The sequence below is a fragment of the Blautia wexlerae DSM 19850 genome, from assembly GCF_025148125.1.
In the GTDB taxonomy this organism is placed as follows: Bacteria; Bacillota; Clostridia; order Lachnospirales; family Lachnospiraceae; genus Blautia_A; species Blautia_A wexlerae.
This window is the reverse complement of record NZ_CP102267.1, coordinates 4,365,782-4,422,700: the sequence shown is the minus strand read 5'-3', so window position 1 is coordinate 4,422,700 and position 56,919 is coordinate 4,365,782. Positions and strand designations below refer to the sequence as shown.

Genomic DNA, 56,919 nt, shown 5'->3' with positions numbered 1-56,919 from the left:
ACGACCTGCTCCAACAGCTCAATTTTCAAGCCACGCTTTATAGCTCGTTTGTAGTCCTTTTTGAAACTGGTCGTGTACTTGACGGTATATTTGGTTTCTTTCATCTTTTCAGGTCAGCAAACAACTCGTCAAGGTCATTGTAGCCCTTTACAGACGGGTCTTTTGCAATCCTTTCCGCTTCCAGCATGGCAGCAACCGTTTCTTTGTTCGGCTGTTCCAGCCTTACTTCAAAGGGAATGCCGCCTTCACGAAGCGACTGGCGCACAAAGATGTTAAACGCCGTAGTCAGGTTCATGCCAAGTTCAGTAAACAGTGCGTCCGCCTGTGCTTTCAAATCTGCGTCCATGCGGATACTGATGTTTGTGGTATTTCCAGCCATACGATCAACCCCTTTCTGCTGGCAATTATAGTATATGCCATTTGCACGAAGAAAACAATACTTTGCACGAATATTTAACAATAAATTCATTCAAGGAGGTTACCTGCTTTGTGAGAGAAATCATTTATGAAGAACGACAAGACTGAACCTATCCCCGTCATGGATTACCGCCAGTACCGCAGAGCGCGGAGGCTGGTGCATGAGTGCTGCAACTACATCGACGGAAATTGTATCGCCCTGGACGATGGGGAGGAATGTGTCTGTGTCCAGTCTATTTCCTACTCCCTGTTGTGCAGGTGGTTTCGGACGGCGGTATTGCCGCAGGATAAGGAACTGGAAACGGCGCTGTTCCACCGGCTGAATGCGAAGAAATGCGCCGTATGCGGGGCGCTGTTTACCCCCCGTTCTAACAGGGCCAAATACTGCCCGGAATGTTCCACTCGCATGAAGCGGATCAACGCCGCAAAGCGCAAGCGGAAACAACGGGAGAAATGTCACGCTTTAGGGGCTGAAAAACCCTTGTAAATCAAGGATTTTTTCGAGGGTGTCAAAGGCAGGCTGATAGATTTATCCTCCGACCCCTAAAACGGCCTTAAAATGCGTACAGAATCCCAAGAGAAACCCCAAGGAGGAACCCTATGTCAGACAACCGAAAATATTATTACCTGAAACTCAAAGAAAACTATTTTGACGATGATTCCATCGTGCTGCTGGAAAGTATGCAGGATGGTGTGCTGTATTCCAACATTCTGCTCAAGCTGTATCTGAAATCGCTGAAACATGGTGGACGGCTTCAACTTGACGAGGACATTCCTTACACGGCGCAGATGATCGCCACCATCACCCGCCAGCATATCGGCACTGTGGAGAGGGCCTTGCAAATCTTCCTGAAGCTGGGCCTTGTGGAAGTGCTGGACAGCGGCACCTTCTACATGAGCAATATTGAACTGCTGATCGGCCAGTCCTCCACCGAGGCCGAGCGAAAGCGGGCGGCGAGGCTCCAAAACAAGGCTCTTTCCGCGCCCCGGACAAACGGCGGACATTTGTCCGACATTCGTCCACCAGAGATAGAGTTAGAGAAAGAGATAGAGATAAAGAGAGAGATAGAGAAGGGACGCTCCGCCCGCGCCTATGGCCGTTACCAGAATGTTTTCCTGACGGACGGGGAACTGGCAGACTTACAGGCCAGCTTTCCCACCGTATGGGGCCAGTACATCGAAAAGCTGTCCGAGTACATGGCCTCTACCGGCAAGCGGTATCAGAGCCATGCAGCGACCATCCGGCGCTGGGCCGGTGAGGACGCTAAAAAAGCTGTCACACCCTCACGCAACCGGGATTACAGCGTAAAGGAGGATGAAACTGTATGATTGAGATTACCGCAGAAATCCGGGCGTTCATCGACAAGGCAGCTGTCGGTGTGGAATTGGCCGGGGACGAGTATATAGATCCGTCAGACGGTCTCATCCACTGTAAGAAATGCGGCGGACAGAGGCAGACCGTTGTGCCATGCTTTGGGAAATCCGGCTACTTTATGCCGCGCTGCATCTGCCAGTGCCAGCGGGAGGCTGAGGAGCAGCGCAAGGCTGCTGAAGAACGGCAGCGCCGCATGGAGCGTATCAAACGCCGAAAGGCACAGGGCTTGCAAGACCGTTATCTGTACGACTACACATTTTCCAATGATAACGGGCAAAACCCATTGATGGACAAGGCTCACGCCTATGTGGAGAACTGGAAAGAGGCATATAAGAGCAATATCGGGCTTTTGCTGTTTGGAGATGTGGGAACCGGCAAGTCTTTTTTCGCCGGATGTATTGCCAACGCTCTACTTGACCAGGATGTGCCGGTGCTGATGACGAACTTCCCCACCATTCTGAACCGCCTGACCGGGATGTTCTCTGAGGACAGGTCAGAGTTTATTGCCAGCTTTGACGAATATGACCTGCTTATCATTGACGATCTGGGTGTAGAGCGCAGTACAGAATATGCTATGGAGCAGATGTTTTTCGTCATCGACAGCCGCTATCGCAGCCGCAGACCCATGATTATCACAACAAACTTGAAACTGTCCGAGTTGAAAAACCCGCCTGATCTGGCTCACGCCCGTATCTATGACCGTATTTTGGAACGGTGTGCGCCGATTCTTTTTGACGGGAAGAATTTCCGGGAAGAAAATGCCGGTGCTACCCGACAGACAGCAAAAGACATTGTAAACAGTAAGCAAGACTGATTTTTTACCGGGCGGCACAGACCCGTTCGGAGAAAGGAGCGCCATGAACAGAGAACCTCGTACTATGCAGGTGGCAGACGCCGCTACTGCATCCAGAGCGCCGAAAAACACGCCAGCGATGGTAAAGAAAATCGGCAAGACAACCTACAAGGTTCATGTCCATTTCAGCAATACCAGCACAGAAACCATGAGCGATAAAATCAAGCGTATGCTCAAAAATGAAATTCAGCAGATGTGAAAGACTGATAAACGAAGCCGCCTTGTGCTAAACTGATGATGGTACGCACCAAAATTTTTGTCAAGGAGGATACGAAAATGCTTTACACAGAAAAAGAAAAACATGAAATTGAACGGGTAAAGGAGGTCTTTGCGGAACATCTGCGGCAAAGCCCTGATTTTGAACTGCTCTGGTCGGACAAGGTAGGCTATGTCTGGCTGACGATTGGCGTAAATCCAGTCTATGTGGATACCGGTATCAGAATCGAATCTGCCGCCGATCTCTGTTACAGGTGTTTGGACGATGTAGCTACGGATGTTTTATATATGACGGGCAACGATCACGCGCTGGAAGCAGCCGATCCGCTGGAATTGGCCGAAATCAAGCGGCGCTGGGAGCCATATATCAACCAGCTGCCAGACTATGCGTATCTCTGCAAAGACCTGCTGAACGGAAAAATGTAATCTATCAAACGAGGTGTCAGGAGCCATACAATGCTTCTGGCACCTTTTTTGTGGATTTTTTGTGAATTTGATTAAAAAGTCCTTGACAACTCGTTTCTGGAAAAACAGCAAAGTCGATCCTTATTTCCTGTGCTTCCAGACTGGCTCCTTTTGACATTAAAGAAGTCAGGGAAATTACCATGTATGACGAACTGGATCTGGATATGCTGGGGGATGAACGGACTGCTCTTTTCCTTATTATGAGTGATACGGACGGGACCTTTGCATTTTTGATCAGTCTGATCTATTCCATTTTGTTTAACCGCTTGTGCGAACGGGCAGATGATATATATGGCGGAAGGCTTCCCATCCATGTACGCTGCCTGATCGACGAGGCGGCAAATATCGGGCAGATCCCGAACCTGGAGCGTCTTATGGCGACCATCCGAAGCCGTGAGATCTCTGCCTGCCTGGTGCTGCAGGCGCAAAGCCAGCTCAAAGCCCTGTATAAAGACAACATGGACACCGTCATCGGTAACTGTGACGCCTCTCTTTTCTTAGGAGGCAAAGAAGAAACCACCTTAAAAAGCTGGAACTCCCTATTGGGGAAAGAGACCATCGACCTGTATAACACCAGTGTCACAAAGGGCAATCAGGAATCCCACGGACAAAATTTTCAAAAGCTGGGAAAGGATCTGATGTCGGTGGATGAACTGGCAGTTATGGACGGGGGCAAATGTCTGCTGCAGATCAGGGGTGTGCGGCCGTTCCTCTCCCGGAAATACGATATAACCAAACACCCAAATTACAAACTGCTTTCCGATTTTAATGAGAAGAACGCTTTTAATATCGAAAAGTTTCTTTCTACCCGGATGCCGATGCGTCCCGGTGAACGATACCGCAATTATGAAGTCACAGCCGAAGATCTGGCTTCCCAGACTTTATAGAGTTGTTCCTGCCTGTCAAAGCATGATGCCCCGGCAGGCTTTGTTTTTGTCACGATGAAAGGAGGATTTTTTGAGGATTCGTGATTCTCCCTGAAAAGTAAATAACCGCAGGATTCTTCCTGCCCCATGCCGCCGTGCTGTTTGAAACAGATTTTTTTCTAAAAACAGTGCGGCGACTTTTTTTGTTTCCGGCCTGATACGGCCATATCACAAATTAAAATTTCTGAAATTAAAGGAGGAACATTATGGCATTTTTTGCAAGCGCGATTGATACTTTGAAGATCCTTGTGATCGCCCTGGGCGCAGGTCTGGGCGCATGGGGTGTTGTAAACCTTCTCGAAGGTTACGGAAATGATAACCCAGGTGCAAATGCTCATGTGCGGTAAAGTAATAAAAAGATTTAGGTAGCCGCCTTAACTATTCCTAAATAAGATAATATGCACAGTATTTTCTCGTAAATAGAAAATAAATTATTGCATTTTACCAATTATTATGTTAAAATGACAATGTAACAAAGAGCTATGTATTTTTAAGGAAAGGGAGGAACTTATGAATTTAAGAAAATCTATTTTAGCACTTTCAGTAGTAGCTGGAATTGTAGCTGCTCCAATGACTGTATTTGCCGCTCATACTCATAGTTGGGGTTCTCCCCAGTACTATGGATATGAAGATGAAATGCCTGGTATATATGATGACTGGGATAAATGTGCGACACGTCATGTATATAATTACAAACAATGTTTAATTTGTGGAGAAGTAAGCATTTATGAAGTTGAGACGATTGAAATGTCTCACAAATGGGTGAATGGTGCATGTGTATATTGCAACAAAGGTTACGCGAAAGAGATAAATTAACATAGTATCATTACCGGCAAGTTTATAATCAAAAAATAGAAAGCATTGAGAATATTTCAAAATTTCTTGAAAGTACTCTCAGTGCTTTCTTTGATAATATGAAAGGAGAAATAAATGCAAAAAAAACAACTTTCTGTATTAGTACTAATTATTTTATGCTTTTTATTAGGATGTAACAGAGAAACACCAAAAGATGAATCTCAACAAAATTATGAAGATGAATCTAATATTTCTAAAACAAATGGAGAAGAACTTGTAAATATAAACAGTGAATTGTTAGGTTCGACTCCTTTTGATATCCAAATCGATAAAACAGCATTGCAGACTAGAAAAGAAACAGAAACAGAAGTTACAATAAAGACAAATTTAACAGACTGGGGTTATACTGTTTCTTCTGAAAAAGGGAAAATATCTGATATAAATAAAAATTCATTCATATATATAGCACCTAAAGATGAGAGGGATGATACTATAAAAATACAATTATCGGACTATGAAAATGGCATATCATATGAATATACAATTCCACTTATTTTTGCGGGAAACAATGAACATTCTTTAGATAAATTCAAGGAAAATCTTTCAAGATTACCTAATAGTTAGTAAAGAGTCGATAGACTAAAGTACCACCATCCTCTTTTATTTCAACTGAATATCCATCCCGCCGCACCGCAGCGGCACATGAAGCAGTAAATCCGAAAAAGATTTGCTGCTTTTTTTGCGTCCATTTTTGGCAAATTTCCAAAAGTTCCGTATTAGACAGTGAAACCAAAAAAGGCTGCCATTTTTTTCAGACAGCGGGCAAAACGCAGCTTCCGAAACGCCTTATTGTCGGGAAAGACCGAGCCGCCGGAAAAGTTCTTGCCGGAAAGTCCGTCCATTCTGCTCTTTTGTGGTTTGTAGGGAGTAAGGGAAAAACGCCAGCCCGCAGCCTTTTATAAAAAAAGCTGGTTATAGATTTTCTGAAAAAGTGGCAGTAGCAAGTGAACGGCAGGCCGGCAGTTTCTTAGAGCAAGATTCTACCGAGGTGCCAAAATTCGCTTATCGCTCATTTTGCCCCTGCGGGAATCTTGTTGGGGAGTGCCTTCCCCAAACCCTGCTTATGCGGCTTGCGCCGCTGAAAAACCCCTCAAAATATTTTTCGGATTTTTCAAAAACAGTTCCGCTTCACACCCTGTTTTTCTCCTATTAGTGAGAGGACACCACGCACAGAAAGGAGGTCAACCACCTATGAAACGATACAACACGCCGCACCGCAGCCGGGTAGTCAAAACACGCATGACCGAGGAAGAATACGCCGAGTTTGCCCAGCGGCTTTCTGCTTACCACATGAGCCAAGCCGAGTTTATCCGGCAAGCCATAACCGGGGCAGCCATACGCCCCATCATAACCGTTTCCCCCATCAATGACGAGCTGCTTGCCGCTGTCGGGAAGCTGACCGCCGAATACGGGAGGATCGGCGGCAACTTAAACCAGATAGCCCGGACGCTGAACGAGTGGCACAGTCCCTATCCGCAGCTTGCCGGGGAGGTACGGGCGGCGGTTTCCGACCTTGCTGCCCTAAAGTTTGAAGTCTTGCAGAAAGTGGGTGACGCTGTTGGCAACATTCAAACATATCAGCTCTAAAAACGCCGACTATGGCGCAGCGGAAGCCTATCTCACATTTGAGCATGACGAGTTTACCATGAAAGCCACCCTTGATGAAAACGGGCGGCTGATACCGAGGGAGGATTACCGCATTTCTTCCCTCAACTGCGGGGGCGAGGATTTCGCTGTTGCCTGTATGCGAGCCAATCTCCGCTATGAGAAAAACCAAAAACGGGAAGATGTGAAAAGCCACCACTATATCATCAGCTTTGACCCACGGGACGGGACAGACAACGGCTTGACCGTAGACCGGGCGCAGGAGCTGGGCGAGCAGTTCTGCAAGGAGCATTTCCCCGGACACCAAGCCCTAATCTGCACCCACCCGGACGGGCATAACCACAGCGGGAATATCCATGTGCATATCGTCATCAACTCCCTGCGGATTTACGAAGTCCCGCTTCTGCCCTACATGGACAGACCAGCCGACACGCTGGAGGGCTGCAAGCACCGCTGCACCAACGCCGCTATGGAATATTTCAAGAGCGAAGTCATGGAAATGTGCCACCGGGAGGGGCTTTACCAAATCGACCTCTTGAACGGCAGCAAGGAACGGATAACCGAACGGGAATACTGGGCGGCAAAGAAAGGGCAGCTTGCCCTTGACAAAGAGAACGCCGCCAGAGAAGCCGCCGGACAGCCGACCAAGCCCACCAAGTTTGAAACGGACAAGGCGAAGCTGCGCCGGACGATACGGCAGGCACTTTCCCAAGCTGGCAGCTTTGACGAGTTTTCTTCCCTTTTGCTGCGGGAGGGTGTGACCGTCAAGGAGAGCCGGGGGCGGCTTTCCTACCTCACGCCGGACAGGACAAAGCCTATCACAGCCCGAAAGCTGGGGGACGATTTTGACAAGGCTGCTGTCCTTGCCCTGCTCACGCAGAACGCCCACAGAGCTGCCGAACAGACCAAAGCCATACCCGAATACCCTGCCGCAGTTAAAAAGCCGTTACAAGGGGAAAAAGCTGCAAAAACCACCACGGCAGACAACACCTTGCAGCGCATGGTTGACCGGGAAGCCAAGCGAGCCGAGGGCAAGGGCGTGGGCTATGACCGCTGGGCGGCAAAGCACAACCTAAAGCAAATGGCAGCTACCGTTACCGCCTATCAGCAGTACGGCTTTTCCTCCCCGGAGGAACTGGACGAAGCCTGTTCTGCCGCCTATGCCGCCATGCAGGAAAGCCTTGCGTGGTTGAAGCAGGTGGAAAAGACGCTGAACGGGAAAAAGGAGCTGCAACGGCAGGTGCTTGCCTATTCCAAGACCCGCCCTGTCCGGGACGGGCTGAAACAGCAGAAAAACGCCAAAGCAAAAGCAGCCTACCGTCAGAAGCATGAAAGTGACTTTATCATAGCAGACGCAGCCGCCCGCTATTTCAGGGAGAACGGCATTTCCAAGCTGCCGAGCTATAAATCCCTGCAAGCAGAGATTGAAAGCCTTATCAAAGAGAAAAACAGCGGCTACAACGATTACCGGGCAAAACGGGAGGAGTACCGCCGCTTGCAGACTGTCAAGGGCAATATCGACCAGATTTTACGCCGGAGCGAGCCGCAGCGCAGAAAGGAGCAGAGCCATGAACGGTAATATCCCCCGCATGGACTACCGCCAGTACCGGGCAGCCCGCCGCCTTGTGCATGAGTGCTGCAACTATGACAGCGGGAACTGCCTGCTGTTGGAGGACGGCGAGCCTTGCGTGTGTGTACAGAGTATCAGCTATTCGCTGCTCTGCCGCTGGTTTACCGCCGCTGTCCTGCCCCTTGATGAAGCACTGGAAGCCGCCCTCTTGCGCCGGGGAAGCCGGAAACGCTGCGCTGTCTGCGGGGCGTTCTTCTTCCCAAAATCCAACCGGGGGAAATACTGCCCGGACTGCGCCGGACGCATGAAGCGGATAAACGCCGCCAAACGGAAGCGGAAACAAAGGGAGAAATGTCACGCTTTAGGGCATTTCAAACCCGCATAAATCAAGGCTTTTTTGGAGGGTGTCAAAGGGTGCGTGATACATTTATCCTTTTCCCTTAAAAACGCCCCCTAAAAGCGTAACAGAACCCACAGACAGACACCACAAGGAGGTGAACCCTATCGCTGATTATATGACCGCAGGAACGGAGCTGCCCGCTTACCTGCCTTACCCCCGTTTCCTGCTGGAAACAGACCTATCCCACACCGCAAGAGAGTTATATGCGCTGCTGTTAGACCGTTCCACCCTTTCGCAGAAGAACGGCTGGCAGGACAGCGAGGGACGGACATACATTGTCTACCCCATAGCAGAGATAGCGGAAATGCTGGATAAAGGCTGCACCACCATAAAGGGCGCACTGAACGAACTGGACGCTGCCGGGCTGCTGGAACGCAGACGGACGGGCTTTTCTGCCGCCAACCGTCTGTATGTGAAAGTGCCGCCTATCCCAGTGGTACAGTTTTCCGACCAACTGACGGACGGAAAACCGCCCCTCATAAGGGCGGGAAACCGACCAACTGACAGCCGGAAAACTGACCTTATGACGGTCGGAAAACCGTCCCCTAACCAAACTAATATAAACAACCTAATAGAGAGCCAAACAAAAGGAGCGAGTGAGGGGCAGCCCCCCGCCGCTTATGGCAGATATAAAAATGTATTTCTTTCTGACACAGAACTTTTGGAGCTGGAACAGGACTTCCCCGGCAAGTGGGAGTATTACCTTGACCGCCTTTCCTGCCACATCGCTTCCACCGGGAAGCAGTACCAGAGCCATGCAGCCACCATTTACAAGTGGGCGCAGGAGGACGCTGCCAAAGAGAAGCCAAAGAAAGGCATACCGGACTATTCATTCAAGGAGGGAGAAAGCCTATGACCGATACAATCCACAACACCATACTGCCTATGACCGACACCACAGCCGAGCCGGAGGATTACACCGGGGAGGACGGGCTTTTATACTGCGGCAAATGCCGGAAACCCAAAGAAGCCTATTTCCCGGAGGGCAAGACCTTTTTCGGGCGTGACCGCCACCCGTCAGAGTGCGACTGCCAGCGGGCAGCCCGTAAGGAACGGGAAGCCGCCGAGAAGCGGCGCAGCCACCTTGAAACGGTGGAACGGCTGAAACGGCAGGGCTTTACAGACAAGACCATGCAGGACTGGACATTTGCCAACGATAACGGCAGCTGCCCGCAGATGAAGAACGCCGCCGGATATGTGGCACGCTGGGAACAGATAAAGGACGGGAACTACGGGCTGCTCTTGTGGGGCAGGGTAGGCACTGGGAAAAGCTATTTTGCCGGGTGTATTGCAAACGCCCTCATGGAGCAGGAAGTCCCGGTGTGCATGACAAACTTTGCAGCAATATTAAACGACCTTGCCGCCAGCTTTGCGGGCAGGAACGAATATATTTCCCGCCTTTGCAGCTTCCCCCTGCTCATCATTGACGATTTTGGAATGGAGCGTGGCACAGAATACGGTCTGGAACAGGTCTACAATGTGATTGACAGCCGCTACCGGAGCAGGAAGCCGCTGATTGTGACGACCAACCTCACGCTGGAGGAATTGCAGCACCCGGAGGACACCGCCCACGCCCGGATTTATGACCGCCTGCTTGAAATGTGTTCCCCTCTCTGCTTTACCGGGGAGAATTTGAGGAAAGCCGCCGCACAGGGAAAAATGGAACAGCTGAAACGGCTGCTTGCCGGAAAGGAGATTTGCCTATGACCGACACCCAGAGAAACAAACGCCCTGCCCGCCGCCCGGACTGCGTGACCGAAACGAGGATAGGCAACACAATCCTTGTGGTGTCTGGCTTTTTCAAGGAGGGGGCGACCGACACCGCCGCTGACAAGATGATGAAAGTGCTGGAAGCAGAAGCCGCCGCCGGATATTTGACCTGTGATAAGCCTGATTGAAAAACCGTCATTTTTACCGACCGTAAAGAAGCAGATTTGACGCTTTTGCCGCTATACAGACAGCCGCCCCATGTGGTACAATCAAGGTACGGAATAGTGGGGCTGGCTGTCGGAAACGGAGGAATTTATGTTAAGACAGACCACCCAGCAACTCATTACCGCCCTTTACCCAAGACTGTCCCATGAGGACGAGCTGCAAGGCGAGAGCAATTCCATTTCCAACCAAAAGAGGATTTTGGAAACCTATGCCAAACAGAATGGATTTTCTAATCTGCGCTGGTACACCGACGACGGTTATTCCGGTGCGAACTTTCAAAGACCCGGATTTCAAGCCATGCTTGCAGACATTGAAGCAGGGAAAGTCGGGACAGTTATCGTCAAGGATATGTCGAGGTTAGGGCGAAACTACTTACAGGTGGGAATGTACACAGAAATGATTTTCCCACAGAAAGGTGTCCGCTTCATCGCTATCAATGACGGAGTGGACAGCGCACAGGGGGAAAATGATTTTGCCCCGCTGCGGAACATTTTTAACGAATGGCTGGTGAGAGATACGAGCAAGAAAATCAAGGCAGTAAAACGCTCTAAGGGCATGAGCGGAAAGCCCATCACAAGCAAGCCCGTCTATGGCTACCTCATGGACGAGGACGAAAACTTTATCATTGACGAGGAAGCCGCCCCGGTGGTACGGCAGATTTACAGCCTTTGCCTTGCCGGGAACGGTCCGACCAAGATAGCCCGTATGCTGACCGAGCAGCAAATCCCCACGCCGGGGACGCTGGAATACCGCAGGACGGGCAGCACCCGCCGCTACCACCCCGGCTATGAGTGCAAGTGGGCGACCAATACCGTGGTTCATCTGCTGGAAAACCGGGAATATACGGGCTGTCTGGTAAACTTTAAGACCGAGAAGCCGTCCTACAAGCTGAAACACAGCATAGAAAATCCCCCGGAAAAGCAGGCGGTTTTTGAGAACCACCATGAGCCTATCATTGACCGGGAAACGTGGGAACGGGTGCAGGAGTTACGCAAGCAGCGCAAACGCCCCAACCGTTATGACGAAGTGGGCTTGTTCTCCGGCATACTCTTTTGTGCCGACTGCGGCAGCGTCATGTACCAGCAGCGATACCAGACGGACAAGCGCAAGCAGGACTGTTATATCTGCGGAAGCTACAAGAAACGCACCGCCGACTGCACAGCGCACTTTATCCGCACTGACCTCTTGACCGCTGGCGTACTCTCCAATCTGCGGAAAGTTACCAGCTATGCGGCAAAGCATGAAGCCCGGTTTATGAAGCTTTTAATCGAGCAGAATGAGGACGGGGACAGACGCAGGAACGCCGCCAAGAAAAAGGAGCTGGAAGCCGCCGAGAAACGCATAGCCGAGTTATCTGCTATCTTCAAGCGGCTGTATGAGGACAGCGTAACCGGGCGCATATCGGACGAGCGTTTCACAGAGCTGTCGGCAGACTATGAAGCCGAGCAGAAAGAACTGAAAGAACGTGCCGCCAGACTGCGGGAAGAACTTTCCAAAGCGCAGGAAGCCACCGCAAACGCTGAAAAGTTTATGAATGTGGTACGCAGGCACACTACCATTGAAGAACTTACCCCTACTCTGCTGCGGGAGTTTGTGGAGAAAATCGTTGTCCATGAAAGCGTTGCCCTTGACGGGAAACGCCGGGGCAAGTTACGCAGACAGGAAATCGAAATCTATTATTCTTTTGTCGGCAAGGTAGAACTGCCCGACACCTAACCGCCCGACCTATCCGACATACCTCATGTGCCGGATAGGAACGGCAAAATTTTTTACACTTCTATTACTTCTTTATCACACATAAGCAAAATCCCAGGGGATCAAGCAGTTCATGGCTAATTAAAGGGAACAAAAAGAAAGGGAATGCACAATCCAGACGGTATCAGCGGCAGGCTACAAGAATAAATTGTGATTTCACAAGATTGGTGTTATAATAAGAGAAAAGTTCCTGCCGGGGCAACCGCCCCGGTGGTATGGATAGAAAGGCAGGAAAACAATATGCACATCAGCTATAAACCACTCTGGCACACACTGTTAGAGCGTGATATGAGAAAAGAGGATTTAAGGCTTGCTGCTGGTATGACAACAAATATGATTGCCAACATGAGCAAAGAGGGAAAGCACATCAGCATGGATACATTAGCCCGTATCTGTGAAACTCTGAATTGTGAGATTACTGATGTGATTGAGTTAGTACCAGACGAGCCTGCTTCCACAGGAGGTAAGGAACATGAGCGAATTGAAACCAAGAATAACGGAAAACGGAATTGATTATATCCTTGTCGGAGATTACTACATTCCAGGCTTGAAACTGCCGGAGGAACACCGCCCTATCGGAAAGTACGGACGAATGCACCGGGAATATTTAAGAGAAGTCCACCCAGCCAGATTGAATACATTGATACTGACCGGAGAATTGTTGACATATCTTGCAGACCTGAATGAACAGGCACAAAAACGGTTAGACACTATCATGGAGCAGATGAAAGCTACCGAGGGCGTGACAGAGGAATTGAAGTGTACCCGACAAATGGAATGGGTGCAGCGTTGCAATAACATTCACAACAGGGCAGAAGAAATTGTTTTGTATGAGATGATTTATTCATAACGGGAGCAATTAAATCGGAGGTATATAAGATGATTGAAATTGTATTTGGTGAAAGTGCCTGTGGAAGTTTGAAAATTGCCCAAACTTACGGCAAGGGAAAGTATAGAGGAAGTGCTGTTTCAATATTTATGAGGCACGAAGACGGGAGTGTTCCATCTTCAGATGAAATGAAAAAGGCACAGCTTCAAGCACAGGAACAAGAACGCATTGCTTGGGAGAATGCTATTCCATTGGGAGGCAAGAGCAGTGATGTTTATTGTTTTGATATGGTTCTTAGTGTGGGAGATATTTCTGATAATGGAATTGGCGAACAGCGGAAAAATATTTTCAAGAAAATGCTGTCTGTCTGCTTTGTAGAGGATTTAGATTATCAGGTTGAAGAAAAAATACAGAAAATTAAAACTACATTGACCTCAGTGATTGAACGATATGTAGCTGGGGAAGAAATTCGCATTTGGTATAGCTATAATCCAGATGAGCTTTGTGGTATGTATTGGCTTATGAAACAACTTCAACCATTAAACTGCCAGACAACAATTTATTTGGTTAAGTTACCTACATGGGAATATGGAAAAGAAAATACTATGACATCCAAAATAGCATGGGGCGAGGTGTCTCCTGGCGAATGGGGAAACTATATAACTCTACAAGAGAAAGCTAATCCTGTATTTCTTTCAGCTTGTACTATGAAATGGAATCAACTTCAAAATGAAAATGCACCTTTGCGTGCAATGTTAAATGGTAAATTGCAAAGCGTTTCAGAAGATATATATGATAGTTTCATTCTTCGTGAAATTGCGGAACAGCCAGAGCAATTCAAAATGGCTATTGTCATAGGTAATGTTTTAGGAAAATATCAACTTGGAATTAGTGATGTATGGATTTCCAATCGCATTGATAAAATGCTTGAAGATGGTGTGTTGGAAATTATACAGGACGCACCAAAGGGAGAAACAAATTATCGCCGAATATTAAGAAAACGAATGAAATAATAACCACAGCACAAACCGCTGCTACATGGAATCCAACAAACCATGCAACAGCGGTTTTCCTTTACCGTTTTTTCCTCTGGCTGATAGGCGTTCCCATTTTCTTTGATTTTTTGAGAATACGAATGAACCAGCGAAATTCTTCTTCTGACAGGTTTTTATAGTTGATACCAAGCTGCTTGCAGTAAAGGATAACCAGTTTTTCATCTCGACTGCCCTTGAAATTTTCGACCGCTTCCAGATTTTCTTTCAGTTCATCGGCAACGGTAGTTTGGGGCGCACTCTCGCTGTCCTTTTTGTGGAATTCCCGAATATCCCGGATAATCAGGTTGAGGTCATCCAGAACCATGTGACTGAAATACTCATCATCACTGATATGTGCGGCTTGCAGCACCTTCAAATGCGGGTCATCTTCGCCAGGGCGATACCGTTCAATAATTTCATGCCGGACGGTATCAACAAGGGAGTTGAGATTTTGGATTTGCATGGTGGCAATCCCGTCCACATAAATCTCAATGTCCGCAAGAAACTTGATAAAGTCCTTATGGGTGGCAAGTTCGCAGAGCAGACGGTTGTTAATCCGACCGCTTTTCAGCAGTGCCACCATCTCATCGTTCAAATGCAGCTCCGTCAGTGGCGTGTTGATCTGCTCCCTGTTCTCTGTCCGGCACAGCAGATAATCGACGGAAACCCCATAGAAGTCTGCCAGCGTGATAAGGTTGCCATGATTGATTTCCTTATAATCCTCTTTTTCATAACTGCCAAGGGCTGATTTAGAAATGCCCGTCAGCTTTGATAGTTCTTCCAGATTTAAGCCTTTGTCTTTGCGGAGTTCCCAAAGGCGTTCCTGTATGCTTGTTGCAACTTTCATGGGCGCACGCTCCTTTCCGGTGGTTTTATTTCTGCCGTTTAACTGGATTATATCACACTTTCCGCAATCGTGGAAATTTCTGATTTTCCCCCTGATTCCTACTTTGTGGATATACGGCACAGGGCACAAAAATGTTCTATGATACAGGTAGTTCATCGATGGATTATTCCAATCGAATGACCAGCCTGTGTGGGATATGCTTCCCCGGCGATGTAGCGCCATGACTTTTGGCAGGGATATGGAGGAACCCTGACCGAAACGAGCGTACCAAAGGGAGCGATACGCCGCTGTGAGATTCAGGGGAGGAACGACACCGGGGAGAACTGGCGAACTGACACCGAAATGATACCGAAACACGACAATCTGATAGGGGGATAGTCTACCCTATCGCTGATACTTCGGGAGATTTTAAGCGGCTCTATGACCGTAATTTTGCCGAAAATCGCCCCGAAACCATACACAAAAACGGGAGGAAGCGCAATATGCCGAGAATGAGCAAAAAGAGGAAGCATGAGCTTTCCTTTTACCTCAATGACCGGGGGCGTGTCACTTACAACGAATTATGCCGGAAATGCCAGCATGGGTGCAGGCAGAGCTTCCGGGCGGTTGTGGTTGACTGCCCCCGTTATTTATCCAAACGAGCAAAGAAAAAGGAGGAACACACCGAATGAATTTTGAATTTATGACGATAGACACACCATTGCCGCCGTGTATGCCATTTCCCATAGCGTTGACAGGATTTCCAGTCAGCAGCACCGCAAAGGTCATGTACTGCCGGATGCTGGACGCTATGCTATCCAAAGGGCAGGAGGACGAAAACGGAATCCTGTTTGTCTGCTTCCCTGTCACAGCCATTGCTACAGTCCTGTCCCGCAACTCCATGACGGTCAAGCGTTCTCTGAATGAACTGGAAACCGCTGGGCTTATCATGCGGGTGCGTCAGGGCGTGGGAGAACCAAACCGGATTTATGTGCTGATACCGGGAAAGGAGGACGCTGCCCTTGCCTGAGACCTCAAAGCTGGAAAAACTCAACTGGGAGCTGGAGAAAAGCGAAAAGAAACTGCGGAAAGCCATCAATGATGAAAAGGCATTGCAGTACCAGTTAAAGCAGCTTACCCGAAAGGAACGAACGCACCGGCTCTGTACCCGTGGCGGTATGCTGGAAAGTTTTCTGCAAGAGCCGGAACGCCTGACAGATGATGATGTCATGCTGTTGTTGAAACTCATTTTTCACAGGCAGGACACGCAGGAACTATTGAAAAAACTGCTGGAACGGGAGAAGCCGGAAACCCCTTAGTTTACTAAGGGCGCAATTATACACCACCCAGAGGTTGGTGCATTGCGTTCTCCGAAGGCTCCTTGCCGGAGGGCTGTGATTTTCCGCAGTCAAGGTCTGCTCCAAATCATACAGGGGACGCTACGCTTCCCCTGCGCTGGCTGCCGCCAGCTACCCTTTTGTGGACTTGCCATCTGGGGACACCTTGCGTTGCAAGCTGTTCCCAGCCGATAAGTTTCATAAAATATAATGCAAATGGAAAGCTAACTTGACATAAAAGAACTATGTGATATAATGGAAGCATGGAAAGTTAACTTTCCATAAGAGAGGAGGATGACATGAAAAATCGCCTGGAAGAATTACGAAAGCAACGAGGCATAAAGCAAGAAGATTTAGCAAATGCATTGGAAGTATCACGACAGACCATCGGCTCTTTGGAAAACGGACGCTATAACCCATCTATTCAGTTGGCATTTAAGATTGCCAGATATTTCAACATGAGTATTGAAGAAATTTTTATTTACGAGGAGGATTGATTATGAAAAAAAGGTTGTTGATTTTAATGACAGTTACAGGAATGATTATTCTACTGGGAGGATTGCTAACATACGGTTTGGGAGTACATGAAATAATACCTGTGCCACGTCCCGACTTAATAGTAGTAGGTACATCTCTCATTGGAATTTTGCTGATTGTATCTGGTGTGTGCGACTTGTTCGTTAAGAAAACCAAAGAAATGGAAATAGAGGAAAATGACGAGAGAAATATTTCGCTTAGTAATGCTGCTATGGCAAGTGGCTTCAAGGTAATGAATGTTACGATTGCTGTTTCTATTTTTGCTTTGATTTTCACCGGATATATGACAGTAGTCCCATGTTTCACTATTATTGGGGCTTATGCTATTGGACAAATTGTATTTATTGTGCGACTTTGGTACTTGCACAAAACTATGTAAATGTATTACTAAATACCCGCCGCCCCCAGCGGCACAACAAGCAGGAAATCTGAAAAGGTATCCTGCTTTTTCTATGTCCAAAAACGGAAAGGAGGAACACAAAATGCCCTGTCCACACAACGAAATCTCTATTGTGCAGCGCAGCCACCGCCAGTCTGCGGTTGCCGCCGCTGCTTACCAGAGCGGCGAAAAGCTGTTCTGTGAATATGACCAGGAAGTAAAACACTACCCGGAAAAGCGTGGTATCGTCCACAATGAAATCCTGCTCCCGGCAAACGCTCCCCTGGAGTACACAGACCGCAACACCCTCTGGAACGCTGCCGAAGCTGTTGAGAAGCAATGGAACTCCCAGCTTGCAAGGCGGTGGGTGCTTTCCATTCCCAGAGAGATACCGCCCGACCAGTACGCCGCCCTTGTACGGGATTTCTGCCGCCAGCAGTTTGTTTCCAAAGGAATGTGCGTGGATTTTGCCATCCATGACAAAGGGGACGGAAACCCACACGCCCATGTCATGCTGACCATGCGGGCAATGGATGAGCGTGGGAAATGGCTTCCCAAGAGCCGCAAGGTCTATGAACTTGATAAGAACGGGGAACGAATCAAGCTCCCGTCCGGCAGGTGGAAAAGCCACAAGGAAGATACGGTTGACTGGAACGACCGCAAATATGGCGAAATCTGGCGGCATGAATGGGAGGTCATCCAAAACCGCTATCTGGAAGCCAACAACCGCCCGGAACGAGTAGATCTCCGTTCTTACGAAAGACAGGGGCTTGATATTATCCCTACCGTCCATGAAGGGGCTGCTGTCCGGCAGATGGAAAAGCGTGGGATTCAGACGAACATCGGCAACCTGAACCGAGAAATCAAAGCCGCCAATAGTTTGATGAAGTCCATCCGGCAGCTTATTAAAAATCTCAAAGGCTGGATTGCGGAGCTTAGCGAAAAGCGGAATGAACTGCTTGCCCAAAAAGCTGCGGAGGAAGCGGTCTTTCTTCCCAATCTGCTGATGAAGTATATGGAGATACGAAAGGCAGAACGGAGCAGCTGGACACGGGCGGGACAAAGCCGGGGGACTTCCAAAGACTTAAAGGCAGTCAGCGAAGCCCTGTCCTATCTCCAGAGAAAGGGACTTTCCACCGTGGAGGATTTGGAAAACTTTATAGAAACGTCCGGGAAATCTGCCGCCGACTACCGAAAGCAGATGAAGCCAAAGGAAACCCGCAGCAACGTGATTGACGCTATCCTTGCCGCCCGGACGGACTGTAAGGAATGTAAGCCCGTTTATGAGAAATACCAGAAGATATTTTTCAAGAAAACTAAGGAAAAATTCAAGCTGGAACACCCGGAGGTTGCCCGGTTTGAGAAAGCCAGTGCCTACCTTGCCAAGCACCCGGACGATAAGGACAGCACGAAAAAGGAGCTTTTGCAGGAACAGGCGAAGCTTGTGGACGAAATCGCAGACTTGAAAGTACCGTTGACCGAGGTGCAGGAAGATTTGAAGAAGCTGTGGGACATCCGCTACTGGGTACGGAAAGCCACACCCGGCACAGAGGAAAGCAAAGAGCCGCCCAAGAAGCAGCCCCTCAAAGAAGTCTTGCAGGATAAGGCTGACGAGAAGAGAGCACAGAAAAACGCCCCGGCGCAGACGAAACACAAACAACAGGATATGGAACTTTAACAGGCACTTGCCATTTTCAGATTGAGAATGATAAGTGCCTTTTCTTTTTTACAAGGAGGAATTGATTTGAATGTATTTGAAGCTGTGAAGCAGTCCGTTACGACAAGACAGGCTGCGGAGCATTACGGAATCCGGGTAAACAGAAACGGGATGGCTTGCTGCCCGTTCCACAACGATAAGACCCCCAGCATGAAGCTGGACAAGCGTTTCCACTGCTTCGGATGTGGTGCAGATGGGGATGTGATTGATTTTGTAGCTGCCCTGTACGGGCTGGGGAAAAAGGAAGCCGCCGCACAGTTGGCGAGTGACTTCGGGCTTGCCTATGAGGACTGGAAGCCACCGGGCAGGGCAAGGAAGCCCAAGCCCCGGCAGAAATCCCCGGAAGAACAGTTCCGGGAAGCAAAGGCACATTGCTTCCGTGTCCTTGCCGATTATCTACACCTCTTACGGGTATGGAAAACCGACTATGCCCCGCACTCCCCGGAGGAAGCGTTTCATCCCCGGTTCGTGGAAGCCTTGCAGAAGCAAGCCCATGTGGAATATCTGCTGGATGTGCTGCTGTTTGGGGATACGGAGGAAATCGCTTCACTGATTACGGAACATGGAAAGGATGTGATACAGCTTGAACAGCGAATGGCAGAGCTTGCCGCCGCAGACGCAGCAAGAACTAAAAAACACCATGAACGCCATGCAGCCGCCCCAGAGCGTTGAGGAAGTAAAGGCAACTCTGGAAACCACCGAGAAAGGCGGTGTCCGCCAGAGCATACGGAACTGCCTGACCGTATTCCAGCGTGACCCGGTGCTTGCCGGGGCAATCGCCTATAACATCCTGACCGACCGAAAGGACATCATAAAGCCCATCGGTTTTCACAGAGAAAGCACAGCCCTGACCGATACAGACATGAAGTATCTGCTTCTCTATCTGGAGGAAACCTACGGGCTGACCAGTGAGAAAAAGATTGAAACCGCCATCGGGATTGTGGCGAATGAGAATAAGTACCACCCCATCCGGGATTTTCTGAACAGCCTTGCATGGGACGGGACGGAGCGCATCCGCTTCTGTCTGCGGCACTTTCTGGGGGCGGATGTGGACGATTACACCTATGAAGCCCTAAAGCTGTTTCTTTTGGGGGCGATTACAAGGGCATTTAAGCCCGGAAGCAAGTTTGAAATCATGCTGTGTCTGGTAGGCGGTCAGGGGGCTGGCAAGTCCACCTTCTTCCGTCTGCTGGCAGTCCGGGACGAGTGGTTTTCCGATGATTTGCGGAAGCTGGACGATGATAACGTGTACCGCAAGCTGCAAGGTCACTGGATAATTGAAATGTCGGAAATGATGGCAACCGCCAATGCCAAGAGCATTGAGGAAATCAAGTCTTTTCTAAGCCGACAGAAAGAGGTTTATAAGATACCCTATGAAACCCACCCGGCAGACCGTCCCCGTCAGTGCGTGTTCGGCGGTACTTCCAACGCCCTTGACTTTCTCCCCCTTGACCGTTCCGGCAACCGCCGATTTATCCCGGTCATGGTGTACCCGGAGCAAGCCGAGGTTCACATTTTGGAGGACGAAGCCGCTTCCAGAGCCTATATCAGCCAGATGTGGGCGGAAGCAATGGAGATTTACCGAAGCGGCAGGTACAAGCTGTCATTCAGCCCAGCCATGCAGCGGTATCTCAAAGAACACCAGCGGGATTTTATGCCGGAGGACACCAAAGCCGGGATGATACAGGCTTACCTTGATAAGTACACCGGGGAAACGGTCTGTTCCAAGCAGCTCTACAAGGAAGCCTTAAATCACACCTTTGACGAGCCGAAGCAATGGGAAATCCGGGAAATCAACGAGATAATGAACCAGTGCATTACCGGGTGGAACTACTTTTCCAATCCAAGAATGTTTGCGGAATATGGCAGACAAAAGGGCTGGGAGCGTGAAATCCCGGCAACGGACACCGACAACCCGCCCGAAAAATCTATGGACGGTTTTGTGGAGGTCACGGAGCAGATGGAGCTTCCATTCTGAAAATGACAGCCCGTTGCCGACTTCGTTGCTATCCCGTTGCCGAGCCGGTTGCCGGGGAAAAACCCATAACTGCGGGCTTTTCTCCCCTATGACAACCAAAACAACAGAAAAATAAAAGAAAAGTATAAATAGTAACCACCGCCAGATTGAGATTGTTTGCAAGGTCTTTTGAAGCCCGTTGCCGGACTTCGTTGCCGACACCCTCTGTCTGGCTATTTTCATGTATGGAGGATAACTGCCTATGGCAAAAAACAAAACAGAGATTCATGTGACCACTGTATTTGACGGGGAGCTGGACGCCACCGATGTGTTCGTCAGCCTGATTTCCCAGAAATACGGCAAGACAAATACAAAAGAATATCTTGCTAAAAAGAAAGAATTGAAGTATAATGAAGATGAGGTTCAAAAGAGCCGGATACCGTCTGGATTGTGTGGGTAAATGGCTATGATGAACGAAATGGAATACAGAACAATCGGTTCGGCACTTGCCGGGGGCTATCGTGCAGCGGTCTATTGCAGACTGTCAAAGGACGATGACCTGCAAGGCGAAAGTGCCAGTATCGCAAACCAGCGTGATATGCTGGAAAAATACTGCGAAAAGCAGGGATGGGAGGTTGTGGCAGTCTATCAGGACGATGGCTTCACAGGTCTTAATATGGAGCGTCCTGATTTACAGAGAATGTTGAGATCCATTGAGCGCAGGCAAATCAACCTTGTTATCACGAAAGACCTCAGCCGACTGGGGCGTAACTATCTGCAAACCGGGCATTTGATTGAGGACTTTTTCCCAAGAAACGGGGTGCGCTATATCGCCATGAATGACGGTATCGACACCTTACGGGATAACAACGACATTGCCCCGTTCAAGAATATCCTGAACGAGATGTACAGCAAGGATATTTCCAAGAAAGTCCATTCCTCTTATCTTCTGAAAGCGCAGAAAGGACAGTTTACCGGGTGTCTTGCCCCGTTTGGGTATCGGAAAGACCCGGAGGACAAAAACCATCTGCTCATTGACGAGGAAACCGCCCCGATTGTGCGGCTGATTTTCGGATATGCCCTAAACGGTCATGGTCCGAACTATATCCGCAGACGGCTGGAGGAAGAAAAAATCCCCTGCCCCACATGGTGGAACCGGGAACGGGGGCTTCGCAATACCCGCACCAAATGGGAAAAGAAAGACCCGGAAAACGGGCGGTATATGTGGGACTTCTCCGTTATCAAAGACCTTTTGATGAATCCCGTCTACACCGGGGCGATTGCTTCCCAGAAAAAAGACTACCGCTTCAAAATCGGCACGATTGGGGAAAAGAAACCGGAGGACTGGGTTGTGGTTGAGGGACAGCACGAACCGCTGATTGACCGCATGAGCTTTGATATTGTGCAGAACAAGCTGAAATCCCGCCAGCGTCCGGGGCAGACCAATGAAATCAGCCTGTTTGCCGGACTGATAAAATGCGGCGAGTGTGGGAAGTCGCTGACGATACGCTACACAAACGCAAAACATCCCCAGCGGATTTACTCCTGCAAGACCTACAATGCCTTTGGAAAGAACCACTGCACCCAGCACCGGATTGACTATGACACCCTTTACAGCCATGTGCTGCGGAAAATCCGGGAATGTGCCAGAGCTGCCCTGATGGACGGGGAAGCGGTTGCTGACCGCCTGACCAATACCTGTGAAGCCGAGCAGCGGGAACAGCGGGAAGCAATGGAACGCTCCCTTACAAGGGACGAGGAACGGATTGAGGTTCTGGACAAAATGGTCATGCGGCTTTATGAGGATATGATTGCAGGGCGTATCAGTGAGCAGAATTTCAACACCATGCTGGAAAAGACACAGACCGAGCAGACGGAGCTTAAAACAAAAGTGTCCGAGGGCAGAAAGCGGCTGTCCGATGAAGTCCAGCTTGCCAATGACGCAAAACAATGGGTGGAAGCCATTCAGGAATACGCCAACATCACAGAGCTGGACGCAGCCACCCTCAACCGCTTAATCAAAGAAATCGTCGTGCATGAGCGCATTGACGAAGATAAAACAAGACACATTTCTATCGAAATTCATTTTAATCTCAAACCCATCCCGGAGGTGGAACAGGTCACTGCCTGACCTGTCCCGCCGGGACGGTTCTCTTAAAAAATACCATATAGATTTTTTGTACGCCGCCGCCCGCCATCGAGCAGAGTTTTACACCTAATTGGGGATAAAACAGCTTATGGCAGGCGGAGGTATCGCTCTGGTTGGTGCAACGCTGATTCCGCTGCTTTCCGGCCTGTTCGGTTAAGGGCTGATTTATGGGCAGTCTGTTTGAACGGATAACAGACTGGATTAAAGAGGGCTTGATCGATGCGATCACCGGACAGTACACCAGCATTTTCAACTCCGTCAACAATCAGGTTGCGGATGTGGCAAATCAAGTAGGACAGACCCCGCAGGGCTGGAATGGCGGCGTATTTTCCATGATCCAAAATCTTTCGGAAACTGTCGTCATTCCCATTGCGGGCATGATCCTGACCTTTGTTCTGGTGTATGAACTGATCCAGATGATTCTCGAAAAGAACAACATGCACGAATTCGATACATTCAACATCTTCAAGTGGATTTTCAAGACTTTTGTTGCCACTTACCTGCTCACCAACTGTTTTACGATTGTGATGGCGGTCTTTGATGTGGCCCAAAATGTGGTGTCGCAAAGTGCCGGTGTCATAAACGGGAACCTGGATGTGCAGGCGGCGTTGTCTGATCTGGAAACCCAGCTTGAAGCAATGGGAATGTGGGAACTGATTGGACTGTGGCTGGAAACCAACATCATCAATCTGTGTATGTGGGTACTGTCCATCGTGATCTTTGTCATTGTATATGGCCGTATGATCGAGATTTATTTAACCGTGAGCCTTGCACCGATCCCGTTTTCCACAATGGCAAACCGGGAATGGGGACAAATGGGAACCGGGTATCTGCGTTCCCTTTTTGCCCTGGGTTTTCAGGGTTTTTTGATTCTGATCTGTGTTGCCATTTATGCAGTGCTGGTCCAGTCTATCCCATCGTCCGGCGACGTGCACGGCGCGATCTGGGGAACGGCGGGTTATACGGTACTGCTGGCCTTTGCCCTGTTTAAGACAGGTTCGTTATCCAAATCCATATTTAATGCAAGATAGCATGAACAAAACCAATTCTAAAAAGGAGGATTTTATATATGAGTAAAACCAATACAGAAAAAATGGCGCCGGAGACACAGACGCCGGAAATGACAAACGGCATGAAGCTGGATGTCCGCGTGCGTCCGATCGCCCCAATGGGAAACCTGCTGGCGTTTGCCAATGTTACGATTGGCGGATGCTTTAAGATTGACGGCTTCCGTATCTGTTCCAGTGAAAAGGGGCTGTATGTCAATATGCCCGCAACCCAGGATAAGGGAGGCAACTGGAAAGATGTCTGCTGGCCGGTTACGGCAGAGTTCCGCAAACAGCTTAATGACGCTCTGATCGATGGATATGGGCAGGCTATTGAAAATTTGCAAGCAACTCTTGAAGCAACAAAGGGAGCTGCGGAAAAACCTTCCCTGACCGGTGCATTGAAGGAAAATGCCGGTAAGGTCAAAGAACAGCCGGCCAAACCTGCCCCATCTAAGAATGAGCAGGCTCGCTAATGCCGGAAACGAAACAGTACGGCATTATCTATGCCGATCCGCCCTGGCGCTATGATAGGAAACATGGAAGCGGCGTTGCGGAGAACCATTACCCCACAATGAGCATTGAAGAAATCTGTGCCCTGCCGGTATCGGAACTTGCCGCAAAAGACAGCACCCTTTTTCTGTGGGCGACCTTCCCGCAGCTCAATGAAGCCTTCCGGGTGATCGATGCCTGGGGATTCAAATATAAAACGCTGGCTTTTCTATGGCTCAAACAGAACCGGAAAGCGGATAGCTGGTTTTATGGCATGGGCTTTTGGACCCGATCTAATGCGGAGGTCTGCCTGCTGGCAACCAGAGGCCGACCGAAACGCCAGTGTGCGGGAATCCATCAGTTTGTAATCTCCCATATTGAGCAGCACAGCAAGAAACCGGACGAGGTGCGGGATAAGATCGTAAAACTCATGGGCGATCAGCCCAGAGTGGAACTGTTTGCAAGACAAAAGACACCCGGCTGGGATGTGTGGGGCAATGAAGTGAACTGTACGCTGACTATGCCGGAGCGAAAGGGGTGATTTTGATAGAACAAGATGCAAAGCGGCTGCTTATGGAACGGCTGGACGAGTGTTTGAAGGTTCATGCGGATATGCTGGATGCACAGAATATCGGTAGTATTTACGAGTTACAGGGACTTTCGGAACTCCACTATTATCTGAAGGTTGAACATGTATTTACCCCGGCGGAAGTAGAGGCGCTTCTTTCTTTTCAGGACCCGTTGGACGTAGCCCGATGGTGCTGGGAAGAAAATAACCATGAACATAGTTTCCCGATCTGCGATCTTCTCAAAGAAATTGATGCAGAGCAAAAATTTGAACATTTCACAAGCGAAGCTTCCGCACAGGACAAATATACACTCCTGATGAAACGGCTGGGACAGAATTACTTTGCTTACCGGGAAAGCCTTATGTCAAGAGATAAGGAATCCTTAATTGAAAAAGCTGCTGAAATTACAGCCATGCAGGAGGCGTATTCCTATCTGACAACAAAGTTTGAGTTCGGGGATGAAATGTTGGATGATGTGCTGGCGCTTGAGAATCCTTTGAAATACTTTGCAGACCGTTGGCTTTTACCGGTTTCGGATGTGTTCGACGTGGATATGGATATTCGGGAAAATATTGCCGGAATCCGAGATAGCCAGGAATACCTGTGTCAGAGAGGACCGGCTGTTTCTGTCCTGGCACGGCTGCAAAATGCGGCTCAGGAAGTGCGGGAATGTCCGGCTTCGGAGAAACCGGTACGCGAATTCGGTGCACGGTAATGGGCCGGAAACTATATTACGATGGGAGGTGTATAGATGCCTTATGTACCTGTACCAAAGGATTTAACCAAAGTTAAAACCAAGCTGGCCTTCAATCTGACGAAGCGCCAGCTTATTTGTTTCAGTCTTGCCGGGCTTGTCGGCCTTCCGGTGTATTTCTTTACCCGCGGGGCGATCGGCAATTCGGCGGCTGTACTTTTGATGATCGGGCTGATGATGCCCTTTTTCTTCTTCGCCATGTATGAGCGTGACGGACAGCCGGCAGAAAAGATCTTGAAGAACCGGCTCCGTTATAAGCTCTGGCCGAAGAACCGTCCATACAGGACGGATAACCTGTATAAATCTATGTCAAAGAAGGAGGTTACAAAGATTGCCAAAAAACAAGCAGCAGGAAGCTCAGGAAAAGCGTCTGCAAAAAAATATCAGGCAGGCCAAAAAGACCAGATCCGATGCAAAGCAGGGCAAAACTAAGTCTGCCCGTTCCAAGCCGTCTAAAAAAGGCGGCTTTTTTGCCGGGCTGAAAGCAGATGCCCCGCAGACGGTCCAGCAGAGCATTCCCTACCGTGAAATGTACCGGGATGGGATCTGCCGGTTGACCGATACCCTTTACACCAAAACGGTACAGTTTTTTGATATTAACTATCAGCTTGCACAGGCAGATGATAAAGCACAGATCTTCGAGGGTTACTGCGATTTCTTAAATTACTTCGATGCTTCGATCCATGTGCAGCTTACCTTTATCAACCAGCGGGCCAATATGCAGGATTTTACCAGAAGCATTGAAATCCCTCCCCGCGGCGACGAGTATGACGGAATCCGCAAGGAATACGGGGATATGTTAAAGAACCAGTTGCAGAAAGGAAATAACGGTCTCACCAAACGCAAATACATTACCTTTGGGATCGAGGCAGATGACCTGCGTACTGCGAAAATGCGTCTGGAACGCATTGAAACGGATGTGCTGGCAAATTTCAAAACCCTTGGAGTCCAGTCAAGATCCTTAAACGGACTGGAACGTCTGGAACTTCTTCACGGCCAGCTTCACCCGGACGGTCAGGAAAAGTTTCATTTCCAGTGGTCGGATCTGCCTAAGACCGGTCTTTCTACCAAAGACTTCATTTCCCCATCCGGGCTGTCTTTTTCAAAGGATGGAAAGACATTCCGGGTAGGCGACCATTCCGGTGCCGTCTCCTTTTTGCAGATTTTGGCGCCGGAGCTTACTGACCGGCTTTTAGCGGATCTTCTTGACTTAAACGACGCCGTGACTGTCAACTTGCATATTCAGTCTATCGACCAGGCACAGGCAATCCGAAACATCAAGCGTAAAATGTCGGACCTGCAGAAAATGACCATTGAGGAACAAAAGAAAGCGGTCCGATCCGGGTATGATATGGACATCATTCCCACCGACCTTGCCACCTATGGAGAGGAAGCAAAAAATCTTTTGCAGGATTTACAGAGCCGCAATGAGCGCATGTTCCTTGTGACGGTACTGGTGGAAAATATCGCTGCCAAACGCCAAAAGCTGTTCAATGATATTTTTGCCGCTTCGGGTGTGGCACAGAAATACAACTGTGCCTTAAAACGGCTGGATTACCAGCAGGAACAGGGGCTTATGTCCTCGCTTGCTCTTGGTACGAACCAGATTGAAATTGAGCGCGGGCTTACGACCAGCAGCACAGCGATCTTTGTACCGTTTACCACCTGTGAATTGTTCCAGGAGGGCGAGGCGTTGTATTACGGCCTGAACGCCCTTTCCAATAACTTGATCATGGCGAACAGAAAAACGCTGAAAAACCCCAATGGGCTGTTTCTCGGTACCCCAGGAAGCGGTAAATCTTTCTCTGCCAAGCGTGAGATCGTCAATGTGTTCCTTCTGACGGAGGACGACATCATTATCGCCGACCCGGAAAATGAGTATGGGCCGCTGGTACAGCAGTTCGGTTCCCAGGGGCAGGTCATTGATATTTCCCCTACTTCCACGAACTACATCAACCCTATGGACATCAATCTGGACTATTCCGATGATGAAAACCCGATCACTTTGAAAAGTGATTTTATCCTGTCGCTGTGTGACCTTATCATCGGGGGCAAAGAAGGGCTTTCCCCTATCGAAAGGACGATCATCGACCGTTGTACCAGACTGGTGTACCGGGAATACCTGCAGGACCCATGCCCGGAAAATATGCCGATCTTAGGCGATCTTTACGAGCTGCTTTTGAAACAGTCTGAACCGGAGGCACAGAATATCGCAACGGCGCTGGAAATCTATGTCAATGGTTCCCTTAACGTGTTCAACCATCGTTCCAATATCCAGATGGATCAACACCGGGTACTGTGTTTCCAGCTTAAATCACTGGGAAAAGCCTTAAAGGAAATCGGGCTTTTGATCATGCAGGATGCGGTGTGGAACCGTGTCACGGCCAACCGTTCCAAACATAAAACAACCTGGTTCTATATCGACGAATTCCACCTTCTTTTGAAAGGACAGACAGGAAGTTTCAGCGTGGAGATCTGGAAACGCTTCCGTAAATGGGGCGGAATCCCATCAGGTTTAACGCAGAATGTCAAGGACCTTCTGGCTTCCCGTGAGATTGAGAACATTTTTGAGAACTCAGACTTTATCTATATGCTCAACCAGGCCCAGGGAGACCGTCAGATTTTGGCAAAGCAGTTGGGGATCTCCCCGCACCAGCTTTCCTATGTGACCCATTCCGGTCCCGGCGAGGGGCTTTTGTTCTTTGGAAATGTGATCATCCCCTTTGTGGACCACTTCCCGAAGGACACACTGTTGTACAGCGTGCTTACCACAAGACCGGATGAAGTAGCGGGGACCAAAGCGTGAGACAAAAATTAAAATGGATCGGAGGTGAGAACAATGGCACACGACAGGGAATTTCAAAGGAAGCGCAAAGATACCCGGATGCCGGTGCGTGATTCCCACGGGGAAGATCAACCGGCAGCTAGGCAGACCGCACAGGATTTTGATCTGCGCAGGGCACGGGACACCCCTTCTTCTGTCCCCGGCAAAACCCACAGGCAGGACATCCCTGTACAGACGGAATTTTCCCAGCTATCACCGGAAACACCGGCGTCCTTGTTGAAACAGGGCGAGGCTTATGCAGCCGCTTTGGATGGTTTTTCGGAACACTTTGAGACACCGGATGCTACCAGGACAGCGCCCCTGATACAGGACAACGTGCGAAGCAATTTCCGGCAGGAGGCTTCCAGGCGTTCTTTTGTAACAGAGGATGTGACAGACCATGATACCGGAAAATATGCTCCTTCTTCCGAAGGCTCAGCCCCACCGAACGGCACAGACAGATCCGGTCAGGAACACCGTTACCGAACACACCAGCATGGGAACAAATATCAGCAGCGTTTTCAGGAAGCGGCACAGGCGGAGGAACAGGCAGCGCAGAAGGAAAAGGGTATGGATAGCGAACCGCCGAAAACATCCAAGCTGGAATTTACTGCGGATGAACTACCGCCGGAGACAAAGGATAAAAAGCTCACCCATGCAAGACGGAAGGCGGAACGGACTGCACAAAAAGCAGAGCAGGCGCAAAATCGTCTACCTGCCCGGAAGAAACTGCGCATGGAGACGGTTTCCGACCCGGAGACCGGAAAAGCCAAAAAACACTTAAAATTTGAAAAGGAGGTCAAATCCCAAAAGGTCCATGTAAAAGGACCTGTACCCCTGCGTCCGGTCAAGGCGGGCGCCAATACTGCCATTGGTTACGCTCATAAAAAGATTTATGAGGCAGAGGATGAAAATGTGGGCATCAAGGCAGCCCACCGCTCTGAACTTGTGGGCGAGGCAGGGCTTCGCACGGCATATCACCGGCATAAAACTGCCCCCTACCGAAAGGCAGCGAAATTACAGCAAAAATTAGCAAAAGCAAACGCAAGACTTGCTTACCGGCAGGCTCTTAGCGACCACCCGGAGCTGAAGAAATATGCGATTGCCCGGATATGGCAGAAACAAAAACTGAAAAGGCAGTATGCCAAGGCTGCCCGTGAAGCCGGGAAACAGGCAAAAAATGCCGCAGTCGCAACAGAGAGGGTCAGCGTCGGTATTGTCCATGCGGTCAAACGGCACCCTATGATCTGCCTTGTCCTCCTGCTTCTCCTTTTGGTAATTTTCTTGATCATGTCCCTGTTTTCCACGTTCTCCAATATTGGGACCGGCGGTCTGGGAAGTCTGGCTGCTTCTACCTATCTCGCAGACGATCAGGACATCAATCAGGCGGAGCTTACCTATACCGAGTGGGAAACAGATCTGCAAATGGAAATAGACAGGGTGGAATCAGACCGCCCCGGTTATGACGAATACCGGTATAACCTGGGTGCGATTGAGCATGACCCGTATGTGCTGATGGGGTATCTGACTTCTGCTTATCAGGGATTTACTTACGATGAAGTGGAAAGCGTGCTGCGGCAGCTTTTCCAGGAACAATATACCCTGTCCTTTTCAGAAGAAACCGAGATCCGTTACCGCACCGAAACTTCCGTTGACCCGGAAACCGGGGAAGAAACCCAGGAGGAAGTGCCTTATGAATGGCGCATCTTAAATGTCAAGCTCACGGTCACACCTCTGGAAAACCTGGTCGTTTCCCGGATGAACGCAGACCAGAAAGAGATCTGCGAGATCCTGCTGCAGACAAAAGGAAACCGCCAGTATGTCAAAAATGTCTTTGGCACCAACTGGCTCCCTTATGTGACCAGCTACTACGGCTACCGGGTACATCCCATCAGTGGGGAAAAGAACTATCACACCGGTGTGGACATCGGGATGCCGGATGGCACAGAGATCCTTGCCGGGCATGACGGAACAGTTACCCTTGCGGGAAATGCCGGCGGTTATGGCTTATGTGTTGCCATTGAAGGCGAGGCATACGAAGGACATACCCTGACAACCAAATACGGGCACTGTTCCCAGATCCTTGTTTCTGCCGGGCAGGAGGTCAAAGCCGGGGATGTGATCGCAAAGGTCGGGAATACCGGAAATTCCACCGGTCCCCACCTGCACTTAGAGGTCCTGGTTGACGGCCAGTATTTGAATCCCCTGTATTTTGCCGATACCGGCGATACCAGCGAACGGCACCTGCCGGAAGTTGGTTCAGGCGGCACAGGAAACTACTTCGATTATGACATTCCACCGGAAGCCCTTGCGGATGAACAGTTTGCCGCAATGATGGCCGAGGCGGAAAAATATCTTGGCTATCCGTATGTATGGGGAGGCGCAAGCCCTTCCACTTCCTTTGACTGTTCCGGCTATGTGTCCTGGGTGATCAACAACTGCGGCGTCGGCTGGAATTTTGGAAGGCTGACTGCGGACGGTCTTTTAGGTGTATGTACGCCGGTATCAAGCGCAGATGCAAAACCGGGCGACCTGATCTTCTTCCAGGGGACCTACAATACCAGCGGCGCAAGCCATGTAGGGATCTATGTAGGAAATGGAATGATGATCCACTGCGGAGACCCGATCTCTTATGCTAACATCAATACAAGCTACTGGCAGCAGCATTTTTATACATTTGGGCGTCTGCCTTAACAGATTGGAGGTAATAAATTGAATCCTAAAATTGAAAAACTGGAAAAGGAAATTGAAAAGACCAAAACAAAGATTGCGGAAATGCAGGCAAAGCTCCATAAGCTGGAGGAACAGAAAACGGAGCTGGAAAATACCGATTATGTGGCGGTGGCGCGCAGTTTCAAACTAACGCCCCAGCAGCTTGCGGATTTTTTGAAATCACAGCAGGCAGCCCCTTCGGAAACTGTTTTGCCGCAGGAGAAGGAGGATGTGCATGAGGCTTAAAAAACTTTCCCTGCTGTTGGCGCTTACGCTTCTTGTAAGTGTCAGCGCATTACCTGTAACGGCTCATGCCGGCGGTTCCAAAGACACCACACCGCCAACGCTGACTGCTTCCCTAGAGGGCGATGCCCTGAAAATAGAAAGCAGTGACGATCTATCCGGCGTGGAGGCGGTCTTTGTTGATGAAAACCGTATCAACTCCCTCACCGATGGGAAAGCGTCGGTTGCACTAAAAGATTATGCAGGAACAGAAAAACAGGTAAGCATATACGCAAAAGATTATGCCGGCAACCGTTCTGATGTGGTAAAGCTGGATAATCCGTATTACAAAGAACCGGCTCCTGAAAAGAAACCTGCTACGGCAGCACCCCAGAGTCCGTCCGGTACACAGACAAAACCGCCTAAGGAAGAAAAACCTTCCGGCTCAAACGCTGCAACCCCTTCCGGCGGCGGAAATTCTTCCGGTTCAGATAACAGTACCGGACAGCAGGAAAATACTTCTGCGATCCCGGAAGGTGCATTTACCCCGGAAGGCACCGGAACGGTACAGGACAACATCAGCGGTACGGATGGGGAAAAGCAGTTTTACACCATCACTACGGACGCGGGCAATGTCTTTTATCTGGTGATCGACGGGAAACGGGAAGATAACAATGTCTACTTCTTAAACGGCGTCACAGAGTCCGACCTGATGGCGCTTGCAGAAAAGAACAATGGCAGCATGAGCATGATTCCCCAGGAAGAAAGCTGCAACTGCACAGAAAAATGTGAGGCAGGAAAGGTTAATACCGGCTGTCCGGTCTGCAAAAATGACTTAAATGGCTGCAAAGGAAAAGAAAAGCCGGCGGAAACTGAAAAACCGGCAGAACCGGAAAAGCCGAAGAAAGAAACCGGCAGCGTCGGCACGATCCTGTTTATCCTTGCTGCCTTACTTGCGGTCGGCGGGATCGGTTACTATGTAAAAATCGTGCGTCCGAAACAGCAGGCCGAGGACGATGCGGAATTTGAGGATGACGGTTATGGCGAAGGCTTTGACCCGGATGAGGCATACGGGGAACCGGAATATCTTTCCGAGGATGATTTTGACGACAAGGACAGCAAATAAGGCTGTCCTTTTAGATTTTATGAAAGTGAGGATTTTTTCATGGAACATATCATAACCAGACGCCGCGGCTTTCGCAGGCTGTTGGCGTTTTTGCTTTGTATGGCAAGCATTTTGGGGCTTCTTCCGGCTCAGGCTTTTGCCATGTCTGTCGGACAGACGGCAAGCTCCTGGCTGGGCGACCAGTATGTGGGCTCTGATGGGAACCACTACCGTGCCCCGGCGCCTTACACCTATCTTGCCTACCATGCAGACGGAACCATCGATGTACACACCAGTTCCGGGGGCAATGCTTACCGGCACTATATGCTGACGGATTCTGACGGGATCAGCCACCAGGTTTACTGTGTGGAGAGCGGGATTCCTTACCATACTTCGGAAAATACCTATGTTTCGGAAAGCGGGACCAACAGCCAATACCTGAACCTGCTTCCTGCCGAGGCAAGGAGGGGGATCACCCTGACTGCGATCTATGGCTGGAAACCCGGTGCGGCGCTCCCTGTTTCCGGAATCAACGAGGATGACTATAAGATGGCAACCCAGATCATCCTTTGGGAATACCAGCAGCAACTTAGAAGCGATCCGTACAGCCGCCACGGAAACGGCCACGCAGACGCCGACCAGTATTTCAGCGTGATCGCCGGACGACCGGCAGAAAAAGCCTATGACTGGATTCTTGCACAGGTCGCTTCCCATTCCACAGTACCTTCCTTTACTTCTTCTAAGAAAAGCGAAGCACCGGAACTGGAACTGAAATGGGATGTAGAAAAAAAGGTCTATACCCTGACGGTCACAGATACCAACAACTTGAAGATCGATCTGGAGGCTTTGAAAGGCAGCGGCGTTTCTGTGACAAGAAACGGAAATGAATACACCTTTACCAGCAGGCAGATGATGATGGACCCGGTGCTGTTTGAATTCCGAAAGAATATCCCGGTGGCAAACGACATGCTGATCTGGGGCAGACCAGGCTACCAGACCATGATGACCGGCGCCAGCGATCCGGTTTCCTTCTTTGTAAAGATCAAAACGGAAACTTACGGTACCGCAAAACTTGTCAAGACCAGTGAGGACGGCATTGTTTCCGGTATCACCTTCCATATCTCCGGTACGGACATTTTGGGAAATGAAGTCAATGAGGAAGTTACGACCGGAGAAAACGGCCAGATTGAAAAGAAGCTCCTGCCGGGAACCTATCTGGTAAAAGAACTTCCGGTGGATCGCTATGTGACCCCTTCCGCACAGTACGTGACCATTGAAAGCGGGCAGACTTCTTCGGTACATTTCAGCAATATCCTGAAGAAGTTCCGCGTCCATGTGGTAAAGAGCGACGCTGATACCGGAAATGCCCAGGGGGACGCCACGCTTGCAGGGGCGACCTATGGGATCTTCCGTGATGGCGAACTGATCGACACTTATACTACCGGGCCGGATGGCAGCTTTATGACTCGCTATTATGTGTGCGGGGATAGCTGGACGATCCGGGAGATCGAACCGAGCACCGGGTATCTTCTGAATGAAACCGTTTATGAAGTGGGTGCATCCCCTTCCCTGTATGAAGTGGAACTCAATACCACAGAAAATCAGGTGACGGAAACGGTTATTTACGGAAATATCCAGCTTGTCAAGCACACCGATGACCTGGACCCGGATGTGCCTGAGGGCGAAAATACCGACGATCCCAATGCCGGTATCATCGAACGCCCGGAAGCAGGCGCAGTCTTTGAAATTTACTTAAAGGCAGCCGGAAGCTATGACGCGGCAAAGGAAAGTGAACGCGACCTTCTTACCACGGATGCGGATGGTTTTGCTTCCAGTAAACCGCTTCCGTATGGGCATTATACGGTCCATCAAATCGCAGGCGAGGAAGGCAAAGCCTTTGTCCCGGACTTTACGGTATTCATTTCCTCTGACGGAAAGACTTACAGCTATATCCTGAACAACCGCACCATCACAGCCCGTCTGAAAGTTGAAAAATGTGACGCAGAGACCGGAAAGATTATCCCTGTGACCGGAACCGGTTTTCAGATCAAGGATCTTTCCACCGGGGAATTTATCACCCAGACCGTCTACTATCCGAACCCGGAAACACTGGATACCTTCTATGTTTCTGACGAGGGCTGGCTGATGCTGCCGGAGCCTTTGGCCGCCGGGGATTATGAACTTTATGAGGTAGCTGCTCCTTACGGCTATGTGCTTTCCGACCAGCCGGTACCGTTTACCATTGACGGCAGCGAGGCGGTTGTGACGGTCACGCAGTACAATATGCCGCAGAAAGGCCAGCTTACCATCACAAAGACCGGAGAAGTATTTGCTTCTGTCCAGGAAAACGACGGACTGTACCAACCGGTATATGAGGTTGCCGGACTTCCCGGAGCGGTCTATGATGTGATCGCAGATGAAGATATTTATACCGGTGACGGTACCTTGCGGGCAGCAAAAGATACGGTTGTGGAAACACTTACGACCGGCGAGGACGGTTCAGCAAAAAGCGGGCCCCTTTATCTCGGCCGTTACCGGCTGGAGGAACGTCAGGCTCCTTCCGGCTGTGTGCTGAATCCTCAACCGGAATATGTGGAACTGACCTATGCGGGTGAGACCGTAGAGGTTACACAGACAGCGGCCGGTCTTTATGACGAACGCCAGAAAGTGGATGTCACACTTTTCAAGGCAATGGAGACCGATGACCTGTTCGGTCTTGGCATGAACGAGGAATATAAGGATATTTCCTTTGGACTTTATGCTTCCGCAGACCTGACGGCGACAGATGGCAGCGTGATCCCGGCAGGTGGACTTCTGGAAGTGGTCTCTGTTTCGTCTGTGGAATCCGGCGGTTACAGCGCTTCCTTCGCTTCCGACCTGCCTTTTGGCAGCTATTATGTCAAGGAACGCACAACCAACGGCGCCTATATCCTTTCGGATCAGGAATATCCGGTTGTCTTTGAGTATGCTGGTCAGGAAACCGCCCTGGTACAGATCCTTGTCAATGAAGGCGAGGCTGTTTCCAATGAACTTCTCCGTGGGCGTGTAGACGGTGTAAAAGTCGGGGAAAACCCGGAAGGCGGCGAGGATGTCACGCTTGCCGGTGCGCTCATGGGTCTGTTTAGACCTGATACCGAAGAATTTACTGAAGAAAATGCGCTGCTTACTGCTATTACCGGAAAAGACGGCAGTTTTTCCTTTGAGAACATTCCTTACGGACACTGGATCGTCAAGGAGATCTCTGCCCCTGACCTTTATACGGTAAGCCCGCAGCAGCACCATGTATATATCGGTGCAGACGGACAGCATATCGAGATCCGTGTGGAAAACACCCTGATCCGCGGCAGTGTTCAGGTAACCAAAACCGAAGCTGTGGAGGAACCTTCCCCTGTGGAAAAGGAGGATAAGAAAGACAAGAATTCTTTCCTGCGCTTCCTGTCCGGTGCAGTGTTTGACCTGTATGCGGATTCCAACGCCAACCAGGAATATGATCCTGACGATCAAAAGATCGGTACGCTGAAAGAAACCGATGCAGGCTATCATACGGCGGAAAACCTTCTGGCTGGCGGCTACTTTATCAAAGAAAGCAAAGCGCCGGAGGGCTATCAGCCTGACTCAAACGCTTACTATTTTTCCATCACAGAAGATGGACAGGTCGCAGTTGTGGAAAATGGAGAAGCCGGGCACGGATTTACCAATGAGGCTTACCGCGGCAACTTAAAGATCACAAAGAATTCCAGCGACGGGCGCAAAGATGGTTTTGCCATCGAGGTTAAGAGTGCGGACGGCTCCTACTGCGAGACATTCACCACTCCAAAATCCGGCGTGATTGAAGTTAAGGGCCTTCGTGTCGGTATTTATACCGTAACAGAAGTTGCAAACCGGGCAAGCAAGGATTACATCATTCCTGATGCCGCTACGGTGGAGATCAAGGCAGATCAGACATCTACAGTCCAGTTCTTTAATGAAAAACCGGAAAAGCCGGATAACCCAAAGAACCCAAAGAACCCGGAAAAGCCTTCTGTTCCCTCCAATCCTTCCACCCCTCAAAAGCCGGTACCGCAGACCGGGGATGATCCGTATATTTTCCTGTATGGCGGACTGCTGGCAGCCGCACTGATCGGCGGCAGCGTATTTGCTGTGTATTATTTCAAAAAGGGAAAATACAGCAGGACTTCCCTGAAAAGAACGGCTGTCGGGGTTTCTGTCCTTTCACTCTGCGTTCTGGTGGCTCTTGGCAGCGGTTTTTTGGTGTTCCGTGACTTGAACCAGTATGCTGAGAGTAAAGATGCCTATCGAGATCTTGCCGGATATGTGGAAGTACCGGAGCAGACAGCTTCCCCGGAGTCGGCACCCGATCCGACAGAACCAAAACGGGACGATACCGATATTGTCCTGCCTTCGGTAGACTTTGAAACGCTCCGTGAAAATGGACCGGACATCATCGGATGGCTTTCCCTTCCTGATACGGTGCTCAATTATCCGGTAACGCAGACCGACAACAACGAATATTACCTGAACCATCTTTATGACGGAACCTATAACAAGGTTGGCTGCCTGTTTGCCGATTATGAAAACCGGGCAGATTTTTCAGACCGCAATACGATCATTTATGGTCATAATATGCGGGATGGTTCCATGTTTGCGCTGCTGAACCGGTACGATGAACAAAGTTACTTTGATGCTCACAGGCAGATGTATCTCGTTACTCCGAAGGGTGGTTATGTCATGGAGATCTTTGCGGCTTTTGCAGCAAAGCCGGAAGAATCCGGCAGTGAAACTTCTCCCTGGCAGCTTTCCTGGAAGGATGACGGTGCTTATACTACCTGGCTTACAGCTATGAAGGAACGTTCTGCGGTGGAAAGTGATGTGACTGTGACCTGCAGCGATAAGGTACTGACCCTTTCTACCTGTACGCCGGGCGGCACAGGACGCTTCCTTGTCATGGGAAAACTCGTGAAAGTAGATAACGAAATATAGATTTTAGACGGTGCGGGGGCAAAAGCTCCCGCACTTGCTGTTTACAAGGAGGATTTTATTTTATGGTAAATACCATTATTTCCATTCCCGGCTATGTCCATCTTTACCGCTCACTTTTGCGGTTTTACGACATGCCGGAAAATGAAGTCCGGGAAATGCTCTATCTTCTGAATACGGCAAACCTGGACTGCTACGAGTATTATCACCCGGACCGCAGTGTGATCCAGAGCGGACCGGTCGCTTTTTGCGGATGGCTGGAAACGAAAGACTGCCGCCCTTACCGCACAGAGGTACAGCTTTACAAGTCGTTGCTGTTTTTGAAGCGCAGCATTGACCGTGACCTGATCGTATCAGCTCAGAGGGAGGCTCTGCAAACCCTGCGCTGTATCATCTCCAATCTGGAATACCGCTTTTATAAAGCCTATGGCATGGAGATCGAGGACAAACGCACGGTCTATGGGGAATGTACCTACCGTCTGGTTCCAAGGGAGGACGAACCCAGCGTGTGCCTGATGCACGACTGGATCTACCTGCCGAGTGCTTAAAATGTCCCGAATAATACACAATATTCGGGACAAAATAAGAATACGATAGTTCCTATCTCCTGATATAAAATTTGAAACTGATGTATAAATTCTGTTCTATGTGGAATACTATTGCTAAAACTCTTGAAGCCTATTGAAAATTTGTCCCGAATAATATATAATATTCGGGACAAAAGGAGGGGAGCAATATGGCAAATGGCTATTCCAAACAGATTCAGGAGCAGATAAAAGCAGCGGCGGAAGGAACTATTTTCATCAGTTCTGATTTTGCGGATATTGCCGATACGGAAACCATAAGACGGAACTTAAACCGGCTTACACAGGCAGGTATGCTTCGCCGCATTTTGAAAGGTGTTTATGAAAAACCAAAATATAGCAAACTTCTGGATGAATATGTGGCGGCAGACCCGGAAGCGGTGGCGAACGCATTGGCACGAAGTTATCACTGGACGATTGCCCCATGTGGGAATACAGCATTGAACCTGTTAGGTCTTTCAACACAGGTAACAGCAGTATGGTCCTATATCAGCGATGGTCCATATAAGACCTACGAGTGGAACTCTACAAAGCTGGAATTTAAGCACCGAACCAATAAGGAGATTACCGGATTGTCCTATATGACAAGTTTGGTTATACAGGCATTAAAAACGCTTGGCAAATCGAATGTTACGCCAGAAGTCATACAGATGCTTTCCGAAAAACTGACAGACAAGGATAAACAGGCTTGTTTGAAGGAAGCAACAGAGTCTACGGATTGGGTTTACGATACGATACGACAGATTTGTGGAGGTGAAAAGGTACAATGAGAAATATAGCAAGACTTTCAGATAACGACCGCAGGGAGCTGTTCAGAAATACAGCAGATAAAATGGGACTGAATGATGCCATCGTAGAAAAAGACTTTTGGGTATGTTTTACGCTGGATTATTTATTTCACCGCTCACCATGGAAAGAGTCCATCACCTTTAAGGGAGGTACCAGCCTTTCAAAAGCCTTTCACCTGATCAGCCGGTTTTCAGAAGATATTGATTTGATTCTGGACTGGCGTGTATTGGGATATGGCAAAGATGAACCATGGGAGAAACGTTCCAATACAAAACAGGATGCTTTTAACAAAGAAGCCAATGCGCGTGCGGAGGTATTTCTGTCCGAAACATTCTGCCCGGCAGTCAAAGCCGGCTTATCCCAGGAAATCGGTTGTGAAGCAAATGTCTACATAGATGAAAAGGATAAACAGACGGTCATTTTCGCCTATCCGCACCTTTTTACAAATACGGCGACCTTACAGGTGATCCGTTTAGAGATTGGTGCGCTGGCAGCGTGGACTCCTGCAAAAACAGCGCAGATCGAACCTTACGCGGCAAAATATTATCCGAAGATTTTTGAGCAAAAAGAAACTGCAATCCTTACCGTTGCCCCGGAACGGACCTTCTGGGAAAAAGCCACAATCCTGCACCATGAAGCGAACAGACCGGAACATTTGGAAATGCCGCAGCGGTATTCCAGACATTATTATGATCTCTACCGCATGGCTGCAACACCGGTTAAAGAAGCTGCTTTTTCCAGGCTTGACCTCCTGAAGAAAGTTGTAGATTTCAAAATGAAATTCTATCCCAGATCATGGGCGAAGTACCCGGAGGCTGTGCCGGGCACATTAAAATTACTCCCGCCGGAATATCGGTTTGCAGCATTGGAAGCGGACTATAACTCTATGCAGGATATGTTGTATGGGGATGTTCCGACATTTGAGACAGTCATAGCAGCGGTCCAGGAACTGGAAAAAGAGATCAATACACTATAAACAATTACATATCCATTTATTTGCCGGCTATTCTAAGATGCTTTAGAATAGCCGGTTTCTTGTTTTCAAAGGAGGGATGCTATATTACGCAAAATGAAGTCAATGCCGTTTTTGACGAACAGGTGCGGCTCTGTGCTGATACCTTGAAACGGAAAACCAAAGAATACACCGGGGATGACCCGGACCGGCTGGGTGCATTTAAGGCAGCGGCAGCTTTACAGCACACAACGCCCCAGCGTGCCCTTGCCGGTATGCTGGCAAAGCATATTGTTTCTCTATACGATATGTGCTTTGCCGAAGAAGTGGTTTATCCGATGGACACATGGGACGAAAAGATCACAGACAGTCTTAACTATCTGTTCTTACTGAAAGCGATTGTAAAGGAGGGACATACCAATTAAACAGATTGAAGTAAAAATTTTGAACTGCCAGGCGGTAGCGGAAGCAGAAAAAAACATGGTCTTTGCGGCAAGGCTTACCCAGCAGGGACATAAGATTGCCTCAATGGACGACCTGATGGAGCTCTACGAAAAATCATTCAGCGTTCAGACAGTAGCAGCTATGGGGGCGCTTCCCCATCCTACCATCCAGAAATTTGCGGTGATCACGGTAGCCATTGTCGGCGCCAGCAGGCGTTTTCTGGCGCAGATCACCCGCCACCAGAACGAAGTAAAATTTATGAGCGCATCGCTGCAGTACAGCAACTATACGGGACAGGCGGATTTCGCTGTCCCGTATTCTATTATGACGGCTCCGGCAGTGGTACGGGAACTGTACTTAAAAAGCTGTAATGAAAGCATGAAATGTTATGAAGCCCTGTGCACTGCCGGAAGCGGGCACGATGCGGCCGGCTATGCCACGCCCCAGGGATTGCGGAATGTACTGCTCATCAGCGCCACCCCTTATCAGTGGAAACATATCATCAGCCAGCGGGTATGCCGGAGAAATACAGATGAAACAAGGATCGTGCTGCTAAAGGTCTGGAAAGAACTTTATGAACTAAGCCCTACTTTGTTTGCCCCATCACTGACCGGGCCTTTTTGTCAGATGGATCGATGTCTGGAAGGGAAAATGACCTGCGGACGAAAACTGCAGGCAAATATGACGCCAGAGGATATTTTGGAAAAAGATTATCCTGCTCTTTGGGAAGGAGACTGCCGATGAAAATAAAACTGATCGACTTTGGCGTACCGGAGCACCAGCGTCCTTACCGTCCGCATGGCAATGATGCCGGAGCGGATGTTTATCTGCCCTATGACTGTACCTTACAGCCCGGAGAAATCGCCAAAATTCCTTTGGGTTTTGGACTGGAAATACCGGATGGATATGCGGGATATATCTTTCCCCGTACCAGCATGGCGGTAAAAGGTCTGGTCTGTGAACTGCCGCCTGTGGATTCCGGCTACCGTGGAGAGATCCATGCGATCATCAGCAATGTAAGCAATCAGGCGCAGTCTCTTTTTAAGGGAGCCCGTATCGGGCAGCTTGTGATCACGCCGATCGTCATTGCGGATTTTGTAACCGATCTGGGAACAGAACGAGGAACCGGCAGCTTTGGCAGTACCGGCGAATAGAAAAAGGCTGTTTGGAGAACAGTTTTTGAATACTTATCGGTATAGGGAGCGGACATTTCGAGAACATTATAAAATATAATAAAGAAAGTCACGAAAAAAGCGGCCATTACCGTGACCGCTTACTTTCTGCTATTGAGTTCTTTCATAATACCGAGGATATATTGCATGGATTGAGGATCAAGCTGTCTTGCCTCTGCAATGAATTCCTTTAAGGTTTCCGGGTAGGTATTTCCTTCATCAAAGAATTCCTGCGGTGTCACACCCAGATATTCGCAGATGTAGAAAAAAGACTGCATAGCGGGAAGTGACTTTTTATTCTCAATATTATTGATGTAGTTGTTTGCCTGACCTAACGATAAAGACATATCACGTGCGGAAACTCCTTTTTGTGTCCGCAGCTTCGCTAATCGTTCCGGGACAAAATCTTCATACATCGCCTTCACCTCCCATTCTGTAATAGATTGTACCTCACGCCCCTTTATTATCCGCAAAAGGAAAAAGGGTATTATCGTTGACTTGCTAAATTAAATCTATTACTATATGAAAAGTGAAGAATTTTACCTATCAGATGGAGGGATGACCGATGAAAGGAAAAACTTGCTGTGTTACCGGACACAGGGATTTACCGCAGAATGAGATCAACAAAATAAAAACAGCCTTGGCACATGAGATCGATGCTGCTGTTACAGATGGGTTCACCTGTTTTATGAGCGGTTTTGCAGATGGCGTAGACCAGTATTTTGTGGAGCTGGTGCTGGAAAGAAAGCAGACCACCCCGGCACTGGAGCTGATCGCAGTGATCCCTTACCGCAAGCGTCTGGACAGCCTAAATAAGAAAACAAGAACCCGTGAACTGCTGGAGGCTTGTGCGGATGTTGTTGTGATACAGGAAAAATATCTCCCAAGCGTCTACTCCCACAGAAATCGTTATATGGTGGAACACTCCGACCGAGTGATCGCTGTATATGACGGACGGGAAACCGGAGGTACAGCAAAGACGATCCGCTTTACCCATCGGATGAAGAAGGAACTGCGGGAAATCCCAGTTGGAGAAATCGTCCTGCCGGATCACTTGAAACCAAAAACAAAATAGATACCTGTTGATGCGCTCACTTTGAAGTGGGCGTTTTTCTTTACCCATTTTTAGGAGGAATGCTTATGTGGAACCTGATCTTACATTTCCTTACCTTTGCCGGAGGGATAGTTTCCGGCGTTATGCTGATGTGTCTTATGCAGGTTGGAAAAGAGAACACGGAACATTCCGAACCCAAACACAACGCAAATCTGACGGACAAAAAGGAGGACAACGATTGAATCAGAATTTTGTAGAATATGTAAAAAGCCATATCAAGGAATACCTGCCTATGGAATACCAGAACGCAGTAGTTTCCATCAATGAAGTAACAAAAAGCAACGACCGGCTGCTGACCGGATTGACGATTCTTTCTCCCGGAGAACGATCTGCACCAACAATCTATCTGGAAGCGCTCGCCGAGCAGGTGGAACAAGGGCTGTCCTTAGATGCGGCGATGAAACAGATCGCACAGATTCAGGTGGAAAATCACAACCGGGTTCCGCTGGACATCTCTGTTCTGGAAAACTATGAGGCCATCCGTCCTATGCTGGCGGTACAGATGTGCGATCCTGAAACAAATCAGGAATATCTGAAAGGAAAACCTTATACTTCCTGCGGGGATCTGGCAGCTTATTACAGGATTCAGGTTGCAGCAAATGAGGAAGGGACTGCTTCTGTTGCCATTACTGAAAGCATGATTCAGATGTGGGGTATCACAAAAGAACAGCTTCATAAAGATGCGGTGCAGGCAGCAAACGCAAGGAGTCCTGTCTGCCTTTATGACATGGAAGAAGTCATGGCAGAAAGTATCTTCTCTGTAAAACCTGAAAACCTCTTTAACCGTGAAGAACCATTGGATATAGGAATGATACCCATTTATATCTTGACAAATCAGGAAAAATTAAACGGTGCATCTGTATCGGTGCAGGACGGCGTTCTGGAAAAAGTCGCTGAATTACTCGGTACCAATTTTTATGTCCTTCCGTCATCAATCCACGAGCTGCTGATTTTGCCGGATAATGGTTCCATGCAGCTTTCCGAATTGGAAGCTATGGTACGAGAGGTCAATGCTACCCAGGTAGCCCCGGAGGACCGCCTTTCGGATAAGGTCCAGTATTATGACCGTGAGGCAAAGCTGCTGCAGCGTGGACAGGAAAAAAGCGTTTTAGGACGGCTCTCGGATAAAAAAGCACAGATTCAGCAGGCAGATCACACAGCACCAAAGCAGCCCCACCGCAGTGAAGTAAGTCTGTAAGAAATGGAGGTTACAAAAATATGAAACTTGTGATTGCAGAAAAGCCCTCTGTTGCTATGTCACTGGCAGCAGTATTAGGCGCAACGGAAAGAAAAGACGGTTATCTCGAGGGTTCCGGCTATCTGGTGAGCTGGTGCGTGGGACATCTTTTGGAACTGGCACAGCCGGAGGCTTACAAAGAACAGTACGCCAAATGGCGGTATGAGGATCTTCCGATCCTACCGGAAAACTGGAAATATGAAGTGCCAAAGGATAAGAAAACGCAGCTTGCCCTTTTGTGCCGATTGATGAAGGACAAACGGGTGGATTCCGTGGTATGCGCTACGGATGCCGGACGAGAAGGAGAACTGATCTTCCGTCTGGTCTATGAATATGCCGGATGTAAAAAGCCTATGGAGCGCCTTTGGATTTCCAGTATGGAGGATGCGGCGATCCGTGAGGGCTTTGACCATCTCCACCCCGGCAGTGATTACGATAAGCTCTATGATGCGGCGGTCTGCCGGGCAGGAGCCGACTGGCTGATCGGGATCAATGCCACCCGGCTTTTTTCTGTCCTGTATGGTGTCACCCTAAATGTCGGCCGTGTTATGTCACCGACACTGGCACTTTTGGTACAGCGTGAGTCGGATATTGAATCCTTCATCAGTAAGCCTTTTTATGTGCCGGAAATCACCTGCGGAGGTTTTACTGCTTCCGGCGAAAAAATGACGGAACGATCCGAGGCTGAAAAAATCCGTATGGACTGTGACCACAACTCCGCTTTTGTGCGTTCTGTGGAAAAGCAGGTAAAAACTATACAGCCTCCCCGCCTTTATGACCTTACAACTCTGCAAAGGGAATGTAACCGTATTTATGGCTATACGGCTCAACAGACCCTTGATTATGTGCAATCTCTCTATGAAAAGAAGCTGGCAACCTATCCGAGAACGGACAGCCAGTATTTGACGAAGGACATGCAGGCAACCGCCGCTTCCCTGATCCTGTGGCTGCGTGACAATATGACCTTTGGAAAAGGCTACGCCGGAGAGCCGGACATTGACCGGGTAACAGATGACAGCAAAGTGACTGACCACCATGCCATTATCCCAACTGTGGAAATCGCACGGACAGACCTGTCAGAGCTTCCTTCCGGGGAGCGGGATGTGCTTACCCTGCTTGTCGTCAGACTGCTTTGTGCCACAACGCAGGTACACCGATTTGAAGCGGTCACCGCTATATTGGACTGCCAGGGATATACTTTTACGGCAAAAGGAAAGACTATTTTACAGTCCGGCTGGAAAGAGGTGGAACGGATTCACCGTATGAGTATCAGGCAGAGTGAAACGGAACACAAAGAAAATGAAGCTGTCGCTCTCCCTGTGCTGCAGGAAGGACAGACTTTTGAAGCTGTATCAGCAAGTCTCCGTGAAGGGAAAACTTCACCGCCGAAACACTATACGGATGTGATATTTTGTGAGCGTAAGGAGTGGATAGGAATTGAAGAAAGGAGTTCAGCATGAGAAGAAAAAAAGATAGAAGCAATGGCATTACTGCTTTGTATGAAAGACTGTCTCGTGATGATGATAATGCTGGAGAGAGTAACAGTATAGTTCATCAAAAGCAAATGCTTGAAGATTATGCTATGAAACATGGTTTTACGAATCTTGTTCATTTTACCGATGATGGTTGGAGTGGAGCGACTTTTGACAGACCTTCATGGAACAGACTTGTTGAAGGTGTTAAAAACGGAGAAATCACTGCCTGTATCTGCAAAGATATGTCCAGAATCGGCAGAGATCATCTGCAAGTAGGTTTTTTCACTGACATTCTGTTTAGAGAAAAGGAAGTTCGATTTATAGCAATCAATAATGGTATTGACAGTGACCGTCAAGAAACCAGTGAGTTTGCCCCTTTTCTGAATATCATGAAGAACATAAGCTGTTTGGGAAGGGTGTTCTGCTGAATCACTCTTTTTCGACAAAGCGATGCGGTTCAATCGCAAACCGTTTTTATAGAATGTTGTCAGGTGTATGCCCGGACTGCGGATGCAGCCGGGTCTTTTCTTTTTCTCATTATACCACACCAACAAAGCGGTAAAAGATTTTAATGTCCTGATGGCGCTGGCCGTCTATGACGGAGCGTTCTCCGATCTCGATATGGTCAATCAGTTCCTCAACGATTTCCCGGTCAAGCTCCTGCACATCCAGATAGCGGCAGACGATGCTTGCCCATTGTCGGATATTTTCAACCTCTTGCTGGGCTTTTCGTTCCTCTGCCAGAAGAACCTCCAGACGCTCTGCCTTTTGGATGCGTTCCTGTTCACTTTTCTGAATCAGGACCGCAAAGGTATCGTTATTGATTATGCCGCTGACCTTATCCTCGTAAAGTTTGGCGGTCATGTGTTCCAGCTCTCCGATACGCCGCCGCAACCGGCTGATTTCCAGTTTGGAATCCTCTTGCCTGGCTGTGCTTTCGGAAAGTATCTGCTGTCTCAGCTTGTCCAGCACAGCATTTTCATCCTGCGCTATTGCTTGACTGTGCGCCCTGATTTCATTCAGCACCAGCGTTTTCAGCGAGATTTCATAAATCCGATGCCAGGAACAGGCACTGCGTCCGGTGGTGGCAAAGTGGGAGCAGATATAGGAAACATATCGCTTGGATGTCCCGTTTTTTCTGCGCTGGGTCTCGCGGGTGGCTGCCAGAGGATGCCCACAATCGGCACAGACCAGTTTGCCGGTGAACAGGGCGGGCATAGGGGCGGCATGATTTGCCACCTGCTGTTTCACTGCCCGGTTCTTTTCCTGAACCGTTTCCCACAGTTCCCGGTCAATGATTGCTTCGTGGACATCCTCATGGCAAATCCATTCTGTTTCCGGCTTCTGTATCATGGTCTTATCCTTGTAGGAACGGGAGCCGGTACGGTTTTGTGTGACTATGCCGAGATAAACAGTATCGTTCAGAATATTTTTCACCGTGGCATAGGTCCACAGTTTGGAGTATTTGCAGCCGCCTTTTTTCCCGTAGTGCAGTTCCCAATACCAGCGGGGAGAAAGGATGCCTTTCTTGTTCAGCGCCGCCGCAATCTTACCGTAGGCCATGCCGGAACAGCGCATCTGATAGATTTCCCGCACCACAGCGGCGGCTTCTTCATCCACCACCAGCCGGTGTTTATCCTCGTCGCTCTTGCGGTATCCGTAAGGAGCATAGGCGGTCAGATATTGGCCGCTTTTCTTTTTGGCGTACAGCACCGATTTGATTTTCCCCGACAGGTCCTTTAGATGATAGTCGTTCATCAGACTGCGGAAGTGCAGCATATCGGTGTTGTCACCCTCGCTGTCCAGACAATCCAGCACAGATACAAACCGGCAGCCCAGGGATGGGAAAATCACATCCGTATAGCGGCCTACCTCCACAAAGTCACGCCCCAGGCGGGACAGGTCTTTGACCAGAATCAGGTTAATCAGGCCGTGGCGGGCATCCTCCAGCATTTCCAAAAATCCGGGCCGCTGAAAATTCCCACCGCTGTACCCATCGTCCCGATAGGTCTTGACCTCCATCCAGCCGTTGAGCATGACAAATTTGGAGAGGATTTCGTACTGGTTCTCTATGCTGGCAGATTCATCGCCGGGTATATAGTTTTTTGCCTTTGCGGAATTGGAGGCATCATCCACGCTCAGGCGGCAGTAAATGCCGACCTTATATTGCTTCTTCAAGTGGCTGCCTCCTTTCTTCCTGCGACAGCGCCGCGTCCACATTTCCGACATAGCGGTAGTAAACACGGAGGTCACAAATCCGCTGTCCACCCACTTTTTTGGTTTCTCCCACCTCAATGCGGTCCACCAGTTCAAAGAGAATGGATTCATCCAGCTCGGTAATCTCTGTGTATTGGCGGATAATGGTCAGCCAGCGGTCCGCATCCGTGCGGTTTTCCAGATAGCTTTTGACCTTGTGTTCCAGTTCCGGGATGGCTTCGGACTTTTTTGCCCGTTCCGCTTCATATTTGTGCATCAAGGTTTGAAAAACGGTCTGCGGAATGGTTCCGGCACATTTATCCTCGTAGAGATTCTGCATCAGCCGTTCCAGCTCGGAAAGCCGCGCTGTGTATGTTTTCAGCTCCTGTTCACAGGAGGAAAGGCGGCTTTTTGCTTCCTTATCCTTTAGGCGGATGATCTGCTGGACCAGCTGCTCCGGGTCATATTCTGCAAAACGGGCCTTTTCCCGAATGTCCTCCAACACCAGCTGGGTCAGCACATTTTCATAGATAGTGTGAATGGTGCAGGCTCCCTTGCCGCTGCGGGAGTAGTTGCCGCAAATAAAGGAACTGTACCGCCCCGGTGTTCCGTCTTTATAGGTGAATCGCTCCACCTGATTTCTCATTTTGAAGCCGCAGTCCGCACAGTACACAAGGCCGGTGAAGATACTCTTATAGCCATCAGCGGAAAAAGATTTCCGTACCTTCTTTTTGTCAATGCTGACCACGGTATCCCACAGCTCCTGTGAGATAATCGGTTCATGGGTCCCTTCCACACGAATCCATTCTTCCTCCGGTTTGCCCACGAGTTTGCGAGACTTATACGACAGCGTTCCGGTTTTTCCCTGGATCATGTTGCCGATATAAACCTCGCTGCGGACGATGTTTTTCACCGTCTGGTCTGCCCATTTGTGGTTGACCCGGCGCGGATCGCTCTGTCCCTTGCGCTGGTAGTACAGCACACCGGGGGACGGGATGCCTTCTTCGTTCAGCGTGACGGCGATGGCGTGAAACCCTGTTCCGGCTGCCCGCATCTCAAAGATACGGCGCACAATCGGGGCGGTGTCCTCGTCGATCACCAGATGGTGCTTATCCGCCGGGTCCCGCTTGTAGCCATAGGCGGGGTAGGTTCCCATGAATTTGCCGTTTTCAGCGCAGGCTTTTTTAACTGCCTTGACTTTCTTGCTGGTATCGCGGCTATAAAATTCGTTAAATAAGTTCAAAAAGCACATGACATCGGTGCTGCCATTGGTGCTTTCCGTGTCAATGCCGTTGTTCAGAGCGATAAACCGACAGCCCAGGGATGGGAACAGGTAGTCTGTGTACTGTCCAAATTCGATGTAGTTACGGCCAAAACGGGACAGGTCCTTGACCAGAATCACATTGATCCGCTTGGCCTTGGCATCCTCTATTAGTCGTTTGACCCCAGGACGGTCAAAATTCGTACCTGAATATCCATCGTCGATATAGGTATCAACCTCATTCCAGCCCCGCTGCTGTACATAGTTCTGAAGCAGCAGTTTCTGGTTCTCGATACTGACGGATTCGCCGTCGCGTTCATCGTCGTTACTCAAACGGCAGTAGATGCCGACGTTGTATGTTTTTGTAGTCATCTTTATTTTCCCTCCCGACAATTCAGATTCCATACCTCGTGCGGCGTGATGGCTCCACAGGGAATCTCCCTGCATGAACATCGTAACGGAGAATCCATCGCCGCGCAAGGGTGCGGGTCGCCGGTGGCGACCTCTAAACGCCGAAGGCGGTTAGAAGCACCGACCGAGCCGGCAGGCGAGAAGCGGCAAAGCCGGGAGGATGGTGTGACTATGTAGCCGTGTGTGCGGAACAGCTGGCAGGTGTGGAAACCTCCGACATGGCGCGCCGGACGGCCAGCTGCTCCAAAGTCTTTCCCAGCTCCTTTTCACCCGAAAAAAAGCTGGTCACACGGTAAATGGTTTTCCCGATTTTCACCTCTTTGTAGGAGGTTGTAGGGGTATTCCTCTGATCCATATTGACGCACCTCCAGTCGAAAAACCTGCTTCTTCATAAGATATGAGGAAACAGGTTGTCTCAATTCATATAAAGATAAGCAGCCGCACCGATAAAGTTGAGGGTTTATGCGAACCTGACAATCGGTGTAGCTGCTGTATTGTAGTTTGGTTTATGCTCGCCACATTTGCCACGCACCCCTGACGATGGGGACATTCCGGTCTCCGCTGGCGCGGCTGTCATAACTCCGCAGCGTCGTTTTACTCGTGCGCCGCAGGGTTCCTCCCAAGTCTTTAGGAGGCCGTGAGGAAGTATCATTATTCCCCCATGCAGTCATCGCGCCCCGAAATGCCGCTTTCAGGGTTCAGGCTGGCGTAGATCGCTCGGAACAGTCTTGTTCATCACCTCCTCTGGGCTGTCCATCTTCGCGGCGCGCCTGATTCGCTCGTACATGGGTTATGTACCGGAAATGCCGTCTATTCAGTTGTCAACGAATCATGAAAGCTTATCTCAGCCTATAATGAAAATAGGATACTGACTCCACTACTTTTTTCACTTCTCTTTTTGCCTTACAATAGTCTTAGGCAGGATTAAGTTTGATTGCACCTTGGAGGATTTGCACCCCGTTTGTCAACGTAAATGATTTGCCCTTGAGCACAGCATATTGTCGCACCTTTTATGAATAGCACGAGTAGCAAAGTCCGTATTATCTCGGGCAAATCTCCTGCCAATTCTATAGTAAAGGAGTTGTTCTGTATGAAAGACCTTCTGGAAATTTCCTGTGGACTGGATGTCCACAAAGAAAAAATTGTTGCATGTATCCTGACTGGTCCTCTGGGCAAGCCAACCCGTTCTGAAATCCGTGAGTTTTCTACATTGATTCCGGATATGATAGCATTACGGAATTGGATCGTTTCTAAAAACTGCCATCATGTAGCTATGGAAAGCACCGGTATCTATTGGATGCCGATTTATGAAATACTGGAGGATGCTTTCTCTGGTGACATTACCCTGCTTGTTGTAAATGCACGCCATATGAAAAATGTTCCTGGCAAAAAGACCGATATGCGGGATTCCGAATGGATTTCCACCTTGCTTCGCGCCGGACTTTTGAACGGAAGTTTTATTCCCGAAAAAAGGATTCGGGAATTCCGCGATCTAAATCGTTACCGTAAGAGTGTCATCCGCGATATTACGTCACAGAAGAACAGGATTGAGAAATTTTTACAAAGTTCCGGCTTCCGTCTATCATCCTTTATTTCTGATATTTTTGGCGCTTCGGGTAGAAACATCATTCTGCATTTAGTTGAACATGGGCAGATTGATAAAACTGCTTTAGATTCTTGTCTCAAAACCAAGACCAGAAACCGTATTGATGAAATTCTCATGTCCGTGAACGGAACACTGTCAGAACACCAAAAGGCATTTTTAAGGATTCTCATGACTCATTATGATTCTTTAAAGAAACATCTTGCTGAAATTGAAACGAGTCTCGAGGAAGATATGGCTCCATTTGCCCTGCAGGTTGAGCAGTTGAATAGCATCTATGGAATAAGCACAACTGCTTCCTGTGCAATTATTGCTGAAATCGGTATTGATATGAAGCCGTTTAAAACTGCGGAACACATCTGCTCATGGGCCGGTTTGTGCCCAGGTAATAACGAAAGTGCTGGAAAACGAAAAAGCACCTCTGTCACAAAAGGCAATCCTTACATAAAAAGTATGCTCTGCGAAATTGCCTGGGTGATTGCAGGGAAACGCAACACTTATCTTTCGGCATGGTACTGGAGAATCAAACAGAAAAAAGGAGCCAAAAAAGCGATTGTCGCACTTGCCCGAAAACTTCTTGTCATCATCTACACAATGTTAAAACAAGGAACTCTATTTGACGAATCCTGTTTTGAAACAAGACGTAAGCACTGTGAACAAAAACAGCTTTCTCGTTATATACGGGAATTGGAAAAACATGGTTATCATGTGGAAGCTCAAAGCTAGCCTTTCTTAAATACGATCAATCTCTCACTACAGGCAGCCAATACTGTGACTGCTTTATAGTGATGCTTTCATAATTGTTGAAAACATTTGTTGTCAAGGTTCAGTTTTTGGCTACGAGTTTTATTTTCGTAGCAAGCTGCATGAGGGAGATAGACCCTCTCACTTATTTCCCCGTTGGGAGAGTGGTTTTGGTCTATGCTTTCCCCATGTTTTCTAAAATTTTTTTTAATTTTTGAAGCAGCTTGACTTTGCGGTGATGCAGAGCTGTTTTGGAAATTCCAAGCTCTGTGCTGACAATCCGTTCTGACTTATCCTCGAAATACAGTTTGTGGAGAATAATCCTCTCATCCGCTGACAGATGTTGTAATAATTCCTCCAGCCAAACGGACGAGACAGCTTGTTCCTCCACGGGCTGACCGGAAGCGGAAAACTGCTTGTCCTGTTCCAGCAGGCGCTCAAAGGAATCCTCTCTGCTGGGCAGGAAAGTTGCGGTTTCTTTCTGGAACTTTTCCGTTTTCAAATCGTAGGAAAAGTATTCTTCTTTCCGCTCGTAGTGCTGATACACATGGTAAACCTGTTCGCTTACCAGCACAGCCTGTCCATCTATGTAAAGATAATAATTTGTCCTTTCTTCACGATTTTTACTCATAGCCGTTACCTCCAATAGTTTGAAAAGTGGATGGTTTTCAAACTCTCGGAAGGCGGCGAACGGCAGCGGTAAGATCCGGGATGCCTTTCTAAAAAAGAGAAAACAAAAACGCCAGTTTCCCATAAAAGGAAATTGGCGCAGCAAAATACACTATGATAATACCGGAAATACTGCCATGATAATGCCGGTGGAGGAGCATAATGTATCTGGACAAATCTCAGGCTTTTTTTGACAAGACGGGTCTTGTCGTTTTATGTTGAAATACTTTATAGTGCATGGCGGCATCCTCCTATTGCCGCCATGCCAAATTGCAAGGTGTAGGGTCGTCGTTAGATTTTAGGCAAAAAGAAGCGGCGGCTCCTGTTTCAAAGCCGCCGCACGATAGAACGGACGCGTGAATAGGGCTGCTGTACGACGGCTTTTTTTCTTTTGCCGTCGTCCGGCAGATACTATATTTGTTTTGCACGAAACTACAAATTTATGATTTTTTCAAGTAAAGCACTGTCTGCTTATTATCAATTTCTGTTTTAATGGTAACAATTTTAGCTTACAAATAGGTGAATTTTGGCTTACAAAACTGTAAGTTCAGAAAGAAGCAGACGATTTCGTATCGAAACCGTCTGCTTTATAAACATATGAACTGAATTTATTGTGCGCTGATCGTGTCAACAATGGACATCTTGTGGATTTTCCGCACTGGCCCACGCACCGCAAATATCACCGCTAAAATCATGATGAAAAGGATAATCGTCAATTCCATCCATGGAATTCCCCAGGCATCTCCCCAAAAGGATGTAATCAACATTTCAAAGAGTTTTTGATTACAGATCAGGCCCAGTACAGTGCCGATGATACTGCCAGTAATCGTGTAAACACAGGCCTCAGCGATAATCATTTTTTTGAGTTGGCGGGTACTGAGTCCAATCGCCCGGAATACGCCGTACTGCCTGGTTCTTGCCGCAACGCTCATGGTGATGCTGTTAATAATATTGAACACAGTAATCAGGGCAATCAATACTAGGAATCCATAAATGAACAGGCAAAAACAATAATAAGTGCCCCTGACACTGCTGTTGCTCATCCGTTCATCGGAGAAAGTGTACGAAGTCCCTGCTATCTGCTGGATGGCGTTGACATCCTCGTCTGTAGCTTTGTTTGTCAGCTGGATGTCAACGATCGTGTAGTTCGATGTCCCGCTGAGCTGCCGGAAAGTGTCCTCGGAACAGATGAGCAGAGCCGTATCGTTGGCGTTGCCAAAGGGGGCGGTGGAAAGCATTCCGGCTATCTGGAGCTGCTGATTCTTCCCGCCAATGTCCAAGGTGACGGTATCACCAACTTGGATCGTAGTTTCCGGTTCATAGACAATCAGGGCCGTTCCAGGTTGGCTTGCGACAGTGTCTAAAGATCCTTCCAACAGGTATTCCTTCGCCCACCCAAACTGGTTCTCCTCGTAGGTAAGCAGGTCGGCTTTTTGGGGTTCGATCGCGCCCTCCATGGGCAGGTCATAGGCAAACATCCGCCCATAGGCAGCTTTTACGGCGGGATTCTCCTTTAATTTTCCCAGAATCCCGCTGTCCACAGACAGGGAATGATCCGGACTGATAATGGACAGATCCGCTGTCCAGGGACGCAGAGGCGTCAGAGAATGCTTCATAAAATCCACAGTCACAGAAAAAGAGAGAAACAGGATGATGCTGAGCGCAAAAGAACCCGCCATCAAAATCAGATTTTTCCTGCTTGCCGTGGCATGATGGACGCCCAATGCCGTTTCCACCTTGAAAAGGCGGGTGTTGGCCGCTCTTTTTGCAGGTTGCTGCCCATTCGCATTGCCAGAAACTGCCGCCAGGGGCGATACTCTGGCCGCTTTTTTGGCGGGAGAACGGGCCGCCAGCAAAACGGTCAGAAGCCCCACCAGGATTCCCGCCAGGATACTGGGGATACTCAGCCCCAAAGCCGGCATCTGTGCAAAATATTCTGGACTGAGAATCCGTAACACAGCGCAGAGAATCCAGATCACCACGACGCCTGCTCCAATCCCTGCCGGGATTGCAAACCGGCACCAGAGGAGGGCTTCCTTGCGAACCAATCGAATCACCTGTTTGGGAGTGGCTCCGATACACCGCATCAAGCCAAAAAACTCTGTGCGCTGGGCCACATTGCTGTTCAAGCTGCTGGCAATCATCATGACGCCCGCAGCCAGCACCAGTACAAACAGGATGGCGGCCACTACGTAGATCTGCATCATCTTGGAGCTGTCGCTCTGACCATACATGCCCATGAGCTTGACATTTTCATAGACCTGTTCATCGGACAGCCCGAGGTCCGCTTTCAGCTGTTGAATCTCCCGGCGGGCATTCCAGGGGTTTTCAAACTGAACATAGCAAACGCTGTCGTAATCCTCCAGAGTTTCATGCTTGACAGCGGGATAAATCGAACGGAATGCGTCCGTGGTGATGGAAACTCCTATGGAATCCTCACTGGTAGTTTTCATGGCGTCTTTACAGAATCCAGAAATAATATAGGTCAGTTTCTCACCGTCAGGTCCATCTATGACAACGGTATCACCGATTTGAAATCCCAGACGGTCTTTTGCACTTTGCGTCAGCATGGCTTCAGATTCTGTCTGAGGGAAATTTCCTTCCGCAATACCATCAACCATCATATCCGAAAACCACGGCGCATCGCAGCCCATAATAATAGCTGTTTTCCCGGATAGAGTATAGCCGTCCTCTCCACGATAGTTGAGAACGCCATAACGGGCGGCGGCTTTGACAGCGGGACGTTTGGCAATCAGAGAGCAGTCCTCATCGGTAACATACCGCAGACCGACATGAAAGTTCCCGCCATCCATCTGAGCCTGCAAAATCTGGCTGCGGATAAACATATCTGCCATGCCGAAAATCGTTGTAACCAGAAATACCGCCAGCACGATACAGAAAATGGACATCCGGCTTTGTTTCCTGTGAATTTTTGCGGATATGGGAACAAGGTCAAGATAACGCTTCATCTGTTTTCCCTCCCAAATCCGTGAGGACACCATCCGATACCCGGAATACCCGATCAACGGATGCTGTCAAATTTTTGTTGTGGGTAATCATCAGGATTGTTTGCTGATAGCGGCGGGATGCCTGTGTGAGCAGGGCAATAACATCCTGACTGTTCTGGCTGTCCAGATTTCCAGTAGGTTCATCCGCCAGAATCAGTTTGGGCTTTGTGATTAACGCCCGGCCAATGGCGACACGCTGCTGCTGGCCGCCGGATAGTTGGCTCGGCAGGTGGTGCCGACGTTCGGCAAGGCCCAAGAGTTCCAAAATTTCTTCTACCGCTGCCGGGTCTGGCTTGCGATAGTCCAAGAGAAGCGGAAACATGATATTCTGCTCCACATTCAGCTCGGAAACCAACTGAAAGGATTGGAAGATAAAGCCGATATTACGACGGCGGAAAATCGTGCGCTGTTCCTCTTTCATGGAAAACAGGTCTTGTCCATCTACCAAAATTTGGCCGGAAGTAGGGGTATCCAAAGCACCGATACAGTTTAGCAGTGTGCTTTTACCAGAGCCGGATTCTCCCACAACGGCAGCAAACTCACCCTTATTCAGCGAAAAGGAAACCTTTTTCAATGCTTCAACTTTCGCTTCACCCTTGCCATAGGTTTTGCATAAACCCTGTACTTTCAATATTTCCATAGTTATCAGTACCTCCTTTCCCAAAAGGATAGCAAAAACAGCTTACAAGCAGGTGAATTTGACCTTACAGTTCCGTAAGGAAAGATAGTGTAAACAGCGTACCTTTTCCGACTTCGCTTTGTACGGAGATAACACCGCTTTGACCCTCAATAATGGACTTGGCAAGGGGAAGCCCCAGCCCGATCCCTTGTGTATCAAGGGAATGTTTGCTGCGATAAAAGCGTTTGAAGATATGGTGAATATCTTCCGGGGCTATGCCGTTACCATTATCAGAAATAAAAATCCGAAACATGGCAGGCGTGCGATCCCATGTAATACGGACAATTCCGCCAGCTTGTGTGTGATCCAGCGCATTTTTTACGATGTTTCCAATCGCTTCACCTGTCCAATCCATATCACAAATAAGCTGCTGTTCACCGTCGCCATCTATCTGAATCTGTTTGTTTTCGCTTTTAGCCCTTGTGGTTAATTCATTGATCGAATGAGCAATCAGCTCGGACACACGACAGCTTTTTTTCTCAAAAACGATATTTCCCGTATCCAGCCGGGTTATTTTCAGCATGGATAAGATTAGCTGCTCCATGCGTTTCAGGGAAACTCCCATCTTCGCCGCAAACTGCTTTACCGTTTCCGCATTTTCCGGCTCACTCTCGATAATCTCCTGATACATGGCGAGGGCAGCCAGCGGCGTTTTGAGCTGGTGGGATATATCCGATATGGTATCTTTCAAAAACTCTTTTGCTTGATGCTCTGTTTCATTTTTGGATTGGAGCATGGTTGCA

At 48.9% G+C, this 56,919-nt stretch carries 61 protein-coding genes and 4 pseudogenes (2 of these 65 only partly in view); 53 read left to right on the top strand and 12 right to left on the bottom strand.

What is annotated here, in order from left to right:
• A protein-coding gene (locus NQ550_RS20635; RefSeq protein ID WP_002596328.1) for a type II toxin-antitoxin system YafQ family toxin crosses the window boundary here: on the bottom strand, positions 1-104 show its start. The gene continues 187 nt to the left of window position 1, outside the view; only the first 104 of its 291 coding nucleotides appear in the window; it begins with the start codon at positions 102-104; the stop codon falls past the left edge of the window.
• Entirely contained in the window at positions 101-379 is a 279-nt protein-coding gene (locus tag NQ550_RS20630) for a type II toxin-antitoxin system RelB/DinJ family antitoxin (RefSeq protein WP_005924829.1), read from the bottom strand. The genes NQ550_RS20635 and NQ550_RS20630 overlap by 4 nt, the downstream gene beginning before the upstream one ends.
• 126 nt (positions 380-505) lie before the next feature.
• Here NQ550_RS20630 and NQ550_RS20625 point away from each other — a divergent pair, with 126 nt between their 5' ends.
• From NQ550_RS20625 to NQ550_RS20585, 9 genes and pseudogenes are all read left to right on the top strand, one after another.
• The gene (locus tag NQ550_RS20625) at positions 506-904 is read left to right on the top strand and encodes a cysteine-rich VLP domain-containing protein (RefSeq protein ID WP_081703195.1); all 399 of its coding nucleotides are present in this window, start codon (positions 506-508) and stop codon (positions 902-904) included.
• A gap of 113 nt (positions 905-1,017) precedes the next feature.
• Positions 1,018-1,746 carry a phage replisome organizer N-terminal domain-containing protein gene (locus tag NQ550_RS20620; protein WP_025577966.1) on the top strand — a complete coding sequence of 243 codons (729 nt, stop codon included), beginning with the start codon at positions 1,018-1,020 and terminating at the stop codon, positions 1,744-1,746.
• Positions 1,743-2,606: an ATP-binding protein gene (locus tag NQ550_RS20615; RefSeq protein ID WP_025577965.1), complete on the top strand. Its 864-nt coding sequence runs from the start codon at positions 1,743-1,745 to the stop codon at positions 2,604-2,606. Before NQ550_RS20620 ends, NQ550_RS20615 begins: the two co-directional genes overlap by 4 nt.
• 64 nt (positions 2,607-2,670) lie before the next feature.
• On the top strand, positions 2,671-2,844 hold the full coding sequence (locus tag NQ550_RS20610; protein WP_425459037.1) for a transposon-encoded TnpW family protein: 174 nt from the start codon (positions 2,671-2,673) through the stop codon (positions 2,842-2,844).
• A 35-nt stretch (positions 2,845-2,879) separates the two neighbouring features.
• The gene (locus NQ550_RS20605; protein ID WP_005924804.1) at positions 2,880-3,287 is read left to right on the top strand and encodes a hypothetical protein; all 408 of its coding nucleotides are present in this window, start codon (positions 2,880-2,882) and stop codon (positions 3,285-3,287) included.
• A gap of 86 nt (positions 3,288-3,373) precedes the next feature.
• Positions 3,374-4,213 (top strand): annotated as a pseudogene (locus tag NQ550_RS20600) (VirD4-like conjugal transfer protein, CD1115 family); the annotation flags it as partial.
• Positions 4,214-4,458: 245 nt separating this feature from the next.
• On the top strand, positions 4,459-4,599 hold the full coding sequence (locus NQ550_RS20595) for a Maff2 family mobile element protein (RefSeq protein ID WP_025577957.1): 141 nt from the start codon (positions 4,459-4,461) through the stop codon (positions 4,597-4,599).
• A gap of 163 nt (positions 4,600-4,762) precedes the next feature.
• A complete protein-coding gene (locus NQ550_RS20590; RefSeq protein ID WP_002569240.1) occupies positions 4,763-5,068 on the top strand; it encodes a hypothetical protein in 306 nt (101 codons plus the stop codon).
• A 114-nt stretch (positions 5,069-5,182) separates the two neighbouring features.
• Positions 5,183-5,671 carry a hypothetical protein gene (locus tag NQ550_RS20585; protein ID WP_002569239.1) on the top strand — a complete coding sequence of 163 codons (489 nt, stop codon included), beginning with the start codon at positions 5,183-5,185 and terminating at the stop codon, positions 5,669-5,671.
• 152 nt (positions 5,672-5,823) lie between these two features.
• Here the strand turns inward: NQ550_RS20585 and NQ550_RS20580 are convergent, their stop codons facing one another.
• Positions 5,824-5,949, bottom strand: coding sequence for a hypothetical protein (locus NQ550_RS20580; RefSeq protein WP_007037420.1), 126 nt, complete (start codon positions 5,947-5,949; stop codon positions 5,824-5,826).
• A gap of 89 nt (positions 5,950-6,038) precedes the next feature.
• On the opposite strand from NQ550_RS20580, the gene NQ550_RS20575 reads away from it, so the two are divergent.
• The 11 genes from NQ550_RS20575 to NQ550_RS20525 all read left to right on the top strand — a co-directional run bounded on the left by NQ550_RS20575 (position 6,039) and on the right by NQ550_RS20525 (position 14,214).
• Positions 6,039-6,260 (top strand): hypothetical protein, encoded by a 222-nt coding sequence (locus NQ550_RS20575; protein WP_156327584.1) that lies wholly within the window; start codon positions 6,039-6,041, stop codon positions 6,258-6,260.
• Positions 6,261-6,298: 38 nt separating this feature from the next.
• A complete protein-coding gene (locus tag NQ550_RS20570) occupies positions 6,299-6,694 on the top strand; it encodes a plasmid mobilization protein (RefSeq protein WP_002594236.1) in 396 nt (131 codons plus the stop codon).
• Positions 6,666-8,291 (top strand): relaxase/mobilization nuclease domain-containing protein, encoded by a 1,626-nt coding sequence (locus NQ550_RS20565; protein ID WP_025577956.1) that lies wholly within the window; start codon positions 6,666-6,668, stop codon positions 8,289-8,291. The genes NQ550_RS20570 and NQ550_RS20565 overlap by 29 nt, the downstream gene beginning before the upstream one ends.
• Positions 8,281-8,667: a cysteine-rich VLP domain-containing protein gene (locus NQ550_RS20560; RefSeq protein WP_002594234.1), complete on the top strand. Its 387-nt coding sequence runs from the start codon at positions 8,281-8,283 to the stop codon at positions 8,665-8,667. The genes NQ550_RS20565 and NQ550_RS20560 overlap by 11 nt, the downstream gene beginning before the upstream one ends.
• A gap of 130 nt (positions 8,668-8,797) precedes the next feature.
• Complete coding sequence (locus tag NQ550_RS20555; protein ID WP_002594233.1) at positions 8,798-9,538, top strand: replication initiator protein A; 741 nt, start codon at positions 8,798-8,800, stop codon at positions 9,536-9,538.
• Positions 9,535-10,389 carry an ATP-binding protein gene (locus NQ550_RS20550; RefSeq protein ID WP_002594232.1) on the top strand — a complete coding sequence of 285 codons (855 nt, stop codon included), beginning with the start codon at positions 9,535-9,537 and terminating at the stop codon, positions 10,387-10,389. Before NQ550_RS20555 ends, NQ550_RS20550 begins: the two co-directional genes overlap by 4 nt.
• The gene (locus tag NQ550_RS20545; RefSeq protein ID WP_002594231.1) at positions 10,386-10,580 is read left to right on the top strand and encodes a transposon-encoded TnpW family protein; all 195 of its coding nucleotides are present in this window, start codon (positions 10,386-10,388) and stop codon (positions 10,578-10,580) included. The genes NQ550_RS20550 and NQ550_RS20545 overlap by 4 nt, the downstream gene beginning before the upstream one ends.
• Before the next feature lie 127 nt (positions 10,581-10,707).
• Positions 10,708-12,333: a recombinase family protein gene (locus tag NQ550_RS20540; RefSeq protein WP_002594230.1), complete on the top strand. Its 1,626-nt coding sequence runs from the start codon at positions 10,708-10,710 to the stop codon at positions 12,331-12,333.
• Positions 12,334-12,612: 279 nt separating this feature from the next.
• Positions 12,613-12,885 (top strand): helix-turn-helix domain-containing protein, encoded by a 273-nt coding sequence (locus NQ550_RS20535; RefSeq protein WP_002593556.1) that lies wholly within the window; start codon positions 12,613-12,615, stop codon positions 12,883-12,885.
• Positions 12,845-13,222: a TnpV protein gene (locus tag NQ550_RS20530; protein ID WP_005335912.1), complete on the top strand. Its 378-nt coding sequence runs from the start codon at positions 12,845-12,847 to the stop codon at positions 13,220-13,222. The genes NQ550_RS20535 and NQ550_RS20530 overlap by 41 nt, the downstream gene beginning before the upstream one ends.
• A gap of 29 nt (positions 13,223-13,251) precedes the next feature.
• On the top strand, positions 13,252-14,214 hold the full coding sequence (locus tag NQ550_RS20525; RefSeq protein WP_005601707.1) for a DUF3658 domain-containing protein: 963 nt from the start codon (positions 13,252-13,254) through the stop codon (positions 14,212-14,214).
• 61 nt (positions 14,215-14,275) lie between these two features.
• On the opposite strand, the gene NQ550_RS20520 is transcribed toward NQ550_RS20525, so the two are convergent.
• Positions 14,276-15,082 carry a helix-turn-helix domain-containing protein gene (locus NQ550_RS20520; RefSeq protein WP_008372835.1) on the bottom strand — a complete coding sequence of 269 codons (807 nt, stop codon included), beginning with the start codon at positions 15,080-15,082 and terminating at the stop codon, positions 14,276-14,278.
• A gap of 482 nt (positions 15,083-15,564) precedes the next feature.
• Here NQ550_RS20520 and NQ550_RS20515 point away from each other — a divergent pair, with 482 nt between their 5' ends.
• The 27 genes and pseudogenes from NQ550_RS20515 to NQ550_RS20385 all read left to right on the top strand — a co-directional run bounded on the left by NQ550_RS20515 (position 15,565) and on the right by NQ550_RS20385 (position 41,761).
• Positions 15,565-15,753 (top strand): hypothetical protein, encoded by a 189-nt coding sequence (locus tag NQ550_RS20515; RefSeq protein ID WP_002592123.1) that lies wholly within the window; start codon positions 15,565-15,567, stop codon positions 15,751-15,753.
• Positions 15,750-16,091 carry a helix-turn-helix domain-containing protein gene (locus tag NQ550_RS20510; protein ID WP_002595108.1) on the top strand — a complete coding sequence of 114 codons (342 nt, stop codon included), beginning with the start codon at positions 15,750-15,752 and terminating at the stop codon, positions 16,089-16,091. Before NQ550_RS20515 ends, NQ550_RS20510 begins: the two co-directional genes overlap by 4 nt.
• Positions 16,084-16,380, top strand: a complete 297-nt coding sequence (locus tag NQ550_RS20505; RefSeq protein WP_002592121.1) for a DUF3847 domain-containing protein — start codon at positions 16,084-16,086, stop codon at positions 16,378-16,380. Before NQ550_RS20510 ends, NQ550_RS20505 begins: the two co-directional genes overlap by 8 nt.
• A 317-nt stretch (positions 16,381-16,697) precedes the next feature.
• Positions 16,698-16,895: a helix-turn-helix transcriptional regulator gene (locus tag NQ550_RS20500; RefSeq protein WP_002595107.1), complete on the top strand. Its 198-nt coding sequence runs from the start codon at positions 16,698-16,700 to the stop codon at positions 16,893-16,895.
• Between the two features lie 2 nt (positions 16,896-16,897).
• Complete coding sequence (locus NQ550_RS20495; RefSeq protein WP_002595106.1) at positions 16,898-17,314, top strand: hypothetical protein; 417 nt, start codon at positions 16,898-16,900, stop codon at positions 17,312-17,314.
• Between the two features lie 103 nt (positions 17,315-17,417).
• Positions 17,418-18,992, top strand: a complete 1,575-nt coding sequence (gene mobQ / locus NQ550_RS20490) for a MobQ family relaxase (RefSeq protein WP_002595105.1) — start codon at positions 17,418-17,420, stop codon at positions 18,990-18,992.
• Positions 18,993-19,058: 66 nt separating this feature from the next.
• Positions 19,059-19,703 carry a CHC2 zinc finger domain-containing protein gene (locus NQ550_RS20485; RefSeq protein ID WP_002595104.1) on the top strand — a complete coding sequence of 215 codons (645 nt, stop codon included), beginning with the start codon at positions 19,059-19,061 and terminating at the stop codon, positions 19,701-19,703.
• Positions 19,672-21,009, top strand: coding sequence for a virulence-associated E family protein (locus NQ550_RS20480; protein WP_007047420.1), 1,338 nt, complete (start codon positions 19,672-19,674; stop codon positions 21,007-21,009). The genes NQ550_RS20485 and NQ550_RS20480 overlap by 32 nt, the downstream gene beginning before the upstream one ends.
• A gap of 241 nt (positions 21,010-21,250) precedes the next feature.
• Positions 21,251-21,448 (top strand): hypothetical protein, encoded by a 198-nt coding sequence (locus tag NQ550_RS20475; protein ID WP_002595102.1) that lies wholly within the window; start codon positions 21,251-21,253, stop codon positions 21,446-21,448.
• Entirely contained in the window at positions 21,449-23,119 is a 1,671-nt protein-coding gene (locus NQ550_RS20470) for a recombinase family protein (RefSeq protein WP_005335872.1), read from the top strand.
• Between the two features lie 91 nt (positions 23,120-23,210).
• Positions 23,211-23,294 (top strand): annotated as a pseudogene (locus NQ550_RS20465) (Maff2 family mobile element protein); the annotation flags it as partial.
• 10 nt (positions 23,295-23,304) lie between these two features.
• The gene (locus NQ550_RS20460) at positions 23,305-24,168 is read left to right on the top strand and encodes a VirB6/TrbL-like conjugal transfer protein, CD1112 family (RefSeq protein ID WP_015542956.1); all 864 of its coding nucleotides are present in this window, start codon (positions 23,305-23,307) and stop codon (positions 24,166-24,168) included.
• A 38-nt stretch (positions 24,169-24,206) separates the two neighbouring features.
• The gene (locus tag NQ550_RS20455) at positions 24,207-24,659 is read left to right on the top strand and encodes a SpoVG family protein (RefSeq protein ID WP_015542955.1); all 453 of its coding nucleotides are present in this window, start codon (positions 24,207-24,209) and stop codon (positions 24,657-24,659) included.
• Positions 24,659-25,216: an MT-A70 family methyltransferase gene (locus NQ550_RS20450; RefSeq protein WP_015542954.1), complete on the top strand. Its 558-nt coding sequence runs from the start codon at positions 24,659-24,661 to the stop codon at positions 25,214-25,216. Before NQ550_RS20455 ends, NQ550_RS20450 begins: the two co-directional genes overlap by 1 nt.
• A gap of 2 nt (positions 25,217-25,218) precedes the next feature.
• Positions 25,219-25,959 (top strand): hypothetical protein, encoded by a 741-nt coding sequence (locus NQ550_RS20445; RefSeq protein ID WP_243872589.1) that lies wholly within the window; start codon positions 25,219-25,221, stop codon positions 25,957-25,959.
• Between the two features lie 36 nt (positions 25,960-25,995).
• Positions 25,996-26,430: a PrgI family protein gene (locus tag NQ550_RS20440; RefSeq protein WP_025577943.1), complete on the top strand. Its 435-nt coding sequence runs from the start codon at positions 25,996-25,998 to the stop codon at positions 26,428-26,430.
• Complete coding sequence (locus tag NQ550_RS20435; RefSeq protein WP_416386312.1) at positions 26,369-28,804, top strand: VirB4-like conjugal transfer ATPase, CD1110 family; 2,436 nt, start codon at positions 26,369-26,371, stop codon at positions 28,802-28,804. The genes NQ550_RS20440 and NQ550_RS20435 overlap by 62 nt, the downstream gene beginning before the upstream one ends.
• Before the next feature lie 33 nt (positions 28,805-28,837).
• Entirely contained in the window at positions 28,838-31,516 is a 2,679-nt protein-coding gene (locus NQ550_RS20430) for a CD1108 family mobile element protein (RefSeq protein WP_259838704.1), read from the top strand.
• 18 nt (positions 31,517-31,534) lie between these two features.
• Positions 31,535-31,780, top strand: a complete 246-nt coding sequence (locus NQ550_RS20425) for a DUF4315 family protein (protein WP_025577937.1) — start codon at positions 31,535-31,537, stop codon at positions 31,778-31,780.
• A complete protein-coding gene (locus NQ550_RS20420) occupies positions 31,770-32,882 on the top strand; it encodes a DUF4366 domain-containing protein (protein WP_025577935.1) in 1,113 nt (370 codons plus the stop codon). Before NQ550_RS20425 ends, NQ550_RS20420 begins: the two co-directional genes overlap by 11 nt.
• A 39-nt stretch (positions 32,883-32,921) precedes the next feature.
• Positions 32,922-37,841, top strand: a complete 4,920-nt coding sequence (gene srtB / locus NQ550_RS20415; RefSeq protein ID WP_025577934.1) for a class B sortase — start codon at positions 32,922-32,924, stop codon at positions 37,839-37,841.
• A gap of 62 nt (positions 37,842-37,903) precedes the next feature.
• Positions 37,904-38,386: a hypothetical protein gene (locus NQ550_RS20410; protein WP_025577932.1), complete on the top strand. Its 483-nt coding sequence runs from the start codon at positions 37,904-37,906 to the stop codon at positions 38,384-38,386.
• Positions 38,387-38,574: 188 nt separating this feature from the next.
• Complete coding sequence (locus NQ550_RS20405; RefSeq protein ID WP_025577929.1) at positions 38,575-39,192, top strand: DUF6088 family protein; 618 nt, start codon at positions 38,575-38,577, stop codon at positions 39,190-39,192.
• Positions 39,189-40,187 carry a nucleotidyl transferase AbiEii/AbiGii toxin family protein gene (locus NQ550_RS20400; RefSeq protein ID WP_025577928.1) on the top strand — a complete coding sequence of 333 codons (999 nt, stop codon included), beginning with the start codon at positions 39,189-39,191 and terminating at the stop codon, positions 40,185-40,187. The genes NQ550_RS20405 and NQ550_RS20400 overlap by 4 nt, the downstream gene beginning before the upstream one ends.
• Positions 40,188-40,270: 83 nt before the next feature.
• A complete protein-coding gene (locus tag NQ550_RS20395; RefSeq protein ID WP_029676883.1) occupies positions 40,271-40,588 on the top strand; it encodes a hypothetical protein in 318 nt (105 codons plus the stop codon).
• A 55-nt stretch (positions 40,589-40,643) separates the two neighbouring features.
• Entirely contained in the window at positions 40,644-41,351 is a 708-nt protein-coding gene (locus NQ550_RS20390) for an FAD-dependent thymidylate synthase (protein ID WP_025577927.1), read from the top strand.
• Positions 41,348-41,761 carry a dUTP diphosphatase gene (locus NQ550_RS20385; protein WP_005361111.1) on the top strand — a complete coding sequence of 138 codons (414 nt, stop codon included), beginning with the start codon at positions 41,348-41,350 and terminating at the stop codon, positions 41,759-41,761. The genes NQ550_RS20390 and NQ550_RS20385 overlap by 4 nt, the downstream gene beginning before the upstream one ends.
• Positions 41,762-41,880: 119 nt before the next feature.
• On the opposite strand, the gene NQ550_RS20380 is transcribed toward NQ550_RS20385, so the two are convergent.
• Positions 41,881-42,195 carry a helix-turn-helix domain-containing protein gene (locus NQ550_RS20380; protein ID WP_005361112.1) on the bottom strand — a complete coding sequence of 105 codons (315 nt, stop codon included), beginning with the start codon at positions 42,193-42,195 and terminating at the stop codon, positions 41,881-41,883.
• Between the two features lie 149 nt (positions 42,196-42,344).
• Here NQ550_RS20380 and NQ550_RS20375 point away from each other — a divergent pair, with 149 nt between their 5' ends.
• The 5 genes and pseudogenes from NQ550_RS20375 to NQ550_RS20355 all read left to right on the top strand — a co-directional run.
• Positions 42,345-42,854, top strand: coding sequence for an SLOG family protein (locus NQ550_RS20375; RefSeq protein ID WP_025577925.1), 510 nt, complete (start codon positions 42,345-42,347; stop codon positions 42,852-42,854).
• 65 nt (positions 42,855-42,919) lie between these two features.
• The gene (locus tag NQ550_RS20370) at positions 42,920-43,075 is read left to right on the top strand and encodes a DUF3789 domain-containing protein (protein ID WP_081703194.1); all 156 of its coding nucleotides are present in this window, start codon (positions 42,920-42,922) and stop codon (positions 43,073-43,075) included.
• Positions 43,072-44,091: a DUF5688 family protein gene (locus NQ550_RS20365; RefSeq protein WP_025577923.1), complete on the top strand. Its 1,020-nt coding sequence runs from the start codon at positions 43,072-43,074 to the stop codon at positions 44,089-44,091. The genes NQ550_RS20370 and NQ550_RS20365 overlap by 4 nt, the downstream gene beginning before the upstream one ends.
• A 20-nt stretch (positions 44,092-44,111) precedes the next feature.
• A pseudogene (locus NQ550_RS20360) lies at positions 44,112-45,533 on the top strand (DNA topoisomerase); the annotation flags it as partial.
• Positions 45,534-45,586: 53 nt separating this feature from the next.
• Positions 45,587-45,997, top strand: a pseudogene (locus NQ550_RS20355) (recombinase family protein); the annotation flags it as partial.
• A gap of 145 nt (positions 45,998-46,142) precedes the next feature.
• On the opposite strand, the gene NQ550_RS20350 reads toward NQ550_RS20355, so the two are convergent.
• The 3 genes from NQ550_RS20350 to NQ550_RS20340 all read right to left on the bottom strand — a co-directional run bounded on the left by NQ550_RS20350 (position 46,143) and on the right by NQ550_RS20340 (position 49,828).
• A complete protein-coding gene (locus NQ550_RS20350) occupies positions 46,143-47,783 on the bottom strand; it encodes a recombinase family protein (RefSeq protein WP_025577919.1) in 1,641 nt (546 codons plus the stop codon).
• Positions 47,767-49,434: a recombinase family protein gene (locus NQ550_RS20345; RefSeq protein WP_025577918.1), complete on the bottom strand. Its 1,668-nt coding sequence runs from the start codon at positions 49,432-49,434 to the stop codon at positions 47,767-47,769. Before NQ550_RS20345 ends, NQ550_RS20350 begins: the two co-directional genes overlap by 17 nt.
• 208 nt (positions 49,435-49,642) lie before the next feature.
• Positions 49,643-49,828, bottom strand: coding sequence for a hypothetical protein (locus NQ550_RS20340; RefSeq protein WP_025577917.1), 186 nt, complete (start codon positions 49,826-49,828; stop codon positions 49,643-49,645).
• 735 nt (positions 49,829-50,563) lie between these two features.
• Here NQ550_RS20340 and NQ550_RS20335 point away from each other — a divergent pair.
• A complete protein-coding gene (locus NQ550_RS20335) occupies positions 50,564-51,802 on the top strand; it encodes an IS110 family RNA-guided transposase (RefSeq protein ID WP_114091361.1) in 1,239 nt (412 codons plus the stop codon).
• Between the two features lie 193 nt (positions 51,803-51,995).
• Here NQ550_RS20335 and NQ550_RS20330 read toward each other — a convergent pair whose 3' ends face one another.
• The 4 genes from NQ550_RS20330 to NQ550_RS20315 form a co-directional block, all read right to left on the bottom strand.
• Positions 51,996-52,451, bottom strand: a complete 456-nt coding sequence (locus tag NQ550_RS20330) for a DNA-directed RNA polymerase sigma-70 factor (RefSeq protein WP_025579436.1) — start codon at positions 52,449-52,451, stop codon at positions 51,996-51,998.
• Between the two features lie 646 nt (positions 52,452-53,097).
• On the bottom strand, positions 53,098-55,458 hold the full coding sequence (locus NQ550_RS20325) for an ABC transporter permease (protein WP_025579434.1): 2,361 nt from the start codon (positions 55,456-55,458) through the stop codon (positions 53,098-53,100).
• The gene (locus NQ550_RS20320; RefSeq protein WP_025579432.1) at positions 55,442-56,137 is read right to left on the bottom strand and encodes an ABC transporter ATP-binding protein; all 696 of its coding nucleotides are present in this window, start codon (positions 56,135-56,137) and stop codon (positions 55,442-55,444) included. The genes NQ550_RS20325 and NQ550_RS20320 overlap by 17 nt, the downstream gene beginning before the upstream one ends.
• Before the next feature lie 64 nt (positions 56,138-56,201).
• Positions 56,202-56,919 carry the 3' portion of a sensor histidine kinase gene (locus NQ550_RS20315; RefSeq protein WP_025579431.1) on the bottom strand. The gene runs 512 nt beyond the window's last position, so only the last 718 of its 1,230 coding nucleotides appear in the window; its start codon lies beyond the right edge, outside the window; it ends in the stop codon at positions 56,202-56,204.

Excerpts from the sequence above, each read along its gene's own strand:
- NQ550_RS20630 (WP_005924829.1), bottom strand. The coding sequence starts at position 379 with ATGGCTGGAAATACCACAAACATCAGTATCCGCATGGACGCAGATTTG.
- NQ550_RS20625 (WP_081703195.1), top strand. The coding sequence starts at position 506 with ATGAAGAACGACAAGACTGAACCTATCCCCGTCATGGATTACCGCCAG.
- NQ550_RS20620 (WP_025577966.1), top strand. The coding sequence starts at position 1,018 with ATGTCAGACAACCGAAAATATTATTACCTGAAACTCAAAGAAAACTAT.
- NQ550_RS20615 (WP_025577965.1), top strand. The coding sequence starts at position 1,743 with ATGATTGAGATTACCGCAGAAATCCGGGCGTTCATCGACAAGGCAGCT.
- NQ550_RS20610 (WP_425459037.1), top strand. The coding sequence starts at position 2,671 with ATGCAGGTGGCAGACGCCGCTACTGCATCCAGAGCGCCGAAAAACACG.
- NQ550_RS20605 (WP_005924804.1), top strand. The coding sequence starts at position 2,880 with ATGATGGTACGCACCAAAATTTTTGTCAAGGAGGATACGAAAATGCTT.
- NQ550_RS20595 (WP_025577957.1), top strand. The coding sequence starts at position 4,459 with ATGGCATTTTTTGCAAGCGCGATTGATACTTTGAAGATCCTTGTGATC.
- NQ550_RS20590 (WP_002569240.1), top strand. The coding sequence starts at position 4,763 with ATGAATTTAAGAAAATCTATTTTAGCACTTTCAGTAGTAGCTGGAATT.
- NQ550_RS20585 (WP_002569239.1), top strand. The coding sequence starts at position 5,183 with ATGCAAAAAAAACAACTTTCTGTATTAGTACTAATTATTTTATGCTTT.
- NQ550_RS20580 (WP_007037420.1), bottom strand. The coding sequence starts at position 5,949 with ATGGACGGACTTTCCGGCAAGAACTTTTCCGGCGGCTCGGTCTTTCCC.
- NQ550_RS20570 (WP_002594236.1), top strand. The coding sequence starts at position 6,299 with ATGAAACGATACAACACGCCGCACCGCAGCCGGGTAGTCAAAACACGC.
- NQ550_RS20560 (WP_002594234.1), top strand. The coding sequence starts at position 8,281 with ATGAACGGTAATATCCCCCGCATGGACTACCGCCAGTACCGGGCAGCC.
- NQ550_RS20555 (WP_002594233.1), top strand. The coding sequence starts at position 8,798 with ATGACCGCAGGAACGGAGCTGCCCGCTTACCTGCCTTACCCCCGTTTC.
- NQ550_RS20550 (WP_002594232.1), top strand. The coding sequence starts at position 9,535 with ATGACCGATACAATCCACAACACCATACTGCCTATGACCGACACCACA.
- NQ550_RS20545 (WP_002594231.1), top strand. The coding sequence starts at position 10,386 with ATGACCGACACCCAGAGAAACAAACGCCCTGCCCGCCGCCCGGACTGC.
- NQ550_RS20540 (WP_002594230.1), top strand. The coding sequence starts at position 10,708 with ATGTTAAGACAGACCACCCAGCAACTCATTACCGCCCTTTACCCAAGA.
- NQ550_RS20535 (WP_002593556.1), top strand. The coding sequence starts at position 12,613 with ATGCACATCAGCTATAAACCACTCTGGCACACACTGTTAGAGCGTGAT.
- NQ550_RS20530 (WP_005335912.1), top strand. The coding sequence starts at position 12,845 with ATGAGCGAATTGAAACCAAGAATAACGGAAAACGGAATTGATTATATC.
- NQ550_RS20525 (WP_005601707.1), top strand. The coding sequence starts at position 13,252 with ATGATTGAAATTGTATTTGGTGAAAGTGCCTGTGGAAGTTTGAAAATT.
- NQ550_RS20520 (WP_008372835.1), bottom strand. The coding sequence starts at position 15,082 with ATGAAAGTTGCAACAAGCATACAGGAACGCCTTTGGGAACTCCGCAAA.
- NQ550_RS20515 (WP_002592123.1), top strand. The coding sequence starts at position 15,565 with ATGCCGAGAATGAGCAAAAAGAGGAAGCATGAGCTTTCCTTTTACCTC.
- NQ550_RS20510 (WP_002595108.1), top strand. The coding sequence starts at position 15,750 with ATGAATTTTGAATTTATGACGATAGACACACCATTGCCGCCGTGTATG.
- NQ550_RS20500 (WP_002595107.1), top strand. The coding sequence starts at position 16,698 with ATGAAAAATCGCCTGGAAGAATTACGAAAGCAACGAGGCATAAAGCAA.
- NQ550_RS20495 (WP_002595106.1), top strand. The coding sequence starts at position 16,898 with ATGAAAAAAAGGTTGTTGATTTTAATGACAGTTACAGGAATGATTATT.
- mobQ (WP_002595105.1), top strand. The coding sequence starts at position 17,418 with ATGCCCTGTCCACACAACGAAATCTCTATTGTGCAGCGCAGCCACCGC.
- NQ550_RS20480 (WP_007047420.1), top strand. The coding sequence starts at position 19,672 with ATGAACGCCATGCAGCCGCCCCAGAGCGTTGAGGAAGTAAAGGCAACT.
- NQ550_RS20475 (WP_002595102.1), top strand. The coding sequence starts at position 21,251 with ATGGCAAAAAACAAAACAGAGATTCATGTGACCACTGTATTTGACGGG.
- NQ550_RS20470 (WP_005335872.1), top strand. The coding sequence starts at position 21,449 with ATGGCTATGATGAACGAAATGGAATACAGAACAATCGGTTCGGCACTT.
- NQ550_RS20460 (WP_015542956.1), top strand. The coding sequence starts at position 23,305 with ATGGGCAGTCTGTTTGAACGGATAACAGACTGGATTAAAGAGGGCTTG.
- NQ550_RS20455 (WP_015542955.1), top strand. The coding sequence starts at position 24,207 with ATGAGTAAAACCAATACAGAAAAAATGGCGCCGGAGACACAGACGCCG.
- NQ550_RS20450 (WP_015542954.1), top strand. The coding sequence starts at position 24,659 with ATGCCGGAAACGAAACAGTACGGCATTATCTATGCCGATCCGCCCTGG.
- NQ550_RS20440 (WP_025577943.1), top strand. The coding sequence starts at position 25,996 with ATGCCTTATGTACCTGTACCAAAGGATTTAACCAAAGTTAAAACCAAG.
- NQ550_RS20430 (WP_259838704.1), top strand. The coding sequence starts at position 28,838 with ATGGCACACGACAGGGAATTTCAAAGGAAGCGCAAAGATACCCGGATG.
- NQ550_RS20420 (WP_025577935.1), top strand. The coding sequence starts at position 31,770 with ATGAGGCTTAAAAAACTTTCCCTGCTGTTGGCGCTTACGCTTCTTGTA.
- srtB (WP_025577934.1), top strand. The coding sequence starts at position 32,922 with ATGGAACATATCATAACCAGACGCCGCGGCTTTCGCAGGCTGTTGGCG.
- NQ550_RS20410 (WP_025577932.1), top strand. The coding sequence starts at position 37,904 with ATGGTAAATACCATTATTTCCATTCCCGGCTATGTCCATCTTTACCGC.
- NQ550_RS20405 (WP_025577929.1), top strand. The coding sequence starts at position 38,575 with ATGGCAAATGGCTATTCCAAACAGATTCAGGAGCAGATAAAAGCAGCG.
- NQ550_RS20400 (WP_025577928.1), top strand. The coding sequence starts at position 39,189 with ATGAGAAATATAGCAAGACTTTCAGATAACGACCGCAGGGAGCTGTTC.
- NQ550_RS20390 (WP_025577927.1), top strand. The coding sequence starts at position 40,644 with ATGGTCTTTGCGGCAAGGCTTACCCAGCAGGGACATAAGATTGCCTCA.
- NQ550_RS20385 (WP_005361111.1), top strand. The coding sequence starts at position 41,348 with ATGAAAATAAAACTGATCGACTTTGGCGTACCGGAGCACCAGCGTCCT.
- NQ550_RS20380 (WP_005361112.1), bottom strand. The coding sequence starts at position 42,195 with ATGTATGAAGATTTTGTCCCGGAACGATTAGCGAAGCTGCGGACACAA.
- NQ550_RS20375 (WP_025577925.1), top strand. The coding sequence starts at position 42,345 with ATGAAAGGAAAAACTTGCTGTGTTACCGGACACAGGGATTTACCGCAG.
- NQ550_RS20370 (WP_081703194.1), top strand. The coding sequence starts at position 42,920 with ATGTGGAACCTGATCTTACATTTCCTTACCTTTGCCGGAGGGATAGTT.
- NQ550_RS20345 (WP_025577918.1), bottom strand. The coding sequence starts at position 49,434 with ATGACTACAAAAACATACAACGTCGGCATCTACTGCCGTTTGAGTAAC.
- NQ550_RS20340 (WP_025577917.1), bottom strand. The coding sequence starts at position 49,828 with ATGGATCAGAGGAATACCCCTACAACCTCCTACAAAGAGGTGAAAATC.
- NQ550_RS20335 (WP_114091361.1), top strand. The coding sequence starts at position 50,564 with ATGAAAGACCTTCTGGAAATTTCCTGTGGACTGGATGTCCACAAAGAA.
- NQ550_RS20330 (WP_025579436.1), bottom strand. The coding sequence starts at position 52,451 with ATGAGTAAAAATCGTGAAGAAAGGACAAATTATTATCTTTACATAGAT.
- NQ550_RS20325 (WP_025579434.1), bottom strand. The coding sequence starts at position 55,458 with ATGAAGCGTTATCTTGACCTTGTTCCCATATCCGCAAAAATTCACAGG.
- NQ550_RS20320 (WP_025579432.1), bottom strand. The coding sequence starts at position 56,137 with ATGGAAATATTGAAAGTACAGGGTTTATGCAAAACCTATGGCAAGGGT.